At 47.1% G+C, this 57,671-nt stretch carries 53 protein-coding genes (2 of these 53 only partly in view); 32 read left to right on the plus strand and 21 right to left on the minus strand.

Annotated features, from left to right (window positions below):
• Positions 1-134 carry the 5' end (the start) of a DUF2850 domain-containing protein gene (locus A9237_RS26560; protein WP_005434722.1) on the minus strand. 370 nt of this gene lie to the left of the window's left edge, so the window shows 134 of its 504 coding nt (coding positions 1-134); its start codon is at positions 132-134; its stop codon lies off the left edge, out of view.
• Between the two features lie 220 nt (positions 135-354).
• Here A9237_RS26560 and ppnP point away from each other — a divergent pair, with 220 nt between their 5' ends.
• On the plus strand, positions 355-639 hold the full coding sequence (ppnP, locus tag A9237_RS26565) for a pyrimidine/purine nucleoside phosphorylase (protein ID WP_005434752.1): 285 nt from the start codon (positions 355-357) through the stop codon (positions 637-639).
• A gap of 139 nt (positions 640-778) precedes the next feature.
• The gene (locus A9237_RS26570; protein ID WP_038894988.1) at positions 779-1,060 is read left to right on the plus strand and encodes a hypothetical protein; all 282 of its coding nucleotides are present in this window, start codon (positions 779-781) and stop codon (positions 1,058-1,060) included.
• A 72-nt stretch (positions 1,061-1,132) separates the two neighbouring features.
• On the opposite strand, the gene A9237_RS26575 is transcribed toward A9237_RS26570, so the two are convergent.
• Positions 1,133-2,323, minus strand: a complete 1,191-nt coding sequence (locus A9237_RS26575; protein WP_038894987.1) for a GGDEF domain-containing protein — start codon at positions 2,321-2,323, stop codon at positions 1,133-1,135.
• Between the two features lie 447 nt (positions 2,324-2,770).
• Between A9237_RS26575 and A9237_RS26580 the strand changes: the two genes are divergently transcribed.
• The 9 genes from A9237_RS26580 to A9237_RS26620 all read left to right on the plus strand — a co-directional run bounded on the left by A9237_RS26580 (position 2,771) and on the right by A9237_RS26620 (position 13,900).
• Complete coding sequence (locus A9237_RS26580; protein ID WP_038894986.1) at positions 2,771-4,096, plus strand: carbohydrate porin; 1,326 nt, start codon at positions 2,771-2,773, stop codon at positions 4,094-4,096.
• Between the two features lie 418 nt (positions 4,097-4,514).
• On the plus strand, positions 4,515-5,519 hold the full coding sequence (locus tag A9237_RS26585) for a LacI family DNA-binding transcriptional regulator (protein ID WP_020195082.1): 1,005 nt from the start codon (positions 4,515-4,517) through the stop codon (positions 5,517-5,519).
• 22 nt (positions 5,520-5,541) lie between these two features.
• A complete protein-coding gene (locus A9237_RS26590) occupies positions 5,542-6,789 on the plus strand; it encodes an ABC transporter substrate-binding protein (protein WP_078610184.1) in 1,248 nt (415 codons plus the stop codon).
• A gap of 60 nt (positions 6,790-6,849) precedes the next feature.
• Positions 6,850-7,839, plus strand: a complete 990-nt coding sequence (locus A9237_RS26595; RefSeq protein WP_020195084.1) for a carbohydrate ABC transporter permease — start codon at positions 6,850-6,852, stop codon at positions 7,837-7,839.
• A 1-nt stretch (position 7,840) separates the two neighbouring features.
• Positions 7,841-8,725: a carbohydrate ABC transporter permease gene (locus A9237_RS26600; RefSeq protein WP_005434781.1), complete on the plus strand. Its 885-nt coding sequence runs from the start codon at positions 7,841-7,843 to the stop codon at positions 8,723-8,725.
• Between the two features lie 23 nt (positions 8,726-8,748).
• Positions 8,749-10,098, plus strand: coding sequence for a GH1 family beta-glucosidase (locus tag A9237_RS26605; RefSeq protein ID WP_041059448.1), 1,350 nt, complete (start codon positions 8,749-8,751; stop codon positions 10,096-10,098).
• The gene (locus A9237_RS26610) at positions 10,098-11,192 is read left to right on the plus strand and encodes an ABC transporter ATP-binding protein (protein ID WP_078610185.1); all 1,095 of its coding nucleotides are present in this window, start codon (positions 10,098-10,100) and stop codon (positions 11,190-11,192) included. The genes A9237_RS26605 and A9237_RS26610 overlap by 1 nt, the downstream gene beginning before the upstream one ends.
• A gap of 134 nt (positions 11,193-11,326) precedes the next feature.
• Positions 11,327-12,349: a LacI family DNA-binding transcriptional regulator gene (locus A9237_RS26615; protein ID WP_078610186.1), complete on the plus strand. Its 1,023-nt coding sequence runs from the start codon at positions 11,327-11,329 to the stop codon at positions 12,347-12,349.
• A gap of 210 nt (positions 12,350-12,559) precedes the next feature.
• A complete protein-coding gene (locus A9237_RS26620) occupies positions 12,560-13,900 on the plus strand; it encodes an MATE family efflux transporter (RefSeq protein WP_005434790.1) in 1,341 nt (446 codons plus the stop codon).
• A 361-nt stretch (positions 13,901-14,261) separates the two neighbouring features.
• On the opposite strand, the gene A9237_RS26625 is transcribed toward A9237_RS26620, so the two are convergent.
• On the minus strand, positions 14,262-15,941 hold the full coding sequence (locus A9237_RS26625; protein ID WP_078610187.1) for an RluA family pseudouridine synthase: 1,680 nt from the start codon (positions 15,939-15,941) through the stop codon (positions 14,262-14,264).
• A 244-nt stretch (positions 15,942-16,185) separates the two neighbouring features.
• Here A9237_RS26625 and yidD point away from each other — a divergent pair, with 244 nt between their 5' ends.
• The 3 genes from yidD (at position 16,186) to A9237_RS26640 (ending at position 18,490) form a co-directional block, all read left to right on the plus strand.
• Positions 16,186-16,536, plus strand: coding sequence for a membrane protein insertion efficiency factor YidD (gene yidD, locus A9237_RS27665; RefSeq protein ID WP_167371700.1), 351 nt, complete (start codon positions 16,186-16,188; stop codon positions 16,534-16,536).
• A 31-nt stretch (positions 16,537-16,567) separates the two neighbouring features.
• A complete protein-coding gene (locus A9237_RS26635) occupies positions 16,568-17,542 on the plus strand; it encodes a DUF3137 domain-containing protein (protein ID WP_078610189.1) in 975 nt (324 codons plus the stop codon).
• Between the two features lie 150 nt (positions 17,543-17,692).
• Positions 17,693-18,490 (plus strand): Cof-type HAD-IIB family hydrolase, encoded by a 798-nt coding sequence (locus tag A9237_RS26640; RefSeq protein ID WP_020195092.1) that lies wholly within the window; start codon positions 17,693-17,695, stop codon positions 18,488-18,490.
• Between the two features lie 119 nt (positions 18,491-18,609).
• On the opposite strand, the gene A9237_RS26645 is transcribed toward A9237_RS26640, so the two are convergent.
• The 3 genes from A9237_RS26645 to A9237_RS26655 are packed head-to-tail and all read right to left on the minus strand — an operon-like array spanning position 18,610 to position 20,580.
• Entirely contained in the window at positions 18,610-19,014 is a 405-nt protein-coding gene (locus A9237_RS26645; RefSeq protein WP_009706775.1) for a hypothetical protein, read from the minus strand.
• Positions 19,015-19,024: 10 nt separating this feature from the next.
• Positions 19,025-20,116 carry a GGDEF domain-containing protein gene (locus A9237_RS26650; RefSeq protein WP_041059467.1) on the minus strand — a complete coding sequence of 364 codons (1,092 nt, stop codon included), beginning with the start codon at positions 20,114-20,116 and terminating at the stop codon, positions 19,025-19,027.
• Positions 20,116-20,580, minus strand: coding sequence for a putative pterin-binding protein (locus A9237_RS26655; protein ID WP_027726610.1), 465 nt, complete (start codon positions 20,578-20,580; stop codon positions 20,116-20,118). Before A9237_RS26655 ends, A9237_RS26650 begins: the two co-directional genes overlap by 1 nt.
• Positions 20,581-20,861: 281 nt before the next feature.
• On the opposite strand from A9237_RS26655, the gene A9237_RS26660 reads away from it, so the two are divergent.
• The gene (locus A9237_RS26660; RefSeq protein ID WP_005434803.1) at positions 20,862-21,233 is read left to right on the plus strand and encodes a DUF805 domain-containing protein; all 372 of its coding nucleotides are present in this window, start codon (positions 20,862-20,864) and stop codon (positions 21,231-21,233) included.
• 49 nt (positions 21,234-21,282) lie between these two features.
• On the opposite strand, the gene A9237_RS26665 is transcribed toward A9237_RS26660, so the two are convergent.
• The 3 genes from A9237_RS26665 to A9237_RS26675 all read right to left on the minus strand — a co-directional run bounded on the left by A9237_RS26665 (position 21,283) and on the right by A9237_RS26675 (position 24,821).
• Positions 21,283-22,473: a BamA/TamA family outer membrane protein gene (locus A9237_RS26665; protein WP_038894976.1), complete on the minus strand. Its 1,191-nt coding sequence runs from the start codon at positions 22,471-22,473 to the stop codon at positions 21,283-21,285.
• A 204-nt stretch (positions 22,474-22,677) separates the two neighbouring features.
• A complete protein-coding gene (gene fghA / locus A9237_RS26670) occupies positions 22,678-23,517 on the minus strand; it encodes an S-formylglutathione hydrolase (RefSeq protein ID WP_009706779.1) in 840 nt (279 codons plus the stop codon).
• 155 nt (positions 23,518-23,672) lie between these two features.
• Positions 23,673-24,821 carry an S-(hydroxymethyl)glutathione dehydrogenase/class III alcohol dehydrogenase gene (locus A9237_RS26675; protein WP_005434809.1) on the minus strand — a complete coding sequence of 383 codons (1,149 nt, stop codon included), beginning with the start codon at positions 24,819-24,821 and terminating at the stop codon, positions 23,673-23,675.
• A 314-nt stretch (positions 24,822-25,135) separates the two neighbouring features.
• Between A9237_RS26675 and A9237_RS26680 the strand changes: the two genes are divergently transcribed.
• From A9237_RS26680 to A9237_RS26695, 4 genes are all read left to right on the plus strand, one after another.
• Positions 25,136-25,942 (plus strand): arylamine N-acetyltransferase family protein, encoded by an 807-nt coding sequence (locus A9237_RS26680; RefSeq protein WP_078610190.1) that lies wholly within the window; start codon positions 25,136-25,138, stop codon positions 25,940-25,942.
• A gap of 243 nt (positions 25,943-26,185) precedes the next feature.
• Complete coding sequence (locus A9237_RS26685) at positions 26,186-28,345, plus strand: metallophosphoesterase (protein WP_078610191.1); 2,160 nt, start codon at positions 26,186-26,188, stop codon at positions 28,343-28,345.
• A gap of 119 nt (positions 28,346-28,464) precedes the next feature.
• Positions 28,465-28,977, plus strand: a complete 513-nt coding sequence (locus A9237_RS26690; RefSeq protein ID WP_078610192.1) for a GNAT family N-acetyltransferase — start codon at positions 28,465-28,467, stop codon at positions 28,975-28,977.
• Positions 28,978-29,046: 69 nt separating this feature from the next.
• On the plus strand, positions 29,047-29,916 hold the full coding sequence (locus A9237_RS26695) for a LysR family transcriptional regulator (RefSeq protein ID WP_005434817.1): 870 nt from the start codon (positions 29,047-29,049) through the stop codon (positions 29,914-29,916).
• A gap of 75 nt (positions 29,917-29,991) precedes the next feature.
• On the opposite strand, the gene A9237_RS26700 is transcribed toward A9237_RS26695, so the two are convergent.
• The 3 genes from A9237_RS26700 to A9237_RS26710 all read right to left on the minus strand — a co-directional run bounded on the left by A9237_RS26700 (position 29,992) and on the right by A9237_RS26710 (position 33,787).
• Complete coding sequence (locus A9237_RS26700) at positions 29,992-30,765, minus strand: siderophore-interacting protein (protein WP_078610193.1); 774 nt, start codon at positions 30,763-30,765, stop codon at positions 29,992-29,994.
• 233 nt (positions 30,766-30,998) lie between these two features.
• Positions 30,999-32,921 (minus strand): S9 family peptidase, encoded by a 1,923-nt coding sequence (locus A9237_RS26705; protein ID WP_078610194.1) that lies wholly within the window; start codon positions 32,919-32,921, stop codon positions 30,999-31,001.
• Between the two features lie 281 nt (positions 32,922-33,202).
• Complete coding sequence (locus A9237_RS26710; protein WP_078610195.1) at positions 33,203-33,787, minus strand: LysE family translocator; 585 nt, start codon at positions 33,785-33,787, stop codon at positions 33,203-33,205.
• Between the two features lie 149 nt (positions 33,788-33,936).
• Here A9237_RS26710 and A9237_RS26715 point away from each other — a divergent pair, with 149 nt between their 5' ends.
• Entirely contained in the window at positions 33,937-34,377 is a 441-nt protein-coding gene (locus A9237_RS26715) for an Lrp/AsnC family transcriptional regulator (RefSeq protein WP_027726611.1), read from the plus strand.
• Positions 34,378-34,588: 211 nt separating this feature from the next.
• The gene (locus A9237_RS26720) at positions 34,589-35,767 is read left to right on the plus strand and encodes a lytic polysaccharide monooxygenase (RefSeq protein WP_020195107.1); all 1,179 of its coding nucleotides are present in this window, start codon (positions 34,589-34,591) and stop codon (positions 35,765-35,767) included.
• 55 nt (positions 35,768-35,822) lie between these two features.
• Here A9237_RS26720 and A9237_RS26725 read toward each other — a convergent pair whose 3' ends face one another.
• Entirely contained in the window at positions 35,823-36,452 is a 630-nt protein-coding gene (locus A9237_RS26725) for an HAD family hydrolase (RefSeq protein ID WP_061010913.1), read from the minus strand.
• A 16-nt stretch (positions 36,453-36,468) separates the two neighbouring features.
• Entirely contained in the window at positions 36,469-36,798 is a 330-nt protein-coding gene (locus A9237_RS26730; protein ID WP_005533114.1) for a DMT family transporter, read from the minus strand.
• Between the two features lie 187 nt (positions 36,799-36,985).
• Between A9237_RS26730 and A9237_RS26735 the strand changes: the two genes are divergently transcribed.
• The gene (locus A9237_RS26735) at positions 36,986-37,732 is read left to right on the plus strand and encodes a hypothetical protein (protein WP_078610196.1); all 747 of its coding nucleotides are present in this window, start codon (positions 36,986-36,988) and stop codon (positions 37,730-37,732) included.
• Positions 37,733-37,928: 196 nt separating this feature from the next.
• Here A9237_RS26735 and A9237_RS26740 read toward each other — a convergent pair whose 3' ends face one another.
• Together A9237_RS26740 and A9237_RS26745 are read right to left on the minus strand one after the other, a co-directional pair.
• Positions 37,929-38,240: a cupin domain-containing protein gene (locus A9237_RS26740; protein ID WP_078610197.1), complete on the minus strand. Its 312-nt coding sequence runs from the start codon at positions 38,238-38,240 to the stop codon at positions 37,929-37,931.
• Positions 38,241-38,248: 8 nt separating this feature from the next.
• Entirely contained in the window at positions 38,249-38,899 is a 651-nt protein-coding gene (locus tag A9237_RS26745; protein WP_078610198.1) for a Qnr family pentapeptide repeat protein, read from the minus strand.
• A gap of 507 nt (positions 38,900-39,406) precedes the next feature.
• On the opposite strand from A9237_RS26745, the gene ompW reads away from it, so the two are divergent.
• The 5 genes from ompW (at position 39,407) to A9237_RS26770 (ending at position 46,916) form a co-directional block, all read left to right on the plus strand.
• Positions 39,407-40,051, plus strand: coding sequence for an outer membrane protein OmpW (ompW, locus tag A9237_RS26750; RefSeq protein ID WP_005434835.1), 645 nt, complete (start codon positions 39,407-39,409; stop codon positions 40,049-40,051).
• 431 nt (positions 40,052-40,482) lie between these two features.
• On the plus strand, positions 40,483-41,454 hold the full coding sequence (locus tag A9237_RS26755; RefSeq protein WP_020195112.1) for a TAXI family TRAP transporter solute-binding subunit: 972 nt from the start codon (positions 40,483-40,485) through the stop codon (positions 41,452-41,454).
• 81 nt (positions 41,455-41,535) lie between these two features.
• Entirely contained in the window at positions 41,536-44,136 is a 2,601-nt protein-coding gene (locus A9237_RS26760; protein WP_078610199.1) for a TRAP transporter permease, read from the plus strand.
• Between the two features lie 270 nt (positions 44,137-44,406).
• A complete protein-coding gene (locus tag A9237_RS26765) occupies positions 44,407-45,432 on the plus strand; it encodes an HlyD family secretion protein (RefSeq protein ID WP_009706795.1) in 1,026 nt (341 codons plus the stop codon).
• Positions 45,429-46,916, plus strand: coding sequence for an MDR family MFS transporter (locus tag A9237_RS26770; RefSeq protein WP_005434843.1), 1,488 nt, complete (start codon positions 45,429-45,431; stop codon positions 46,914-46,916). Before A9237_RS26765 ends, A9237_RS26770 begins: the two co-directional genes overlap by 4 nt.
• A gap of 86 nt (positions 46,917-47,002) precedes the next feature.
• Here A9237_RS26770 and A9237_RS26775 read toward each other — a convergent pair whose 3' ends face one another.
• Positions 47,003-47,248: a Rho-binding antiterminator gene (locus tag A9237_RS26775; RefSeq protein WP_005434844.1), complete on the minus strand. Its 246-nt coding sequence runs from the start codon at positions 47,246-47,248 to the stop codon at positions 47,003-47,005.
• A gap of 157 nt (positions 47,249-47,405) precedes the next feature.
• Between A9237_RS26775 and A9237_RS26780 the strand changes: the two genes are divergently transcribed.
• From A9237_RS26780 to A9237_RS26795, 4 genes are all read left to right on the plus strand, one after another.
• Complete coding sequence (locus A9237_RS26780; RefSeq protein WP_078610200.1) at positions 47,406-48,539, plus strand: MBL fold metallo-hydrolase; 1,134 nt, start codon at positions 47,406-47,408, stop codon at positions 48,537-48,539.
• Positions 48,540-48,995: 456 nt separating this feature from the next.
• Positions 48,996-49,763, plus strand: coding sequence for a transcriptional regulator (locus A9237_RS26785; RefSeq protein WP_032802841.1), 768 nt, complete (start codon positions 48,996-48,998; stop codon positions 49,761-49,763).
• A 260-nt stretch (positions 49,764-50,023) separates the two neighbouring features.
• Complete coding sequence (gene ygjK, locus A9237_RS26790) at positions 50,024-52,729, plus strand: alpha-glucosidase (protein WP_078610201.1); 2,706 nt, start codon at positions 50,024-50,026, stop codon at positions 52,727-52,729.
• Positions 52,730-53,249: 520 nt separating this feature from the next.
• Entirely contained in the window at positions 53,250-53,969 is a 720-nt protein-coding gene (locus A9237_RS26795) for a hypothetical protein (protein ID WP_009706801.1), read from the plus strand.
• Positions 53,970-54,007: 38 nt separating this feature from the next.
• Here A9237_RS26795 and A9237_RS26800 read toward each other — a convergent pair whose 3' ends face one another.
• The 4 genes from A9237_RS26800 to A9237_RS26815 all read right to left on the minus strand — a co-directional run bounded on the left by A9237_RS26800 (position 54,008) and on the right by A9237_RS26815 (position 56,905).
• Positions 54,008-54,259: a TIGR03643 family protein gene (locus A9237_RS26800; protein WP_005428362.1), complete on the minus strand. Its 252-nt coding sequence runs from the start codon at positions 54,257-54,259 to the stop codon at positions 54,008-54,010.
• 129 nt (positions 54,260-54,388) lie between these two features.
• Entirely contained in the window at positions 54,389-54,808 is a 420-nt protein-coding gene (locus A9237_RS26805) for a VOC family protein (RefSeq protein ID WP_078610202.1), read from the minus strand.
• Positions 54,809-54,847: 39 nt separating this feature from the next.
• Complete coding sequence (locus A9237_RS26810; protein ID WP_005434851.1) at positions 54,848-55,444, minus strand: LysE/ArgO family amino acid transporter; 597 nt, start codon at positions 55,442-55,444, stop codon at positions 54,848-54,850.
• 153 nt (positions 55,445-55,597) lie between these two features.
• Positions 55,598-56,905 carry a DUF1254 domain-containing protein gene (locus tag A9237_RS26815; protein WP_078610203.1) on the minus strand — a complete coding sequence of 436 codons (1,308 nt, stop codon included), beginning with the start codon at positions 56,903-56,905 and terminating at the stop codon, positions 55,598-55,600.
• Between the two features lie 139 nt (positions 56,906-57,044).
• Here A9237_RS26815 and A9237_RS26820 point away from each other — a divergent pair, with 139 nt between their 5' ends.
• Positions 57,045-57,671: the 5' portion of a LysR family transcriptional regulator gene (locus A9237_RS26820; RefSeq protein WP_038894953.1), read on the plus strand. It continues 291 nt past the right edge of the window; the window shows 627 of its 918 coding nt (coding positions 1-627); its start codon is at positions 57,045-57,047; its stop codon lies off the right edge, out of view.

The following is a 57,671-nucleotide window of genomic DNA, read 5'->3' on the forward strand; positions in this document are numbered from 1 at the left end:
TAGCTAATCACACCAGCCAATGCGCAGCCGAACAGAGCAAAGCCCCCTTTGATGATTTTGAACTGATGACGAGCCCAAAATGAGGGTTGCGGTTCTGGTTTCTGATTGCGTTTACGGCGCGGTGTGGTGGTCATGATCCCTGCTTACTTTCCTTTTTTATTATGGTGAGAAGCTTGGGTCGCAAAAACAAACAATCTTGCCTTTGAGACGGTGAAATTATGATCTGATGTCCACTTTTACATTCCGAAACACAGTTATTGAGAATTTAGCCTTTAACGAAAGGTCAATGTAGAGACTTGAGTCGTAAACCGAAACAGGGTAAAAAAGAGCTGATTTTTGATAAGGAAACCAATAATGAGTATTAAGGAAAACAGTTATTTTGCTGGTGGCGTAAAGTCACTGGGTTTTAACCAACAAGGACAGGACGTAAGTGTTGGTGTGATGTTGCCAGGTGAGTATACGTTTGGCACTCAAGCGCCAGAGCGCATGAGCGTTGTCAAAGGTGCATTGATTGTAAAGAAAGCCGGCGACGTTGATTGGGTAACTTACAACAGCGGTGAGTTCTTTGAGGTAGAAGGCAACTCATCATTTGAGCTGCAAGTAAAAGACGCAACGGCGTACTTGTGTGAGTACCTATAAGAGACAAACAGAATTGAAATGAAAGCCACCTTCGGGTGGCTTTTTTCATGCATCTTGTTCAGATGCAAAGGTTTTTAGCAACAAACTGATAACTTTGTATATACTTAAGATAGGTGCACCCATCAACAAGGAGGAAGTGATGGCAGTACAACCTAAACATTCTGATCTCCCTCCTCGCTATGAGGCGACAGAGTTTACAACTGAGCAGAGACACCGCTTTACGAAAGTGGCCAATGCCGCTCAAAAGCGCCGTGCTTTCTATAAGCGTGCGATCGAAAACAGCTTGGTCGGTAAAATAAAAGAGCGAGCGCTCAAGCCTGTTATTCCACCAAAAGAAGACAAACCGAGTAAAACGCGCCAAGTCATATGGTTGCTCACCTTTCTACTTGGCGGTTTGTGGGCGATGTACATGTTCGCTTAATGTAAGTGGTTGTTGCCCTTTCTCTATTGGCAAGTACAAGCCAGTTCGCAAATACACGCCAATCGACATTTCTTACAAGCTTGCGTCACGTTGAAGAGACGTGACGTTTTCACTGCCCATTGCTCCAACCAACGAATGCCTTTGATGGCGCAACTCTTCTGCGTGTGAGCAGTGCTCATAATATGCGTACTGATTTTTGCCTGTGTGCTTGGCTGCGTACATGGCTTTATCGGCGCAACGTGTTAGCTCTGACAGGTCATTGGCATCTTGGTGGTAAATCGCGACCCCAATACTCATGGTCAGCTCGTTGATGTTGTCTTCCGAGTGGTAGCCTTTTTGGAACAAGTTGACGATGCGATCCATGATTCGGTCTAGATCTTTCTTGCAGCGCACATCGTAAAGCATCAACACAAACTCATCCCCAGCAAAGCGCGCAATCGAATAGTCGTGCTTATCCGTCTTTCTGTCTTTATTACGAATGTTGTTTTTCAGGCGTGTTGCAAAGTGCTTTAACACGCGGTCGCCGACATCGTGTCCGTAGTTGTCGTTAATGTGCTTAAAGTTATCGATATCGAGGAAAACCAGAGCAGTGACGGTATTGTTTTGAGTTTGATCTAATTCTTCCAGTTTCGCGCGCGCCCAAGTTTCAAAGCTCCAACGGTTGGCAAGGCCCGTTAATTGGTCGAGATAGGCGAGTTCTTCAATCCCTTCGCGATAAAGGGTCTGAATGTAGTTCACTACTTTTGAGTAGTAGTAAGAGAAGGTATGACAAACAAAGCAAATCGCCACAAGGGTGAACATAAAGCGGCGTTCGGTCATCTCGCTAGCAGTAGGCACACTCTCTAAAAAGGTTAAACCGAAAAAGATGATGAGAGTGTAGGTGACACTGAACAGCAAGCCGACTTTGAATTCGTTAATCAGAATAATGGCGGCAACAATGGGGTAAAGCCACAACAAACGACCCGATGGCGCGTCGTTATAAAGCAGCAACAGAAGACCATCGAACATCAACACGCCGGTGAGCAATAAGTCGGCGTATTGGTGATGACCTCGAACCTTAATCAGATAACTTATGGTGAGACACGCAATAGAGCACAACCCGATTAATAAGCTGAGTCCCCAATTCCCTTGCAGATAGTGCACGATAGACCCGTACGCTAAGAATGCGGTGGCAATGCTAGAACAGAGAAATACGATCTTCTTCTTTCTTGTCGATCGGATATCCGCCATTTCCTCTAGGCGTGCTCCGGCCAATTTCGACATTATGTTTCCCTACTTAAGAATTACTTAGTGCCTATTCTAGGTGGTAATTTAGTGCTACATGGAATAGCAAAGCGTTTAAATGTGATATGAGTCATGTTTACTATTGGTGTGAGTTATTGAATTTGTAAGAAATTTACGGTGTGTGAAAATTTTCAGGATTATGAAACGTTTCATACGATCAGGCATAAATTGCGCTTATTTTGAACAGATTTACGTGATAGCACTTAAACAATTCGGTGAAATGAAAGCGATTTCAAAATGTGAACGACAAAATGGTTGTTTATAAATGCATGATTTTAAGTAAGAAAAATCATGCTGAGTTTCATGCGTTGTTTCATGTCATTTTGAACACGATTGCCATGTGAAGCGGTAGCGGCTTTTCAAACGTTTCATTCCTTAAGATCCCTATTGAAATAATTACACCTACAAAAAACTTAGGGAAATCACATGAAAAACTTAAAGGTTTTACCTCTCGCTCTTGCAGTGGCCACTTCGCTTGCTTCTCTCTCAACTTTTGCTGCCGATTCTGATGTAGAAGCTTTGGAAAAACGAATTCAGGAGTTGGAAAATCGTATTGACCCAACTTATGTGGACAACCAGCAACCTGCTGTTCTAACTCCAGAAATCGAGATTCCACTTGGCGTTGTTTTCTCCGGTTATGCGCGTTATGGCGCACATTACCAAGCTGGCGACGAGAAGTACGTAATGGTGGATGGTTCGTTCAACGGATCATCGGCAATTGGTCGTTTGGGTAACGAAGGCAACGGCGGCGAATTCCAGTTTGGTAAGGCATTCAAGAGCGACAGCGGCGCGATCTGGGATGTGGTGGTGATGTTCGACCATTGGGGCGACGAAGTGAACGTGAAAAAAGCGTACGCAGGCGTAACCAATGTGCTTGAGAGCCAACCTAATGCATACATCTGGGCGGGTCGTGATTTCCACCAACGTCCACAACAAGGCATCAATGACTACTTCTGGATGATGCATGATGGCCAAGGCGGTGGTATCAACAACCTTGAACTTGGCTCGGTTAAACTTGATTTCGGTGTGGTGGGATCGGTTGACAGTTGTAGTCCTGAAATCACTCCGGGAGCGAACCCTTCTATCTCATGTACGGGTGGTGCAGGAACGGGTGACAGCGGCGCTTATGCATTCACTTCTAAGTTGCATGGCATTGATATGGGCTTTGCTGATTTAGAACTTTACGCGAACTATGGTTTTGACTCTGAAGCCATTGAAAGCTCTGAACACATTGACGCGTACCAATTGGGTGCGGTGATTTCTCGTGCACATGACAGTGGCTCAAACCGCTTAGTGTTGCGTTACTCTGACAATGCCGACAACGGTGTATTCTGGAAAACAGAAGATTTAACAACCATCTACGCGAGTTTCGAAGGTAACGCAGACATCGGTGAAAGTGCTGCGGTTGAATACCTATTGGCGTACCACGATTACTCAATTGACGGCTCAAATGCTTTGGAAGATGAGCGTACCAACTACAGTGCCATCGTACGTCCGATGTACTTCTGGAATGATGTGCACTCAACGTGGCTAGAAGCGGGTTACCAAATGGTTGATTACGCGCGTGCGGATGACGACAACACAGGTTGGAAAGTGACGCTATCTCAAAACATCGCGTTTGACTGGGGTGCGGGTGCTCGTCCGATGCTGCGCTTCTACGCAACAGTGGGTGAAGTGGATAACAAAGCGACCAACAACGATCCTAAGCAAGATACGGTTAGCCTAGGTGCGATGTGGGAAGCTTGGTGGTAAGCCATCTCAAACTACACTCTTAACTCTCTCTATTTAGTCATGGCGCTCATTGCAGCCAGTTGAGCGCCAAACTGTTCATTCTTAACCCTATTTTGAGCCGCATTTGCGGCTCTTTTTTTGTTTCTTACCTGCCGTTTTTGATTCATGAATCGATATTAAAGAGTTGTGAAATCAATGCCTTTGCTTGGTTTCATTTGAGCGTGAAATAACCATCTCATGAAACAGTTTCATGGCGTGAAACGAAACTGCCAACCGCTTCATTTTTTCTGATATTGCCCGTATTTAAAGGGATTTCGGTGTGATTTCTCTCACGATAACCCCTAGGTGGATCAGAAATACTAGCTGCCATGAAAGCGGTTTCGAGCAAGTTATCTCGAAGCAGAATTGAATCTTGAGGCTCAGGTAGAAGAGGTTTCTTGTGGCGACGATTAAAGATGTATCTGAATACGCAGGGGTTTCTCAGGCAACGGTTTCTCGCGTGATCAACGGCACCAGCCGAGTGAGTCACGATAAGAAGCTGAAAGTCGAGAAAGCGATTCAAGAACTTGGCTATCGTCCGAACTCGATCGCTCAGGCATTAGCGTCTAGTCGCACCGGCAGCATTGGCATCATCGTGCCAGAGCTTGGCGGTCCTTTTTACTCTGGCATTTTGCACAGCATGGAAGAACGTCTGCGTCGTTTTGGTTATCACGTTGTGGTAACGGCAGGTTCTAACTCGGAGCAAAGCCAGCGTGAATCTGTAGAGTTCCTGCTTGGACGTCGTGTTGATGCCATGATTTTGCACGCACAAAACCTGACTGATGACTATCTCATCGATCTGAAAGAGAAGGGCATTCCAGTGGTGTTAGTTAACCGCTTCATCCCTGAAATGGCGCAAAGCTGTATTGAGATCGATAACGAATTTGGTGGCCAGTTGGCGACCGAATACTTGTTGCGAATGGGGCATCGCAACATAGCGTGTATCACCGGTCCTCTGGACAAATCTGACGCACGGGGGCGTTTACAAGGTTACCGCAAGGCTCTTGAAGAAGCGGGAATCGAGTATGACGAAGCGTTGGTGTCCGAGGCCGGTTTTACCGAAGAGTCTGGGGAAAGCGCGATGCGTAAGCTGTTAAAGCGCGATTGTCATTTTACTGCCGTATTTGCCTGTAACGATCACATGGCTTTCGGTGCTTACGAAGTGCTGAAAGCTCATGGTGTTGACGTTCCAGAGCAGATCTCCCTTGTGGGGTTCGATGACATATTGTTTGCGCGTTACCTCACGCCAGCCCTAACCACAGTTAACTTCCCTATTGAGCAAATGAGTGCTGAGGCTGTCCAGCTCGTGATTCAAATTCTCAATAAAAACAAACGAGATGTGAACTTCAAACTGTCGCCGAATTTGGTGCCGAGAAGTTCAGTCAAGGAACTGCATACCCTATAAAACGATAATTAAGGACAACAACATGAAACTGAAAACTTTGACGCTTGCGATGACCGCTGCTTTGGGTGTTGCTGCAACGGTAAACGCGGCTGACGAAACCAAAATTCGCTTCGATGGTTTCCCTGATTTCGATAGCAGCTTGAAAGTTCTGCTACCGGATTTCGAGAAAGAAACCGGCATTAAAGTGGATTACCTGATGAATAACCACGGTGACCACCACACGAAGCTGACCACTAACTTGGCGACGGGCTCTGGCGCAGGGGATGTGATTGTTGTTGATGTAGAAAAAATTGGTCCATTCGTTGCTTCGGGCGGCTTAGTCAATCTGTCTGAAAAATATGGCGCAGACAAATACGCAGAAAGCTTTGCGCCTTATGCATGGGCGCAAGGTAAAGGTGCTGACGGTGATGTGTATGGTATGCCTGTCGACCTAGGTCCGGGGGTCATGTACTACCGCACAGACATTTTTGAAAAAGCGGGCATTGATATCAACGAAGCGATCAAAGATTGGGATTCTTACATCGCGGCGGGTGAAAAACTTAAGCAGCAAAACGTTCAATTGATCGCGTCGGCAGCGGATGTGGCACAAGCGATCATCTTCACTACAGTTCCTGAAGGTGAAGGTCTGTACTTCGACAAAGATGGCAATCCAGTCGTGACCTCTGAGCGCTTTGTTCACGCGTTTGAAGTGGCGAAAGAGATCCGTGACAAAGGTTTGGATGGTCGCATCCTTGCGTGGTCAAACGAATGGTACGAAGGCTTCCGTAACGGCACATTCGCCACTCAGCTTTCTGGTGCTTGGCTACTTGGTCACCTAAACAACTGGATTGCGCCTGAAACCGCAGGCAGCTGGGGCGTATCTAACCTTCCTGATGGCATTTACGGTAGCTGGGGTGGCTCATTCCTATCGATTCCAACTCAATCTAAGCATCAAGACGAGGCTTGGAAGCTGATCGAATACATGACAACGAAGCGTGATATTCAACTTAAGCACTTCGAAACTATTGCTGCATTCCCAGCAAACACCACGACTTACAACGACCCAATGTTCGAAGAGAAAATCGAATTCCTTGGTGGTCAGCAAGCGCGCCTACTGTTTGCTGAAGTGGCACAAAATATCAAGCCAGTGGCACCAGCAAAAGGCGACCACGTTGCTCGCTCTATCATCCTAGAAAACGCACTGATGGAAGTGTTGGATGAAGGCAAAGACATTGAAACGGCATTGAAAGAAGCGGAACGCATGATTAAGCGTCGCACCCGTAATTTGTAAGCAATTCGCCATTTGGTAAGCAAGGAGGGCGACGTGCCCTCCTGATTAGAGGTCGTTACTATGAATCATGCAGCGAGCAAGGTTATGGAAACATCAGAGCGTGAGAGTATTTTTTCTCGTCTAAGTTTGAAAGCGCTTACACCGTATGGATTCCTACTGCCGTTTTTGATTATTTTTTCTGTTTTCGGGATCTTCCCGTTACTGTTTTCTATTTTTCTTTCTTTCCATGAGTGGAACCCAGTCGAAGGCTTGGGCGCGATGGATTACGTCGGGTTAGAGAACTACCACATCGCTCTGACTGACCCGTGGCTGTGGCGTTCGCTGAAAAACACGCTTTGGCTAGCGATTACATCTGGCGTGGCGCAGCACTTGGTTGCCCTGCCTGTGGCTTACATTTTGGTGTCTTTGGGTGACCGTTTCCGTCACTGGTTAACGTCGGCTTACTTCCTACCGTTTATCACTTCTACGGTGGCAGCGTCGCTTATCTTCTTCAACATGTACTCACCAAACTCAGGGATCATCAACCAAAGCTTAATGGCTCTGGCGGACAGCACGCTCTTTGGTTGGGCATTCTCTTGGGTTAACGATTTCCAACCAATCCGTTGGTTAGATGATGCCACCATGGTGAAGCCTTCTATCGCCATCATGGTGTTCTGGAAATACACCGGTTTCAACATCGTGCTTTACACCACTGGCTTGATGACGATTCCTAAAGACATCTTAGAAGCGGCACGCATGGACGGTGCAAACGCATGGCGTCGTTTCTGGAGCATTTCGCTGCCAATGATTCGTCCATTCATCTTCTTTGCGGTCACCATGACCATCATCGGTAACTTGCAGTTGTTCGAAGAACCTTTCGTTCTAACGCGCGGCACGGGTGGTACAGGTCAGTCTGGTTTAACCATCTCTATGTACCTCTACAAAGTGGGTTGGGAATGGTTAGAGATGGGCACAGCGTCAGCGATTTCATGGCTGCTATTTACCTTGATTGCAGGCTGTACAGCAATTCAATTCTTCTTCTTCGGTAAGAAAGGTCTAGGGGAGCAATAAGATGAACACTACTACCTTACCTGCGGCGCAGCGTTGGCGTCCAAGCGACCGCAGCATCGAGATCTTTACCAAGATATTGATGGTGATGCTCGGCACTGTGTTGGTGGTGTCTGCCATCATGACCGTATTCCCGTTCATTTGGTCAGCGTTGCTATCGACGCGTGACCGTACTGAAATCTTTGGCACAGGCATCAGCTTTGCGATTGGTGACAGCCTCGCGGTGAACTACGCAAAGCTACTGGAAATCATGCCGTTTTGGCAGGCGATGTTTAACTCCATCTACATTGCTTTCTTAGGCACCACGATTTCACTGCTGTTTTGTAGCATGGGCGGTTACGCGTTTGCGGTGTACAAGTTCAAGGGCAAAAACTTGCTGTTTGGCATGCTGGTTGGCTCGATGATGATTCCACCTGTACTGAGCTTGATCCCGTACTTCATGATCGTGAAATTCCTCGGCTTGCTCGATAACCACCTTGCCGTTTGGTTACCGTTCACTACCACGCCATTTGGCATCTTCTTGATGCGTCAACACGTAGTGGCATCGATTCCGAAAGAGCTGTTAGAAGCGGCGAAGCTCGATGGCGCGGGTGAATTTAGAACTTACTGGAGCGTGGTATTGCCACTGATGAAACCGGCGCTCGCAACCCTAGCTATCGTGCAGTTTGTCTTCTTCTGGAACATGTTCATGCAACCACTTGTAGTATTGACAACGCCAGAAAACTACGTGATTACGCAGGCACTGCGAAGCGTGCAGGGCATTCCGAATACGCCTTGGGGAGCGGTGATGCTCGGAACCACCATCTCAATTTTACCATTAGTGATTACTTACTTATTTGCCTCAAAACAGATGATCAGCGGCTTGACCTCTGGTGCCGTCAAGGGCTAAGCGAAACAAAAGGTTTTATAACAATGAATAAATTCCAACTACCACAAGATTCAAAATTACGTAGCCCAGAGTTCTTATTTGGTGTCGCAACCTCTTCTTATCAGATTGAGGGCGGTGCTCAGCTAGGTGGTCGTACGCCTTCGATTTGGGACACGTTTTGCAATAAGCCAGGCGCAGTTGATAACGCAGATAATGGCGACGTGGCATGTGATCACTTCCATTTGTGGAAGCAAGACATCGAGATGATTCAAGGCTTAGGTGTGGGCGCTTACCGTCTATCGATGGCGTGGCCGCGCATCATTCCTGAAGATGGCAAAGTGAATGAAGAAGGTTTGAAGTTTTACGAGCAAATCATCGATGAGTGTCACGCTCGCGGTTTGAAGGTTTTCGTTACGCTTTACCACTGGGATCTACCGCAATACCTAGAAGACAAAGGCGGTTGGCTAAACCGAGAAACGGCTTACAAGTTTGAGGAATACGCGAAGGTAGTTAGTGCTTACTTCGGCGATAAGATTGATTCATACGCGACATTGAACGAACCGTTCTGCTCTGCTTATCTTGGCTACCGTTGGGGTGAGCATGCCCCTGGCCTTAAGGGCGAGCGTGAAGGTTTCTTGTCTGCGCACCACTTGATGCTAGCACATGGTCTTGCGATTCCACACATGCGCAAGAACGCACCAAATGCGATGCACGGTTGTGTGTTCAACGCGACACCCGCTTACCCGTATAGCGATGCAGACATCGGTGCGGCAGAGTACAGCGATGCGGAAGGTTACCACTGGTTTATGGATCCGGTATTGAAAGGCGAATACCCGCAGCTTGTCTTAGAGCGCCAATCGCACAACATGCCAATGATTTTGGAAGGCGATCTCGACATCATCCAGACCGATTTGGACTTTATCGGCATTAACTTCTACACCCGTTGTGTTGTGCGCTACAACGAACATGGCGATATTGAAACGGTACCTCAACCAGAACAAGAGCACACATTCATTGGTTGGGAGATTCACCCTCAAGCACTGACAGATTTGCTCCTGCGTTTGAATGACCGTTACCCGAACTTGCCACCACTTTACATCACTGAAAACGGCGCAGCAGGCGATGACCATTGCATTGATGGCGAAGTGAATGATGAGCAGCGCGTGCGTTACTTCCAGCAGCACCTAGTTGCTTTGGATGCTGCGATTAAAGCAGGTGTGAATGTGGATGGTTACTTCGCTTGGAGCCTAATGGATAACTTCGAGTGGGCTTACGGTTATAAGCAGCGCTTTGGTATTGTCCACGTGGATTACCAAACGCAAAAACGCACCCTAAAAGCGAGCGCAATTGCTTACCGTAACATGCTGCTGGACCGAGCAGAGGAGAACCAGTAATGGCAAAAGTCGAATTCAAAAACATCAAGAAATCCTACGATGATGTCGAGGTAGTGAAACACTTCGACTTCACGGTGCAAGATGGCGAGTTTGTGGTTTTCCTTGGTCCATCGGGTTGCGGTAAGTCGACTACCCTGCGCATGCTAGCGGGCTTGGAAAGCATCACTGGCGGTGAGATTTACGTTGGCGATAAGCTGATGAACAAAATCGATGCCAAAGACCGCGACCTTGCCATGGTGTTCCAAAGCTACGCGCTTTACCCACATATGACGGTTTACGAGAACATCGCTTTTGCTCTTAAGCTAAAAGGGATGCCAAAAGACCAAATCGATGTTGAAGTGCGTAAAGCGGCGAAAATGCTTGAGCTGGATGCACTGTTGGATCGCAAACCAAAAGAGCTGTCTGGTGGTCAACGCCAACGTGTTGCCATGGGACGTGCTATGGTTCGAACGCCCAAGGTGTTCTTATTTGATGAGCCACTATCGAATCTGGATGCCAAACTGCGTGGCGTGATGCGTGAAGAGATCAAGCAGCTGCATCGTGAGCTAAAAACCACCACGATTTACGTAACCCACGATCAGATTGAAGCGATGACATTGGCGGATCGCATCGTGATTCTGAAAGACGGTTACGTGGCTCAAGTCGGCACACCGACAGAAGTGTTCCAACGTCCGGCCAACAAGTTCGTGGCGCAGTTCATTGGTAACCCATCGATGAACATGTTGGATGCAAAGCTGATTGGTGAAGAGGACAATTGGGAAGTCGAACTGGGTGATGTTCGTATTCCTTTGCCAGAGCGTTTCAAAGCACACGCATCGAAGAATTTAGCGCTGCACTTTGGTGTTCGTCCAACCGACATCCATCTGCGTGCTGAGCAAGTGGACCACGACCGCGTGTTGCCGTTCCCAGTCAAAATCAAAGACAAGGAGCTATTGGGCGCGAGTATCCTACTGAAAACAGAAATCGCAGGTCAGCCGCTAATGGTTGAAACACAAGCGGCAGAAGTGGATGTGGATACGCTGACTCTGTACTTGGATTTAGATGCAATTCACCTATTTGATGCACTGAGTGAAAACTCGCTCGCGACATTCTAAATCCCCGATATGAAAGCCAGTGCGCGCTTGCGTACTGGCGACTTATCTAGCTCTCATTTCCCATATCAAAATGTTGTCGCGCCCCCCGCTGCAACTTATATTTTTGTTATTAGCTTGCTGGGAAAATTCCTACAATGAAAAAGAAAAAAAGAGCGGCATCCATCTATGATGTGGCCAAGTTGGCGGGTGTGTCACCGAGCACCGTATCACGTTTCCTCAATCGCACGACCTTTGTCTCTGATGATAAAAGCCAAAATATAGAAAAAGCGATCAAGTCACTGGGTTATAAGCCAAATTATCAAATGGATCAGGGTAGCAACACGCGCTCGATGACCATTGGCGTGCTTATTCAACATCCTGAGAGTCCACACACCAGTCGAATCCTGAATGATATGGAGAAAGTGCTTAATGCGCAGGGCTACTCATTGGTGATTGCTACCGGGCACTGGCAGCGCACACTCGAATCACACGCTTTGGAGTATTTAGCGAAAAGTAATGTGGATGGGGTGATCATCGTGACGGGCAGTTTGACGGAAGAGCAGATTTTGGAATATGCCCAGCGAATTCCTGTTGTCGCGGTTGGATACAATGTCATTGGGGATAAGGTTAAATCCATAAATATAGATAATGTATTGGGCGGATACATGGCGACGCTGCATTTGATGCAACAAGGTCACGTGAACATCGCTCATATCAAAGGGCTTTTGAATCAACCAGATGCGGTAGCTCGCTTTGTTGGTTACAAGAACGCTTTGCAAGAGGCAGGCATAAAGGTGATGCCAAAATTAGTCAAACAAGGCGATTTCAGCAGTGAGTCCGGCTATCAAAAAACGGTGGAATTGCTCGAATCTAAAGTGCATTTCTCTGCGTTGTTTGCTGCCAATGACCAAACGGCTTACGGGGCGATAAAGGCTCTGCATGACCACGGCGTTCGTGTGCCAGAGGATGTGTCTGTGATCGGCTTTGATGACTTACCGACCTCACAATATTTCACGCCTGCGCTTACCACACTGAGACAGCCGATTGAAGAAGTTGGCGCCATTTGTGCCGAGTCCATTCTCAATTTATTGAGTGGTGAGAGGCATGAAGTGCGTCTACCGCCGATCGATCTGATTGTCCGCCAATCAACGGTGTCTAAGTTCCGTCAATCAAGTTGAGATAAGTCGCCAAACCCATTAGAAAATATTTTCCGAAACTCGACGAAATCTTGTTGTATTTGTGACCAAACTCCGTCTAGAATTCGCGCCTGCATTTTGGTGATTAAGTGCACAATTATCAAAATAGCCAAATTCTAAGAAATCTAATTTTTTGAACTGCCTCACAGTTATCTGTGGGGCAGTTTTAGTTGTAGGAAAGGTCCAAAACACATGCCTAAAAGCCAGAATATCAACCAACGTATGTCCATTGTGGCATTGGCTTGGCCGATACTTGTCGAAATTTTGCTACGGACGGCTTTAGGAACCAGTGACGTATTCATGTTGAGTGGTTACTCAGACAAAGCTGTGTCTGCGGTTGGGGTAATCACACAATTAACGTTTTTCCTGATCATCGTTTCTACCTTTGTCAGCAGCGGCACGGGTATCTTGATCGCGCAATACAATGGCGCTGGGCGTGAAAAAGACTCCGTTGATGTCGGTGTTGCCAGTATCGCTTTGTCTGTGATTGTAGGTGCTTTCTTGAGTGTGCTGGCCGTGATTGGCGCGGTGTTCTTTTTGCCGTATTACGGGCTAGAAGCTCAAGTTGAGCAGTACGCGCGTGAATACTTGCTGATCAGCGGTGCGATGACGTTCAACGTTACTATCGGTATTGTCTTTACCACGATTCTGCGTAGTCACGGTTATTCACGCTCGCCAATGGTGGTTAACTTAATCTCTGGCGTGTTCAACATCATTGGTAACTACATTGCGCTGTATCAGCCGTTTGGTTTGCCTGTGTATGGCGTTGAAGGTGTTGCAGTGGCGACAGTCGTGAGCCAAGTAATCGGTACGCTATTATTGGGCGTGATTTTGAAACGCAGCAGCATTGAACTGCCAATGTCCAAGCTCAAACAAGTGCCGAAAGACGTGTTCAAGAAGATCCTAAAAATCGGTGGCATGAACGCGGGTGAAGTGCTGTCATACAACATGGCGCAGATCTGTATCGTCTACTTTGTGGTGCAAATGGGGACATCGTCACTAGCGGCATTTACCTATGCACAAAACATCGCGCGTTTTTCGTTCGCGTTTGCGTTGGCGATTGGTCAGGCGGCTCAAATCCAGACGGGTTACTACATCGGTAAAGGTTGGGTAAGCAGCATTCTGAAACGCGTGCAGATCTACTTCTTGGTCGGCTTTGCTGCGTCAACGGCGGCAACGTGTTTGATCTACTTGTTCCACGAAGAGATTTTGAGCGTGTTTACCGATCAGCCAGAAATTTTGGCATTGGCGGGCGCCTTAGTGATGGGTTCTATCGTGTTAGAAGCTGGCCGCGTGTTTAACTTGATCTTCATCTCGGCACTGAAAGGCGCTGGTGACATCAAGTTCCCAGTGCAGATGGGTATTCTCAGCATGTGGGGCTTGGGTGTGGTGTTCTCTTACATCTTGGGTATTCATTTGGGCTACGGCGTGATTGGTGCGTGGATGGCGATTGCTCTGGATGAATGGGTACGCGGCATCATCATGGCAAGACGCTGGCGCTCACAAGTATGGACCAAGTTTAAGGTGAGCTAGCTTCTGTTCACAAAAAACCGAGATTCCAGACATCTCGTTCCTCGATTCTGGAATGACGATGTTTAGCTATGGTGATTGGAAATCTTGTTCTATAACGCGTCATTCCCGATAGCGACGGAGGAGCGCAGTCGGGAATCTCTTACTCACTCTATACGTAAAAAGGCACTGTAAGTCAGCGCCTTTTTGCTATCTATTCTGCATTGACGATGTTTAGCTATGGTGATTGGAAATCTTGTTCTATAACGCGTCATTCCCGATAGCGACGGAGGAGCGCAGTCGGGAATCTCTTACTAGCTCTTTACGTAAAAAAGCACTGAAATTCAGTGCCTTTTTGCTATCTATTCTGTATGGATAAGTCGCTTTAAAACTCACACTCTGCTTGGAAACACATACGCTCTTTGCTGTATGGATGAGCCAACTCCAACATCTCCGCGTGCAAATGTAGACGGTCGGCTTTTTCGCCATACAAGCCGTCGCCAACCATCGCCATGTTCAATCCCATGTGGTGGGCGCTGTGCACACGCAGCTGGTGGGTTCGTCCTGTTTTCGGGTACATGTACACCTTGCTGCGTCCGTCTTTCACTTCAATCAGCTGCCAGTAAGTTTCAGCAGGTTTACCGTGCTCAAAGCACACAAGTTGACGTGGACGGTCATCTGGATCGCCACGCATCGGTAGCGAGATTTCACCTTCAGGCTCGGTTAATACACCTTCCAGCAGTGCCATGTAGCGCTTTTGTACACCGCGAGTGATGAACTGCTTTTGCAGGCTCTTGTTGGCGCGTTTGGTTAAAGCAAACACCAAAATCCCCGACGTTGCCATATCCAAGCGGTGAATCACGAACGGCCCTTCGACATCCGGGAACATCGCTTGTAGACGCGTATATGCCGAATCTTTGATGGTTTTCCCCGGAACGGAAAGCAGACCCGAAGGCTTGTTGACGATCACCATGGCTTCGTCTTGGAAGAGAATTTCCAGCTCTTTATCTTCTGCCCAGTTCTCTGCTAATGGGTTTGGCTCCACATTCAAGCCTTGCAGCATGTGCCCCAAAATCGGCTGACATTTGCTGTTGCAAGATGGGTAGAACTTCTTGTGCTGACGTACTTCAGATTTCGGCGATACGCCCCACCAAAACTCTGCCAAGGCAAGTGGCTGATAACCATGTTTGTATGCGAACTGAAGCAATTTCGGCGCTGCACATTCACCTGCACCTGCTGGTGGTACTGGATTGGTGGTAGGAGCAAAAATGTCCACCAAATCGCGCTCGGCGCTATGGTTGTCCAAGAAGCGGTATTGCTTATGCAGCTTGTGCTGCAGAGCATTAGACAAGTCTTTGCGCTGCTCTTTAAGTTCTGCCAGTGTTTGTTCTAGCTCGGTTAAGCGCGCTTCTTTGATTGCGAGCTTTTCGTCCCAAGCTTGTTTGAGGTACTTGAGCACATTCTTCTCAGCGACGCTTTGTTTCCCTAAATCATCCAGTAGTGTTTTCAATTCTTCTGGATTCAGTGTTTGTTCGCCTTGTTTGCGCTGTTGTTTGCGTTCTGCACGACCGGTAATCATCACTTGGCGATGGGCATTCTCTTCTTGCTGATACGCTTCACGGTCTGCTTTGATTTCTGCTTTTAGTTGTGCCAGTTCTGGGTTGGCTGCAAAGGCTTTGTATTCCGCGTTCGCAGCATTGATGGCATCTGTCTCACCTCGGAAGAAACCTTCTTCTGTCAGCATGTCGAATACGGGTGGAACAAAACCTGGAAGCAAGTTTTGATCGGCAATCTTGCCAGAGAAAGCACTGAAGTAGCCAAGCTCACCTTGCGGGTTACGTACTAGCAAAACACCGAACATTTTACCGCGTCCGTTTTGCTCATCCTCAAGACCGAAATCGTGTTCGAAATCAGTTTGTGTCATTAGGTGCTGCTGCAATTGCTCTGCAGCCAACACACACAATGGGTGAGGCGTGTAGTAGAACGGAAACGTAAACTGCGCTGGCAAGTCGTAGCCAGAAATATCCGCAGTAAATCGAGTAAAGCATTGTTCAGGCGAGTGCATGAGAGTGAGTCCGCGCGAAATAAAAATCGAGCACGGATTGTACCTGTTTTGGCTGTGATTGCTATTCGAAGGCACTCCTAGGCTAGCTGTGTCGGCTTGCCTGCACTCCCTATCTCAATGATTTTCATCGCTTAGAGCGCAGAAATTAGGATTGCGTTTGAAATGATTAATTTGAGTGATGTATTGTTTTGATTGATAACTAAGGCGTAGTTCTCGAATGACTATTAGATGCAAAAGGAAAAGCATGTCTAAACTGGTGTTGGCATTGATACGATTTTATCAGCGCTATTTATCTCCATATAAAGGGTTCCGTTGCGCTCATGCGGTGTATTACGGCACGGATTCTTGTTCTGCTGCCATCAGTAAGATGATTCAACGCAAGGGAGTGTTTTCTAGCTATAACAGCGTTCAAAACCAATTCGAACGCTGTCGAGATGCGCATCAACGTCTGCAAAATGGGGATTCTTCCCGTAACCGAAAAAGGCGTAAGAATAATGACTCATCTTGTGTAACGGACATGGGATGTAGCTCTTTGGATTGCGTTCCGAGTGACGCTTGTAGCGGTAGCGGCGATTCATCTTGCCATTGTTGGTAATGGACTCAACTCTAAAAATGAAAGGGAAGCGATGACGACCGATCAACTTAAAACGCTGTTTGAAAATGACTTAAGGCACAAACTCGAACCTCTTGAAGCCTTACGCTTAGAAGCGCTGCGTCGACGCAAGTTTCTAGGTTTGACGGTGCTGGGGTTCTTTGGCACCGTCGTGTTTGACCTCGCCACCTCTGCCACGGTGTTTGTTCTTTTGGCATTGATGCTCGGTGGTTGGGCGTACTTCAATCAAAAGCACAATCAGTTTCGCACCACCTACAAGCAGCACATCATGCAAAGCTTGTTAGCGCATATTGAACCCTCACTCACTTGGGACCCAAATCGTAAGTTATCCAAAGAGACCTTCGAGCGCAGCGGCTTGTATTTAGACCGTTGTGATGGTTTCGAGAGTGATGATTTTATTTCAGGCACCATTGGTGAAGCTAAGGTAGTGATGTCTGAGGTAGAGGCGTCGAAGCTCATCAGTTCAGGAAGCGACAGCTCGAGTAAGCATCACGTATTTTTTGCGGGGTTGTTTTGCGAAATCGACGTTCCGATGAATGAAGACATTTGCACCTTTGTTTTGAGTGACCGTGATGATGGGCCAACGCTTCGTGAAAAGTTGTGGGACAGTTTCTTCAAGATTCAGATAGGTAAACGAGTACGAATGGGTCACTCAGAGTTTGACCAACAGTATGAGGTGTATAGCGACGATGTAGACACAGCAAAGCAACTGCTGACGGATGAATTGATCGAGCGTGTGCTGATTTTTCGTCGTGAGAGTGAGTTCTCTAGCTTGTCGCTTTCTCAAGTGAACGGAAAGCTCTATATCGCCATTTCACATTGGAAAGCACTGTTTGAGCCAAAATTGGACGAGCCTGCGGGGGAGTTTGAAGCCGTTGCTGAGATTTATCGCGAACTCGATTTTCTGATTGGCACCATTCACAGTCTGGGGCTGACCAAACCAATGCCTCAGCCCATGACAAAGCAGAGCACCTCAGCTATCGCTTAATCCCATTAATATCTCAAGCTGAAACTCAATTGATGCACTATTATTTCAGCTTGAGATTCATCCAAGATCCTGTACCTTAGCGTGATTCTTTTTTGCAGCCTGTTTTCATTCACAGAGTGACCTGCGCTGCTTCACTTTTGAGTTAAAGTCATGTCACAAGCTAGCATCAAATTTATTGCCACCGATATGGATGGCACTTTGCTTGACCAATACGGTCGCCTAGACCCTGAGTTCTTTGACCTGTTTTTACAGCTTGAAGAGAAGGGCATTCTGTTCTCGGCGGCATCCGGTCGTCAGTACTACAGCCTGCGTGATACGTTTGCACCGATCCAAGACCGCATGATTTATGTGGCGGAAAACGGCACCTTGGTGATGTACCAAGATAAAGAGCTATACAGCTGCACCATTCCAAAAACAGAAATTGATGCGATCATCCAAGCGGCTCGTGAAGTTGAAGGCACGCACCTAGTACTGTGTGGTAAGCGTTCGGCTTACATTGAAACTAAAGATCCTAAAGCGTTGGAAGAGTTCCAGAAGTACTACCATCGCTGTGAATACGTGCCAGATCTATTGGCCGTTGACGATGAGTTTATCAAGGTTGCGATTTGTCACTTTGGTGGTTCTGAAGAGTTGGTTTTCCCAACCATGAGTGCGAAGTTTGGTCACAGCCATCAGGTTGTGGTGAGCGCGAAGATTTGGCTAGACGTGATGAACGCAGAAGCATCAAAAGGTGCGGCGATCAAACACCTTCAAGAAACCATGGGCTTTGGTCCGGAAGAAACCATGACCTTTGGTGATTACCTGAATGACCTAGAGATGCTACAAGTGAGCGAGCACTCTTACGCTATGGAAAATGCGCACGAAGCGGTGAAGAAAATCGCACGCTTCTCAGCACCAAGCAATCGTGACTCTGGCGTAATGAAAGTGATTAAAGAGAAAGTGCTTTAATCTCTGCTTCGCCAGATTCGAACATAAAAAAGCCCCGCTACGTAATGAGCGGGGCTTTTGTTTATCTCAAGTTAAGTATCTGAAGCCAAGTATCAGAAGTTAATTATGCGTCTACTTAGTTAGCGAACGTATTTCGCTGTCGCGCTGACAAACCAATGTTGTAATTTGCCATCTGGGTTCTCTACCCACAGGTCGTTATGGTAGCGATAGATGCGACCATTCACAGTGAGGGCTAGCGTGTTATCACCGGTTTGCTCCATGCGAATAAACTGATCAGAAGTCACCAAAAACGGCTCCAAATCATCCGTGCTTGCGCCTTTGTACACCACGAAGTAACCAAACATATTGCCGGCATCTGGGTCTGTCGAATGAATGCGATGGCCAACCAGCGTGTAGTTGTCGTTGAGCGCTTCTTCGAGAGTTTGTGCCCCCACCGTCTCGTGAGATGGGATAAACACCCAAGCCAGTACACCTATCGCGATCACTAGCAGTAACAGCACTGCTCGCATGAAGTTTTTCATCATGGTTATCCGTTTAACGTTGGAATTTCATTTTGTACATGCGCTTATCCGCTAAATTGATCAGGAAGTCAATGTTGTCGGCGTCTTGCGGATAGCTTGCTACCCCTAAGCTGGTGGACAAAGAGCTTGCTTTATCAGAGGCAAGAATCGGTTTTTCAAACACCACGTTGATGTGGTGCGTCGCTTCGGCGATCTTGTTTTGCTCGGTGGCATTGATGAGTACGGCAAACTCATCACCGCCCATGCGATACACACTAAAATCATCCATCGCCATGTTGCTCAGACGCTCTGCAACCTCGATTAAGGCGATATCACCCGCTTGGTGCCCCAATGTGTCATTAATGTTCTTAAAGCCGTTCAGGTCGAGCAGGAGGAGCGAGAAAGGGGTATCGGTTTCCTCTCTGCGATGTAAATCGATAAACAGTGCGCTCCGGTTGGCAAGATTTGTTAGTGGATCGCTCAAGGCCAGTTCTTTGTGGAACTTAGACTCGCGTTTATAGAAGTAAGTCATCAACGCGACGGTGAGAACAAAAATGCCCAACAAGATGTACTGCGCTTGGAGCAAGTTGTAAGCACGTTCTTGTTGTTGTCTGTAGAGTGGGCTCGCGACTCGGAAGTTCTGAGTGACGTAATCAATCATCTCCATATACAAGTTCTGAGTGGCGCGATAAAACTGGGCGGCGGCAATACTGCTACCGGTTTTGGCTTCGACTAAGATTGGTTCGAGTTGTTGGAACTTGTCGAACAAGGATACGAAGTACACCCGCACTTCTTCACGAGATAGGAAAGAATCCGCTTCTTTGTTGTTGATCAGCAGATCAAAACGACTCCATGCCAGTTCATATTGCAACTCGGTGCCGTCGATGTTCATTACGCTTTCGTTCAAACGACGAGCTTCACCCACCAATTCGGACAGTTCTTTGGACAAGTGGAACAAGAACCAAGTCGCTTGGTTTTGTTGGTCGGAGTAGGTTTTGGTCAGCGCGCGGGTTTCTTTTAATAAAACGATGTTTGCGATCAGTAGTGTCGATGCAAACACGAGCAACATCAACTTACTCTTGGTTGAAAAGGGCCCCTGCTTCGGGGTTTTGGGTTTCGCCTTCATTATTGATCTTCTTTCGCACTTATCCTGTTGATTTGCCAAACCATTTGAGAGTGGTATTGCGCGTTATCAAGCTCTGGGTGTTCACTCATTGAGTAAATCAGCCAGTACGGACCTTTGTTTCTGATTTTGATGTAATTATGGTTTTGTTTGTATGCCACGATCGGCTGATAACGAAGAATGTCTTCGCGAGATAGGTCAGAGTGGTAGTCGTTGAGCGCACGAACTTCGACATGCTGAGGAATGTTGCCAAACGTATGTTGCAGCAGTGTACTCAGTTTAACGCCGTCAAACTCGGCAGGGGTTTCTAGCCAAGGTAGTTCAGTGATGTAGGTAGTTTGCGGCAGTGACTCTAGGTCTTTTAGTGCCACAACGACATTGGAATTTTCAGGACTGCTAAACTGTATCGTGTTTGCAAAAAGTGTCGGTGCAAACAAAAGCAAAGCGAGCGCCATTGTTTTTCTCATCTTGTGCCCTTTGAATTTATTGCCCTCATTCCGGTTGGATCGCGTTAACGAACCGATCCGCTGAAATTTCGGTTATATATTTATTAATAATAGAGCCAACTTGATGGATTTATATAATACGTTATGGGTGAAAAGTAACCGTTGGTTGAATATACGTCAAGGTTAATGACAGAGTTAAAAATACAACTATTGGATGAATATATCATTTAGCTTATTTTGTGTGCAGTTTGCTTCACGTTGTCTAACTTTCGCGACACTTTCATCTCATTAGGAGAGTCGATATGTTTGATTGGTACTATAAAGTTATCCTCAATTATACCAACTTTAGTGGCAGAGCGAGACGCCAAGAGTATTGGTACTTTACGTTAGTCAATGTGCTGATCAATTTGGTGATGGGCATCATCGACCGAGTCATTGGCAGCGTGATGCAAATGGAGAATTTTGGCTTCTTCGGTGTGATATATGCGCTGTTTATCATGATCCCGTCGATTGCCGTCACTGTGCGTCGTTTGCACGATTCAGGACGAACCGGTTGGTGGGCATTGATCGCCTTTGTCCCAATCATTGGTATTTTGGTGCTGCTGTACTTCTTGATTCAAGACAGTGAAGAAGGTTCGAACCAATACGGCGCGAACCCTAAATATCAATCATGATGAAGATAACCGTGATGCTGTCAGCTGTGATGGCGAGAGGCAAGTGGGTTTAGATGCCTGAACCCACTTGGAAATAGACCGCGTTGTCCTCATCACTGAAAGCGAAGTCCATACCTGCTTGCAAGCCATAACGACGGGCGATGAGGTAACGAAAGCCGACGCCGTAAGCGTATTCGGCATCGTTTTCAAATAGCGATTCTTCTGTTGAGGCGTAACCAAATCCACCGAAGAGGTTCGTCGACCAACGAGTGTTCCATTGGTAGGTCAGCTGAGATTCTACCGAGAGTGTTTCATCCCCTTGGTATCGGTTTCTTGCCACACCACGCAGCTCGATATCTGGGTATGACGCAGGCGGTAAAAAGCGCTCGTCAGTATAAAGCGACTTGTATTGTCCGCGCAGAGCCAACGACCAATCATCGGCTAATTCCCAATAATTGATGCCCTCTACGTCCAGTTGTTCGTATTCGTAATCACTGCCAAACGCATCGTTGTACCAAAGAAATTCGGCTTTATAGTTGTAGCCTTGCGTTGGACTAAAAAAGTTATTTCGGCTGTCCCATTCCAGTGTTAAGCCCAATCCAGAAGTGGTTGGAGAGGTATTGGTCAAGGTTTGTAGCAGCTTATCGGCAACAGGGGAGTTCGTGATTTTCTGATCGGTAACGAAATAGAGCTGCTTCACACCGATAAACAACGGGGCATCAATAATGCGGTATTGAAGATGGTTGAGCATGCCGCCGCCAGTAATCTCGAAATCTAACCCTTGTCCATTGAATACGCCGTCTAGCCCCGGCAACGTGGACTGCGGGTAGAAGGTCATGTTGAAGTCGCCATATCCGACGCCACCAAGGTAACGCACCGTGTCCTGCGCCCAAGTGCGGCGATGGCCAGCAAACCCCATCCAAGTTCCATTCTCAGTCGCGAAGCCGCCAACTGCAGTGATCGCAGGCGTTAACAGTTGGGCGCCACCATCGAGTGATGTTTCCGCCAGTTTGCGCCTTTTCTCCCGTTGCTCATCGGATTCATGCAAAAATACGCCAGTGAACCCCAAACCATAGCCGACAGCAGGTTCAGTAATCACGATCGGGACGGGTAGAAAGCCGTAGGCGTTTTCAGCAAGGTATTCACCCATATCCAATTGCCCATCGATGGGATCGAAAAAGCTTATCGCCTCGGCAATAGGAGAGGTCGCTAACAACCCGAAATAAGTCGAGGTTAGCAGGACTGACGTTGGTTTTTTCATAAAGTGCTAGCGTTAATTGAATGATGTTCAATTACAAGTTAGACGTCATTTCGACAAATTGCAATGGGACTTGTGTAAAGGGAAAGTGAGTGTTTTTAAAACACAAAAAGCCACCCAATAAATAGGTGGCTTTGTATAGAGAGGATTATTAAACCGTTTGGTTTCCTGTGCTCACTCGTTGACTTAACGAGCCTAAATCAGGTGTTAAGCAAACAGGTACTTCGCGTGGAAGTTCAAGTGATCAGCGATAAAGCTAGAGATAAAGAAGTAGCTGTGGTCGTAACCCGGCTGCATACGCAGCTCAACTGCTGAATCGTGGGCTTTTGCTGCCGCCAGTAACGCATCAGGCTTCAATTGCTCAGCAAGGAAGTTATCAGCATCACCTTGGTCGACTAGGATAGGTAATGGTGATTTTGCTTGCTTAAGTAACTCGCTCGCGTCGTACTGTTTCCAACTCTCGATATCAGTGCCTAGGTAAGCGGTAAACGCTTTTTGGCCCCAAGGGCATTGCATTGGGTTACTGATTGGGCTGAATGCTGAAATTGAACGGTACTGATCTGAATTTTTCAGACCAATTGTGATCGCACCGTGACCACCCATGCTGTGACCCGAAATCGACTTCACGTCAGAGACTGGGAAGTTACTTTCGATGATCGCTGGCAGTTCTTGGGTGATGTAGTCGTACATGTGGTAGTGACGCGACCATGGCTCTTGAGTAGCGTTTAGGTAGAAACCCGCACCTTTACCCAAATCGTAGTTTTCGTCGTCTGCAACATCGTCACCACGTGGGCTGGTATCCGGTGCCACAATGGCGATACCTAGCTCAGCCGCCATGCGAAACGCGCCTGCTTTCTGCATGAAGTTCTCATCGGTACACGTCAAGCCAGACAACCAGTAAACCACAGGCACTGGGTTTGATTTGGTTGCATTTGGTGGCAAGAAGATCGCGAAGCGCATGTTGCAGTTCAAAGCGCGAGATTCGTGTGTGTACTGTTTATGCCAACCACCGAATACTTTGGCTTGGCTTAGGCTTTCAATGGTCATGAATAATCTCTCGATAAAACAATGATTTTTAACGGCGGACAAGACCGTTAAAGACAGCGGATGGCTCTCTTCTCAAAGGAGAGTATATCCAGTGAGAAGAGCGCCTATTTCAAATTTTCAAATATCAGTCACATTCAGTGAGCTGCTATATTGGATTATTTATCCATGTGAAGAACGGTACGGATAGATTCACCTTTGTGCATCAATTCGAACGCTTCGTTCACGTCTTGCAGACCCATAGTGTGCGTGATGAATTCTTGTAGACCGAACTCACCAGCCATGTAACGGTTCACGATTTCTGGAAGCTCAGAGCGGCCTTTAACACCACCGAAAGCAGAACCACGCCATACGCGACCAGTTACTAGTTGGAATGGACGAGTTGAGATCTCTTGACCTGCACCAGCAACACCAATGATTACTGACTCACCCCAACCTTTGTGACAACACTCAAGTGCTTGACGCATCACGTTTACGTTACCGATACACTCGAATGAGTAGTCAACACCACCGTCTGTCATCTCAACGATAACGTCTTGGATTGGCTTGTCGAATTTCATTGGGTTGATGCAATCAGTAGCGCCAAGTTGTTTCGCTAGGTCGAATTTGCTTTCGTTGATGTCTACACCGATGATGCGGCTTGCACCAGCCATACGAGCACCGATGATTGCAGAAAGACCGATACCGCCTAGACCGAATACAGCAACTGTGTCGCCTTTTTCAACTTTAGCTGTGTTTAGTACCGCACCCATACCAGTGGTTACGCCACAACCTAGAAGACAAACTTCTTCAAGTGGTGCTTCTTTGTTTACTTTCGCTAGTGAGATTTCTGGAAGAACCGTGTACTCAGAGAAAGTAGAACAACCCATGTAGTGGAAAATAGTCTCACCGTTGATAGAGAAACGGCTTGTGCCATCTGGCATTAGACCTTTACCTTGAGTTTCACGAACTGCCTGACATAGGTTAGTTTTGCCAGATTTACAGAACTTACACTCACCACATTCAGCTGTGTAAAGTGGGATAACGTGGTCGCCAACTTCAACGCTTGTTACGCCTTCGCCAACCATTTCAACGATACCGCCACCTTCGTGACCAAGGATTGAAGGGAAGATACCTTCTGGATCGTCACCTGATAGTGTGAATGCGTCAGTGTGACAAACACCAGTTGCTACGATACGTACTAGCACTTCGCCCGCTTTTGGAAGTTGTACATCAACTTCTTCCATTTTAAGTGGCTCGCCAGCAGCCCATGCAACCATTGCTTTTGATTTAATGTGAGTTTGACCAGGTTTGATTTCAAGCGACATTGGATGTTTCCTTTATATTCTCAGTATATGGAGTGACGTCATAAGCGTAGTTGAGGTTTGCTCACTGCGCTGCGTCGTTTTGTTGGTGCCCATTTTAGGTGTTTCACGAAAAATGATAATCCGGTTAAATTGAAAATGATTTTTACGCATACGTAATAATCAACAAAAAGGCGCAATGATTTATGCGAGCGAAACAGGGTAAGTTGGAGAAAAACAAAGTAAGGACGAGAAAATTCGTTTTGGGGTTTGACCTCAAGCGTGGTTGAGGTTTTATTGTGTCGGCCATTGCGAAGAAACATCGATTTAGGATCAGAATGAACAACAAAGATTTAAAGGCTTACTTAAACAAGATTGGCGTAACGCAGCAATTGGACGTCAGCGTGGATACGCTCTTTGCTCTGCATAACGCGCAGCATCGTCGTTTGCCATTTGAGAACTTTGATATCGCATTGGGTAAAGGCATTTCGACGTCTGAACAAGACATCATCGACAAGCTGGTTTACCACGAGCGCGGCGGTTACTGTTTTGAATTGAACGGTCTGCTGCTAAGAGTGCTCAAACAGGTCGGCTTTGAAGCAAGACCACTGTTAGGCCGCGTACACTTATCTGGCACTCCTTCGGGCAGAACGCATCAGTTCACTTTGGTGACGCTTGGGGATGAAAAGTGGATTGTCGATGCAGGCTTTGGCTCAAACACACCACGTGCACCGCTGCCTTTTGTGACTAATCAACCTATTCATACCGATCTGCAAACATTCCGCTTTGTTGAGGATGAGCGTGTTGGCTACATGCTACAAATTCAGTCTTATGATGATGCAAACCAGTGGATTGATATGTACAGCTTGGACTTTGAACATGTGTTTGATGGCGACATTGTGTGTGGAAACCACTATGCGTCAACGTCACCTCATTCGCGCTTTACGTCCAGTCGTGTTGCCACGCTAGCGACCGAGCTGGGAATCATCACGTTGGCGAACCACACGTTAAAGCACCGTTTGAATAATGAAGTGGTTGAGCAAGAGCTGGCAGAAGGGCAAAGCTACCTATCAGCACTGAAAGAACACTTTGGTATTGAGCTGAATGCCGAGTATCAAGACCTGAAACCACTGCCTCAGCTATAACCATTCTGAATGACTTAACCATTGATGCTTGGCGAAAAGTATAGTGAGCATCAATGGGTTTGATTTGGTCTACTCCAAGCTGTTTATTGGTTTAAGTTATTGATTAAAAAGAGTGTGAACGAAGGTCACAGAACGGAACGGCTTGCGATAAGTTGTAAGAAAGTCGCAACCTAATTGTCATTTTTTCTACCTAAGCTCCTCGCCCGATTTCAAAATTATTACTCTTTTATCGGGATGAGAAAAATGAAACGCAGTACATTGACCGTACTCTCCGGTCTGATTGCCGCTACTCTAGTTGGCTGTAATTCAGACTCTTCTAGCAGTGACACCCCAGAACTCGAAGCGCCAGTCCAAGTGGCCTTTATGCCAGACATCCACTTCCACGATGTGTATGGTGATTTCCAAGACGGCTCTTTCCAAGGCTTGTATACCAACTCAAGCGGTAAGTACGCGACGATTCGAACCATGCAATCGCAGATGGAATCGACTCGTCTGTTCAATGAAAACTACTTCGCAATGATTGCGGCTTTGGATGACGTGGTAGAGCGCGGAATTAAGTATGTGGCGCTACCGGGCGATTTCAGTGATGACGGCCAACCTGTGCACATGCGTGGTTTGGTTAAAATCTTCGACCACTATCGTGAAACATACGGACTTGAGTTCTTTGCAGCGCCGGGTAACCACGATCCGGGCAAGCCATTTACCGTCGCCGCGGGCAAATCGGATTACCTTGGTGAAGACGGTAAGAAACAACGCATTTTCAGCCGTGGTAAAGATGAGTGTGTTGATTACGAAGGGGAATGGGGCACGATTCCGGGTGAAGATGGAAACTTAGATACTATCTGTACGGAAGAAGTGAAAGAGTGGGGCTACAAGGAGATCATGGATATCCTTGGTACGCACGGTTTCTACCCACAAGAAGAGTACCTGTACTTCGAAACGCCTTACAGCAGTGATGAAGCCCGCAACAACTACTCGTACGAACTTGCTTCGGAAGAAGCGACTTACGACAAGCGTATGTTTGAGATTTGCCACCAAGGGACGGGCGGTGAGTACAAACAAGATGGTTACACCAACTGTGCGGTGGTTCCAGATACCAGCTACTTGGTAGAGCCAGTGAAAGGCTTGTGGTTGTTGGCCATCGACGCAAACGTCTACAAACCAAAAGACACCTTGCCAGATGGTTCGGTCAATGGTGAGGACTTTGATGGCTCTAGCAGCGCAGGTTACAACATGATGTTGACCCACAAGCAGCACGTTATCGAGTGGATCAGCGATGTGGTGAAAGCGGCGAAAGAGCAGAATAAAACCTTGGTGTCATTCAGCCATTTCCCAATGACCGATTTCTACAATGGTGCGTCAGAAGACATAGAAGACCTGTTTGGTGAAGGCAGTCATCAGCTTTCTCGTGAACCAAACGACGACACCAGTAAAGCACTGGCTGCGACGGGTTTGAGCATTCACGTTGGCGGCCACATGCACTTCAATGATACCGGCAAGAAAAGTTATGTGATTGACGGTGTGCAACACACGCTGTTTAACATCCAGGCGCCTTCTCTGGCGGGCTACATTCCGGCTTATAAACTGTTGAACATTCGTCCTGATCACCAAGTTGAAGTAGAAACGGTCGTGATCGACAAAGTGGCTGGCTACAACGAATTGTTTGAGCACTATGCACGTGAGCATGAACACCTGACTGAACAAGCAGGTGATGATGAAACTGCAAAGGCGAGCATCTGGAACAAAGAGATTCTTGAAGCCGACAGTTACTACGCACTGACAGATTGGCACATTCGAGAGTTGACGCGCCTGCGCTTCTTACCGAGTGATTGGCCATTAGAAATGCGTGAGATGATCATGCACATGGATGGCGACGACATGCTGATTATGTCTCAGCTTTCGACGGAATTTACCGTGTGCCAGCTAGCGAAAGAGCTTGGCTATGACATCGTCAACTGTAACGAGAGCGCTGTTGTGGATTACGAACAGTTCCAGAAAGACTGGCAAGCCGCGTCGCAACAAGCAGAAGCCATTGCTCAAGAAGGCGGCTTTACGTTGACCGATTTTGCTGAATGGAATGGTGAAGAGCTAGCAACGGATTTTTACCGTCTTCGCAATGCCGATGAGTTGGCGTTCCGTGACATTGAAGAAGCACAATTGCTGCAATATGAGCTACTAAGTCGAGAGTTATCTGAGTTCGCCGGAACGGTAGACTCTGAGCTTGGTGACTTAGGTGAATACTCGGTTGGCGAAGTGTTCCGCTCACGCTTTGGTAGCCTGTTTGTGATTCTTGAGAAGTTCGCGACTGGACAAGCAAGTGATCACTTCCTGATCGATACTGAGCAGCAAACGCTGATTGATCTTAAAGGCGAAGTGAAGCGCGATATTCTCAAAAGCGAATAGCCCCCTTATTTAAAATATGGAAAGCGCAGCTCAGTCTGCGCTTTTTTATTTGCGCTGTCTCTCAGTAAGTGGCTTTTCAAAGGTTTACCTTTAACCATGAGAAATAAATGAGGTAAATCATGCGCTTTGAATACATACTTGATGATGAAGTCACCCAAGAACTCGACGCAAAGCTAAGAAGTTTGCTCTCCACTTGCTTCACCAAGGAGCAAGACAAAATCTTCCAAACTCAACGATACTTCAATGAAATGCCTCGCCACCGTTACCTCATTTGGGACGGAGACACCCTTGCGGCCCATGTTGCGGTCCATGAAAAACAAGTGATCATTGATGACCAATCTTTCCCAATAAGTGGTATTGCCGAAGTGTGTGTGCAGCCTGATTCACGAGGACAAGGGTTGGTGAAGTTACTGCTTAAGGCGGTACATCAAGATGCTTTGGAGCGAGGCGATGCCTTCTCGGTATTGTTTGGCCGTACCAATGTCTACCAGTCCAGCGGTTATCAACCGATCAACAACTTACACATGAAAGTTCAGCCCAATAAATGGGTTAGCACGAGCGACGCTATGGTGTGCTCGCTGAACATCATTTGGCCACAACAGACGGTCCATTTAGTCGGCTATCCTTTTTAAACAGGTTTTCTCCACATGAAACTTTGTGTGAGAATACGCAATACATAGAATTCCACAGGAACCACATTCATGGCGAATTGGGAAGGCGTGAGCGAGTTTGTCGCTGTCGCAGAAACCAACAGCTTCACGGGCGCAGCCAACAAGTTGAAAACATCGGTGGCGCAAATCAGCCGCCGCGTGTCAGCGTTGGAAGAGCGTTTGGCGGTTAAGTTGCTGCACCGTACCACGCGAAAAGTCTCACTAACCGAGGCGGGGCAACTCTATTACCAGCAATGTAAACACCTTGTTGAAGGCTTGGAGTTGGCCGAATTGGCGGTAACGCAAATGCAAGCAGAACCGAAAGGCTTGCTCAAAGTGACCGCTCCTGTGACTTACGGTGAGATGAACCTAGCGCCGTTGTTGCACCAGTTTATTGAGAAATACCCGCAGGTAAATCTGGATTTGAATCTGACTAACCAAAAGTTAGATTTGATTGAGCAAGGCGTCGATGTGGCGATTCGTCTTGGACGTTTGCAAGACTCCAGTTTGATTGCCAAGCGTTTGTCATCCCGACAGCTTTACGTGTGTGCTAGCCCTGCGTACTTAGATCGCTCTGGCGAACCGCATACCTTGTCTGAACTGAGTCATCACCAATGTTTGGTCGGTACAGCAGATTACTGGCACTTTAAAGAGCAAAAGCGTGAGAAGTCTCTACGTGTTTCTGGCCGAATCAAATGCAACAGTGGCTTTGCGTTGGTCGATGCGGCAAAACGTGGTTTAGGTTTGGTGCAACTGCCGGACTACTACGTGCAAGAGGCGTTAGACAATGGCGAGCTGGTGGAAGTGTTAACCGATTACCGAGATGATCGTGAAGGTATTTGGGCACTGTACCCACAAAATCGAAACCTGTCGCCAAAAGTGCGCTTACTGATTGATTTCTTGGCTGAAAACATGAGCTGAGTGATGAACTCAATCCATTGAAAAAGCCAAGTTGATCTGTGGCAACTTGGCTTTGTTTTTTGTGGTAAGTGGACGTTACTGTTCGTTTAACTCAGCATCTTCGCGCTTGATGACCTTGTGACCATCTTCTGATACGCCTTGTTTCCAGTAACTGCTGAGGTAAAGGTTTTCACGTTCCACTTCTTTTTCGTTACGGAAGTATTGGCGTAGCGCACGCATCGAGTCGAACTCACAAGCACACCACACTGCTGCTTCACCTGTTTTCCATTCCAGCGAGCGAACTTTATCTTCGAGTGATTGCTCTGTGATCCAATGGATTTCCATACCTGCTGGTGCTTCGAGAGCTTGGATATCCGCTTCAGAGATCACACTGATCACCGCATAACCTGTTGCGTCTTCTGGCAGAGTGCGAATCTTCGCTGATAGCGCAGGCAGTGCAGTCATGTCCGCCGCCATAAAGAACCAATCAGCTTCTGTATTTAGGTTCGAGATGCTGCCAGGGCCAGCGATGTTAATGGTGTCGCCTTCTTTGGCAGACATTGCCCAACGCGCAGCAAAGCCACATTGTAGGTCTTTGGTGATGTGACGTACGAAATCGACTTCAATTGTGCATGCTTGTGGGTCGAAGCGACGAATGGTGTAAGTACGCATGACAGGGCGGTTGTCTTCTGAGAAGCCTTGAATATCAGTGCCGCCGGTTTCGTTGAATAACAGCTTGATGTAGCTGCCTTCGCAATCTTGTGGGAAGTTGCCTAGCGCGTCACCTTGCAGGGTAATGCGCTGCATGTTCGGTGTTACGGCTTGTGTGTTGATGACAACGAGGCTTTTTGGTTGTGGTTTCTTTTTCATTTTAATTCACATTTCACTACGTTTGATAACTATTCTCTTTCTCATCTAAGATTAACAGCATCTCAATAAGGCAGATAGTGTCTTTATCTAAATTTACACTCTGATCTGAGAATCGGCGATTTAATTTCGGTACGCCTCGCTCAAATGAACACTTCGTCGTCCCGCTTTATAAGATAGTGACGGGACAATAAAAAAGGGCACCGAAGTGCCCTTGAGAGAAGAATGGAGCTTGTTTACTGCGTTTGCTCTAACAAATGTGTTTTCAGGAATCGATCCATCGCTTGGTAACCATCGAGACGGTTTTCTAGTGAACGGAAGCCGTGACCTTCGTTCTCCTTAACGATGTACTCCACTTCAACGCCGCGGTCGCGCAGAGCATTAACGATTTGGTCAGACTCACTCTTCACCACTCGTGGGTCTTTCGCGCCTTGCAGAACCAACAGTGGTGCTTTGATTTGGTCTACGTGGAACACTGGTGAATAGGCCTTCATCATCTTCGCATCTTCTGGATCTTCCGGATTGCCCACTTGCTCATGCAGCATGGCTAGGAAAGGTGCCCAGTATGGTGGGATAGAATCCATGAAGGTGAACAGGTTAGACACGCCAACGTAGTCGATACCACATTTGTACAGGTCAGGCGTAAACGTCACACCAGCCAATGTCGCGTAACCACCGTAAGATGCGCCGTAGATACACACTTCGCCATCTTGTGCGTAGCCTTGGTCAATCGCCCATTTTACGCCGTCTGTGATGTCGTCTTGCATCGACTGACCCCATTGCTTGAACGACTTCTCCCAAAACTCACGGCCATAACCCGTTGAGCCACGGAAGTTCATTTGCAGTACAGCGATACCACGGTTGGCAAACAGCTGAACTTCTGGTTGGAAGCCCCAATGGTCACGCGCCCAAGGACCGCCGTGTGGCAAGACCAATAGTGGTAAATCTTTTGCTTCACGACCTTTTGGCAGTGTTAGATAACCATGAATGGTTAAGCCATCACGAGCGGTGTAAGTGATAGGCTTCATCTCCGCCATGTCTTCTGGTTTATGCCAAGGTGCGTTTGCAGCTAACTTCTCAAGTTGGTCTGAATCGCGATCGTAGTAGTAGTAATTTGGACGGTCGGTGTCGCTGTAGGTCACGACAATCATTTTTCTCTCGTCGCGAGTCGTGTTGTTCACCGAGATTTCAACGCCCGGAAGCTTTTCTTGCAGACGCTCAAAAGTCTCTTCATAACCTTTATCAAGGAAATGGTACTGACGCTTGTCCGTTACATAAGAGATCGTCGTGAGCTTGTTCAGTGCGTTTGAGTAACTCGCATTTGTGACGTCCACTTCTGGATGAGAGAAGATCTCGCGCACTTCTTTGTTTGCTTTCACATCGTATTCAATGATCGCGGATTTATCGCGGGTAATACGAGAAGCAACGTACAAGTTCTTGTTGTCTGGTGTGAACGAGATTGGCGAGAAGTCTTCTTTGAAGGTGAGATTCTTCAATGGGCGGAACTCTTCATCCACAGTGTCACGATAGAGGACTGCAGTGTTTACGCCGTCTGAAGTCGAAATCACGCGAATGTTACCATCGTGGTCCGTACCCCAGTAACGCACGTTGCCTGGGTTTTGCGCAACCAGCGTGTTTTCACCGGTTTTCAAGTTATGACGATAAACATCAAACACTTGTCGGTTACGCTCGTTAGTCGTGATAAGAATGTCGTCAGGCTGGCTTTCTAAGGTGTCGATAACATAAGCCACGACACCGGACGTTGGTGTGATGGTTTTCTCTTCACCCGTTTTTACGTTCACCGTAACGAGGTAGAAGTTCTCATCACCACCTGTATCGCGAGAGTAGATGATGGTGTCATCGCCAACCCAGTAGTAGTAAGCGATGTCGCGATCAGCAATGGATGTGATGCGCTTGACTTGATCGGCTTTGCCTACGGGATGAACAAAGACGTTTTTACGATCTTGCCACGGTTTCATCATCGAAATGTAATCGCCAGCTGGGGAGATTTGGTAGCTTGATACTTCTGAATTACGGAAGAAATATTCCACCGGATATTCTGGCGGAATGATCTCTGAGGTTGTGGTGGTCGAGGTTTGGCTACAACCCGAAACGAGTAAGCCAAAAGCGGTAGCAAGAATGAGCTTGCGAGTACGCATTGTGTAACGCTCCTTGTGTGACAGACCTGTCAGCATCGTGCTTGTTGGTCAGAGTGAATCGATTGTCGCGGCAAAATACAGCGCCATGACAAAGCAGTGACGAAGTGCGCCTAATCACTAAATTAGCTCAGGCGGATGCTTATTAAGTTTTCATGTTTTAGTCACTGCTGTTGCTACTATGACCCAATCCATCCGTGGAAGTGGCGATTATTTGTACTTACCGAACAAAGGACTAGCTAAAACTTGGCATAAGTCACACTTATCTTTCATTGTTTTGTCATTTATATCATTGGGATAGTGGACAAAAGCAGAAGCGCCGCCATGCCATAGTTGAAGCCTTTTACGCGTTTAGACGTGGTCAACCAACGTTGAAGTTGCATGCCTGCCGCCGTCCAAAAAGTCACAGAAGGCAGGTTCGCTAAACAGAAGATGCCGGCGATAAATGCCAGTTCTAGCCAAGATCCGCCGCTGCTGTATACGGTGATGGCAGTGAGTGCCATTGACCAGCCTTTAGGGTTCGCCCATTGAAATGCCACTGCACCCAAAAAACTCATTGGTCGGTAATCATCTTTGACTTCCGTCTTGCTGCTGGTTGCTATTTTGTACGTGAGGTACAACAAGTAAGTCAGGCTCATTACCTTGAGGATGCTATGCGTGATCGGATACGCATGAAACAAGCCCATAAGACCAATGCCAACCAAAATCAGCATCGCGGCGAAACCTAGTGTGATGCCCAACATGTGTGGGATAGTGCGCTTAAAGCCGACGTTAGCACCAGACGTCATAAGCATGATGTTGTTCGGTCCCGGAGTGAAGGTCGAGACAAACGCAAACAGTGCCAACGCACCAAGTTGATGGTATTCCATAATGTGTTCCTGCATTTCTGTTTTGCCTGCGAATCAGCAGGCAAGGGATTACGTTTTCTGACCGGTCGAGAACAATGATAGGTAGAAGCGCCATCAATTTTGTGCTTTTATTTGACGAATACTCACTCGCTAAACAACAAAAGAGCATCATGGATAGATTTGACGAAAGAATATTGCAAGCGCTGAAATCAGACGGAAGAATCTCCAATGTGGAGCTGTCTGAACGAGTTGGATTATCGCCATCCGCGACCTTGCGTCGAGTGCAAGATTTGGAGCGTAAAGGCGTGATCAAAGGTTATCGAGCGGTGCTGGATAATCAGCAAATGGGCGTCGGTTTTGTCGCTTATGTGTCGATAGGCTTGGCATCGCATTCCAAACACGCACAACTAGGCTTTGAAGAGCACGTTCGATTTGTCGACCAAGTTGTCGAGTGCCACAACATTACGGGTTCTAACGAGTATCTATTAAGAGTCGAAACTCAAGACCTTGCGGCATACAAAGCGTTTCATGCCGATGTTCTCGGGGAATGCGAACACGTTAAAGCCATTACGACCATGGTGGTGATGGACACGCCAAAAGATGAGCGTTAATCCTTCGCCCTCGATTTTGTAGCACATCAATTTGAAGTGACTCGAAAGAGTCAGTCGAGTATGAGCAGAGTCCACATAAAATGCTGGAAAGCAGTCTGCAATCTGACAATTCCAGAATTTATTCTCACCTTCTAAATAATCGCATCCTGCTAGTTTTTCTACGTCGCTGCCCGGTTCGCGAGCAGCGGGTCATAAAATTTAAGGATGAATGATGAAATCATACGTAACCCTTCCCCTTGCAAGCTTGGGCGCACTTGCGGCTTTAAGCTCTTTTAATGTCAGTGCCCACGGCTGGGTCGAGTTTCCAAGCGCTCGCCAAAACACCTGTTATTTAGACGGCGGTTTTTGGACCAATGAAATTCCAAACCAAGCGTGTCAGGCAGCCTATGACGAATCGGGTGCTTACCCCTTTGTACAACGTAGTGAGATTGCTGCAAACGTACCGAACTACCGTGACATGGCACACGTGAAAGCTATTGTGCGTGATGGCGAACTTTGTTCAGCTGGTGATGCAGCTAAAAAAGGTTTGAATATCCCATCGCCAAATTGGCAGCGCACGAATGTAACGCCAGATGCGAATAACCAAATCGAATTGGTGTTCTTTGGCAAAGCGCCACATAACCCGTCTTACTGGGAGTTTTATCTTTCTAAACCTACTTATGATGATACTCAGCCACTGACTTGGGACGATTTAGAGCTGATTGATACTGCTGGCGATGTGTATGTGGATGCAGAAAAACGCTACCGCATGCAGGTAACCTTCCCGGCAGATCGTTCAGGCGATGCGATTCTTTATACTCGTTGGCAACGTATTGATGTGGCAGGTGAGGGCTTCTACAACTGTAGTGACATTACCTTAAATGGTAATGGTACAACGCCTCCTACCGATCCGGTTGACCCAACAGATCCAGCAAACAACCTGACCGCTCTGGGCTATTTTGTCCCACAAGGCTTTGGTCCGGTAGAAGCGGGAGACACGGTACGATTCCGCACGTTTAATGCAACGGGCACTGAGATCGTCGATCTGTCACTAGCAATCAGTGCAAACAACACGACAACGTGGGCAGCGGAGTTAGCCGACCAATTTAATTCTCAGCAAACGGGCGATTGGTACGTTGGTATTTGGCACGAAGCAATGAAGCACTACATGTTCGATACCAACAACATCTACGCAAACCAAGTGTTGGCTCCGAACGCTAACTTTAGCTACGCGTTGTCATTGATTAAAGGTGATACCACGCCACCAGTTGAGCCGACCAACCTTTGGAGCAAAGACGCGGTGTACAACCAAGGAGATGTCGTGACGCACAATGGTCGTGAATGGACTGCCCAGTGGTGGACAACTGGCGAAGAACCGGGAACCACAGGTGAATGGGGTGTTTGGCGTTAAGCGCCACTCGTTTCAAATACGTAAAACCCTTCTCAATTAAGAAGGGTTTTCTGTTTTAATTCAGGTTGTTTTCGCTTTGCCAAGGTTGCCAATTCATCATCGCATGGCTGGCTAATTTGAGCATCGGAATGTCTTCGTGGGTGTCGCCGTAAGCGTAAATCGTCTCGTATTGGCTCAAGTCGAAAGCGCGTTGAACACGCTCGACCTTTCTTTCCAAACTGCAATCGCCACTTTGGTAACGACCATTAATGCGTTCACTTTCGCCGAGTAACTCACTACAAAGTAATTGGTAGCCGTGCGTTTGGCTCCACGGTCTTAAGTAGGCGTTAAGTGATGCTGAGACAACGACAATGGTGTCGCCTCGCGCTTGATGCCATTCCAGTTTCGCTTGGGCTTCTGGGCGAATGTGTTTTGTAATCACCTCTTTTGCAAACTGGGCTCCTAACGCTTCAACGTCTCGCGTTCTTCTTCCTGCAAAGGCGATGAAACTGGCGATAGGGCGCATTCGTTTAGCCGGGATAACTCCTGCTTTGTAGAGCGCATAGAACGGCAGAATCACAACGTTTCCGACCCACTTGCGCAGGCCAAAAACAGAATAGTGGAGGAAGGCGCTAAACATATCCTCATCGGTGATGGTGCCATCAAAATCAAACAGTGCGAGAGAGGGCTTTTGGCTATCTGACAATCCGCTGCCTTATGGTTTAGTGTGCGTGTCCGTGAGAGAAGTTTATCACCATCACGCCCGCTGCGATAAGTGCCATGCCAATCCAAAGGCTAGTATCCATGTGTTGGCGGTAAACCAATTGCGAGATTAAAGTCACCGATACAATTGCCAAACCTGCCCAAAGAGCGTGAACAATGCCAACTGGCATGCCGCCTTTCATCGCCTGCGCCAAACAGACAAAAGCAGCCAAGTGACCAATCAAGACAAGGGTTGCAGGCAGCGGTTTACTAAAGCCATCAGTGGCTTTAAGTGCAACGTGTGAAAGGGCTTCTGCGCCCACGCCTAAAAGTAAGAAAAACCAGCTCATTGTTATCGTTCGTCATCGGTTAATTTGGAATGGGGCTAGTATATTGATGTCGAATAAAATGATAATCCCATAAAAATTCAAATGACTTTTACTTGGTTGTAATAATAAGCCCGTCTTACATACGCTTACATCAACTCGTTGCCGCAATCGTTACACTGCCGCCGTCTTGGTAAAGGAGCGTGTATAGATGCATAAAGCAATAGCGAGTATTGCGGTGATGTTTGCACTGAGTGGCTGTGGTGGCGAAGGAATAACGACAGACTCTGTGCCTAAGTTTAAAGATCACAGAGCGAACTATGAGGTAGACGGTATTGATCTGCTGCATCGTTCGATCACCGACACCATCAGCGATGACTTACTGGGCTTTGAGGCCGAGAACTTGTCTCGCAAAGTGACTTACACGCTCGATCGACTCTCATTAAACATTTTGCGTGATTTTAATGTGAGTACCCTCGCGGAGTTAGAAGCATTAGTCCCGAATGTTGGTGACAACAAAACCTCTCTGATTTTTGAGTTTCACTTGATGCGGCTCACACCTGAAATGGTGATGGTCAGCTCATCAAACGAGATTGAACACTTCTTTTATGAAGCGGACATCATCGAAACCCGTTTTGGTATCTCAACCTATAAATTCACCGAAGCACCAACGCGTGTTGACATGGTGGTGTATCCAGAAGGTATTGCGATTGAGGCATTCAACCAAGGTTATCAAGCTGAATATGATGCAAGCAAAGGCACGTATAAGGTGCGTTTGCAGTACGACGAGAATGGTGAAAAAAGCCAATATGATGAGCTGATAGTGGACTTGAACAGTGATCAAGTTCGGCTGGAGATAGGCACAACGACGATGGAAGGGCTAGAAGTCAAAGACACCGTTGAGCAAAGCCATCGATTCGAATACAACCGCAAACAAAACACACTCTCACGCCAATAACACGTTTTTATCTATGAACATTGAAGTGATGACTAGGTTCATTTCTGAGTAACGGTTGGGAGACTGGCTCGGAGTCATGACTTCAATTTCTTTTGCGCCTCACCTAGACCCTTTATTGCGCACATGGGGAAAGTTAGGGTTTCTTTCCCCCGTTTTTCTTTACCTGCTCGTCGGAATAACAATAAAGATTGACAATCTAGCAGTGGAAAACCGCCAACCAAATCGTCTCTTGTTCTGGATCTGTCCAACTGACGCGATGCTTTGTATGCGCCGGAATGTTGATGTGGTCACCGGCTTCTAAACGTTTTACAGCTCCATCTTCATAAGTCAGTTCGCCTGCGCCTTGCAGCACCAAAACCCACTCATGTTCTTCTTGATCGTACCATTCGCCCTCTGGCGTGGTTTGCCCTTTTGAGACAATACGCTCGATGCGCAGCTGTTTATGCGTGAGTAAATCTTCGAACACTTCTTCACTCAGATCACTGGGTAGGTCTCTAAACAGATTCATAATGCTTCCTAAATAACGATCAGTCCAAATGGTGCGAGCAGTTGTTCTTGCTGCCAGTCGCAGATCTTAACACCGTATAAAGAGACGCGGCGAATGTCCAAACCTTCTAAGTCGACATGGGTAAGATCGCTCTCTTCTATATTAAAGCTGCCCCATTGCTCTTGGCTGAATTCTCCTCTCGATAGGTCAGAACCTTTAAAGCTTGCGCCCATCAAATTAGCGCCGTTCCATCGGTTTTCAAACAGGTCGCATTTCTCTAGCAGTGCGCGCTCAAAGTTGGTGTAAGCCAAGTTGCAGCCAGTAATGTAGGCGATACAAAAGAACACGGTATTGCTGACGCGATTAGCGAAGTTGGCACTTTGAAAGTTTGCACCCTTCAAATCGCATTTGCGCAGTTCGATGCCGACGCAATCCGCACCATTGAACTGGGACATGGCCAACATGCAGTTGCTAAAGCTGGCGTCTTTGAGCTTGGCATAACGGAAACTGCAGCCTTCTATGTCGCTCGGCTGGATAAAACGGCAGTCAATAAACTTTGCATCACTCAGATCGGCGTGGTCGAAATTGCACTGATAAAAGCGGCAGTTTTCAAAAGTGGTGTTTTGCAAATCGTGATGAGAAAAGTCTTCCTGTTCGAAAGTGAGATCGGTCTTAATCATGGCTTTTTATCTTTTCCTTGTTAGGTTGGAAGCAGACTAACACCCTAAGTGACTGATTTTCCAGAAATATAACTTGTTGTATTTCAGTGGTTTACAAAGGCCGAAAATCGCCAATTTAAGCGGTCAAATTGGCGATTTGAAGTGGGTATTTTTTGAAAATAACCCGAGCATATCGAGAAAAAAGTTTTGTTTAGCACAGAGGCTCACAGAGGAAGCGGAATGAGAACTGCGACGCACGCTTCTCACACGCACAGTTTGCATTACAGGATTGTGTCCTATTTGCATAATTTGTTGATCAATTTGGCGTTTTTGTATACGGAAAAGCTATATTTTTCACAAATTGATTTCCATCAAAATAGTAGGGTTTCTATATGCTAGATTGCGCGCAGCTCAAGAAAATAGTGATACTCGCGTGCTTCAAGGTTTTGGATTCATTAAGGAACTGCCCAAAAGGGAAGAGCGCAGCTGAGTACAAAAAGAAACAAAGCCCTACAAAAGGAAATAACAATGAAAAAAACAATCTGCAGTTTAGCAGTGGTTGCTGCGTTAGTGTCTCCAAGTGTTTTCGCTCACAGTGAAGGTGACTTCATTTTACGTGTTGGTGCGGCATCCGTTGTACCAAATGACAGCAGTGACAAAATCCTAGGTTCTCAAGAAGAGCTTAAAGTGGATTCCAACACGCAGCTGGGCTTGACGTTCGGTTACATGTTTACCGACAACATCAGCTTAGAAGTCCTTGCTGCAACGCCGTTTAGCCATGATATTTCTACAGATCTACTTGGCCTTGGTGACATCGGTGAGACAAAACACCTGCCACCAACAGTGATGGTTCAGTACTACTTTGGTGACTCACAAAGCAAATTCCGCCCATACGTGGGTGCGGGTCTAAACTACACCATCTTCTTTGATGAAGGCTTTAACGGTACGGGTAAAGGCGCTGGCCTTTCTGATTTGAAATTGGATGATTCATTCGGTCTAGCTGCAAACGTTGGTGTGGACTACATGATCAACGATAAATGGTTCCTAAACGCATCGGCGTGGTACGCAAACATTGAAACAGAAGCGACCTACAAAGCGGGTGGCGCGAAACAAAAAACTGACGTTGAAATCAACCCTTGGGTATTCATGATCAGCGGCGGTTACAAGTTCTAAGAAAAAGCAGTAGCAAAAGAACAACAATATTATTGGCATGACTTTTAGGGGCAGTTGCGGGGATTGCCCCTCTTTTTTTTATTTCATTTTCTCTTCTTCTCATCTCTCCTTTCTCTTCCTATTTCTATGATTTTTCTATTTGTAAACGCATCGACTAAAAAATGAATTTTCTGTTAATTCTCGATTGCTGAGAAAAGCGAAAAATTACTATAGCTAGGTTTTGAAATTGTTCTGATAAATTCGATGACAAGCATTCGGTTAATTATTAATCGAACGTCAAAATAAATATTACAAAATGAAGCTAAGGACTGGCTGACTAAGGAAAATTACTCGTAAAGCGTGGAAATTTTACGCGAGTATTTTTCAGTTTTGCTGTCGTTAGCTGAGAAAAATGTCTTTATTTTTCAATCGATAGACAGGAAGAACTTAAAATGAAAGGAACCACACTCATTGCAGTATTTGCTTCGGCAGTATCATTGTTCTCATACAGTGAGAAAATAAGTGCGGCAGAGAAATTTATTACTATCGGCACGGGTGGTCAAACGGGTGTTTATTACGTGGCAGGCCAATCTATTTGTCGTTTTGTAAACCGTGGTGCGGCAGACCACAGCATTAAATGTAATGCACCAGCCAGTGGTGGTGGCGTGGCAAACGTCAATGGTTTGCGCAGTGGCGAATATAACTTCGGCATCATGCAGTCAGATCACCAATACAAAGCCCTAGAAGGTGTGGCTCCTTTCCAAAATAACCAACCAATGACGGACATTCGTGCCGTTTTCTCACTACAAAGTGAAGTGTTCACCATTCTTGCGCGTAAAGACGCGGGCATCACTAATTTCGACGATTTGAAAGGCAAGCGCGTCAACATTGGTAACCCTGGTTCTGGTCAACGCGACACGTTTGAGCAAGTGATGCAAGCAAAAGGCTGGTCGCAAGATGTGTTCAGCTTGGTATCGGATCTAAAACCTGCAGAACAAGCTTCCGCAATGAGTGACAACAACATCGATGCAATGAGCTACTTTGTTGGCCACCCAAACGGCGCGATTCAAGAAGCCTCAACCACAACGGATGCGGTGTTAGTGCCAGTGACTGGTCCTGAAATCGACAAGTTACTTGCCGAGCGTGCTTACTTCACCAAAGCAACCATTCCGGGCGGAATGTACCGTGGCAACCCGAACGATACGCAATCTATCGGCGGCAAAGCGGTGCTCTCAACCACAGCAGAGACGGATCCTGAGTTGGTGTACCAACTGACGAAATCTGTGTTCGACAACCTAGACCGCTTCAAGCGTTTGCACCCAGCATTTAAAGACCTGAAAGAATCAGAAATGATTGAAGTGGGTCTGTCTGCACCACTGCATGAAGGTGCGGTGCGCTACTACAAAGAGCGCGGCTGGTTGTAACTAACTCTTAGAACCTTCGATTTTTAGCAAGCGCTGTGATGGATTCGCAGTGCTTGCTTCTCTGTTGTTTGTGAGAAAATTATGGATAAGACGATCTCCACGTCCCATGCTGATACGCATCCGAGTGAGCTGTCGGCAGAAGAACTGATTGCCCAAGATGTGGGTGCTCGCCTGCCAACCGGAATCATGGAAAAGCTGATTGCGGGTTTGGCGTTACTTTGGTCTCTGTTTCAACTTTGGATAGCGTCTCCGCTGCCCTTTATTGTTGGCTTCGGTGTGATGAACGACACCGAAACGCGCGCCATTCACCTTGGCTTTGCCTTGTTGCTTGCCTTCCTTGTCTTCCCTGCTTTTAAGCGCTCCCCGCGCGATCGTGTTCCTGCCTTCGACATCATGTTGGGTTTGATTGCTTGTGCGTCTTCACTGTACTTGTTTGTTATGTACGAAGCACTTGCACAACGTCCGGGCAGCTTAACCACTGGAGATTTTATTACCGCATTGATTGGTTTGCCTCTGCTTTTAGAAGCGGCGCGTCGAGTGTTGGGCCCAGCCTTGCCTGTGATTGCGTTGGTGTTTATCGGCTACAGCTTGGCAGGCCCATATATGCCGGGTTTATTGTCCCACCGCGGCGTGCAGTTGGATGCGTTGGCTAACCACCAGTGGATCACTACAGAAGGTGTGTTTGGTATTGCGCTTGGTGTATCGACCAGCTTTGTATTCTTGTTTGTTCTGTTTGGTGCGTTGTTGGAACGCGCTGGAGCGGGGCACTACTTCATTCAATTGGCATTTAGCATGTTGGGGCACTTGCGTGGCGGCCCTGCAAAAGCGGCCGTCGTTGCCTCGGGCTTAACGGGTTTGATTTCGGGTTCGTCCATCGCCAACGTAGTGACCACGGGTACGTTCACTATTCCTATGATGCGTAAAGTGGGTTTCTCTCCAGAGAAAGCCGGTGCAGTGGAAGTGGCGTCATCGGTGAATGGGCAAATTATGCCACCTGTTATGGGCGCTGCGGCGTTTTTGATGGTGGAATATGTCGGCATTCCTTACGTTGAAATCATCAAGCACGCCTTCTTACCTGCTGCTATTTCTTACATTGCCCTGCTTTATATTGTTCATTTAGAAGCGCTCAAGTTGGGCATGCAGCCGATTGATGCCGCACGTTCAAAACCTTGGCTAGCGAGACTCACGGGATTTGCATTTGGTGCGGCGTTGATTTCTGGATTGTCGATGGCGGTCTACTACGGCTTAGGATGGTTGAAGCCAGTATTGGGTGACTTTGTCCTACCGGGAATGGCATTGATTCTTGCAGTGGTGTACTTGGCGCTGCTAAAAGTGGCAGCAAGCAATGAGCCGTTACCAGAAGAAGACCCAGATGCTCCGCTAGAACAGCTACCAAATACGCGTGCAGTCTTGTTGTCTGGCTTGCACTACCTGCTGCCTGTGGTGGTGTTGGTATGGTGTTTGATGATCGAGCGTTTGTCTCCGGGGTTGTCTGCTTTTTGGGGCAGCGTGATTCTGGTGGTGATCGTTCTGACTCAGCGTCCTCTGCTGACTTGGATGCGTAAAGACGGCAAACACGATTACGGTAACTTCAAAGACGGTTGTATTGATTTGCGTGAAGGCTTGATTGCTGGTGCGCGCAACATGATCGGCATTGGTATCGCGACCGCGACTGCAGGCGTAATCGTTGGTGCGGTATCGCAAACAGGTGTTGGCTTAGTATTGGCTGATTTGGTTGAAATGCTATCGATGGGCAACTTGCTACTCATGCTGATGCTTACCGCCGTATTGAGCTTGATTCTAGGCATGGGCTTACCAACGACGGCTAACTACATCGTGGTATCGAGCTTGCTAGCACCTGTTATCGTCACGCTGGGTCAACAACACGGTTTGATCGTACCGTTAATTGCAGTGCACTTGTTTGTGTTTTACTTCGGCATTATGGCAGATGTAACGCCGCCAGTGGGTCTGGCTTCGTTTGCTGCTGCTGCGGTGTCGAAAGGCGATCCAATTAAGACGGGCTTAACCGCGTTTTACTACAGTCTAAGAACCGCAGCTTTGCCATTCCTGTTTATCTTCAATACGGATTTGTTGTTGATTGATGTTGATTGGGCGCACGGCATCGCCATCTTTGTTATCTCTACCATTGCGATGTTGATATTCGCTGCTGCGACGCAAGGTTGGTTCCTGACTCGTAACCGTTGGTACGAAGGCGTTCTGCTTTTGCTGGTGGCCTTTACTCTGTTCCGTCCAGGGTTCTGGATCGACATGGTGGTGGACCCGTACCAATCGAGCAATCCTGCCCAGTTGGCACAAACGCTTGAGCCGCTAGAAGAGGGCAGTGTGCTTAGAATGCGCATCAGCGGTGAAGATGCGGTCGGTAAGATGCGTGAATTCTCGGTGTTGTTGTCGGTTCCTGAAGGGGAAACCGGACAAGATAAGCTGGACGCATTGGGTATCGCTACTTATCAGCAAGGTGAACAAACCCTGATTGATATCGTTAGCTTTGCTAGCCCAGCAGAGGCAGCAGGATTGCAGTTCGACCAACAAATTGTCGATGTGCGTGTGCCTGTTGAGCGTTATCGCAAAGAGTGGATGTGGATTCCGGCAATGTTGCTGTTTGGTGTTGTGATTTGGCTACAACGTCGAAGAGTAACTGCCCAGCTTTCTGCAGCACATTGATAGTTAAAGATAAATGACCATAAAGCCCCGTTAGAGTTAAGACTAACGGGGCTTTTTTATGTCTGAAATATTCGTCAATGTGATTGTCTAAGTCGCGGAATGATTAGCGTCTTCTATACTTTATGAACGATTAGAGTGTGAATATCTTTGCGCATCATTTGAACAAATTATCAACGCTCAAAATCGGATCTTAACCTTTCAGATCATCTTGTTGTTCGAAAGCGGAAAAATCCTACACTGATCACATAATTGAACACTTGGACAATATAAATGAGCGACGATATCGCGAAGAAATCCTCTTCGAAATCCAAACTGACCAAAATCCTTTTCCTTCTCGTTTGTGCTATCGGCTTCGGTGCGATGTACTGGTCTTGGCAATACTCTGACAGCCACCCGAGTACGGAAGATGCCTATGTAAGAGCTAAAATCCTGTCTGTCGCTCCTCAGGTTCAAGGCCAAGTAATCTCAGTAGAAGCCAAAGACTTCCAAGTGGTGAACAAAGGCGACCTGCTATTAAAGATTGATTCTCGTCCTTATCTGCTAGCAGTCAAACAAGCCAAAGCGGCTTACCAATTGGCGGTTCAACAACACGATGTGGCCGACAAGCAAGTGACTGAAGCGGTGGCAGGGTTGGATGCGGCGCGTTCTAACCTGACCGAAGCGCAGTTGGAGTACAAACGTACTAACTCGCTAGTGAAACGCAAATTAGCATCTGACCAAGATTTGGATACTGCGAAGAACAAACTCGCTAACGCTCAAGCAAGCTTAGAACAAGCACGTGCAACGGTAGAAAAAGCAATCGCAAACCGCGGTGAAGAAGGTGCAGAGGCAGCGGTTGTTCAACAAGCGGCGGCGCAACTTGCACAAGCGGAATTGAACCTTAGCTACACCGACATCACTTCTCCTGTCGATGGTATCGCGGGTGAAATCAACACACATACTGGTTCTGTTGTCGGCATTGGCCAAACTCTGTTCCCTGTGATTGTGAAAGACAGCTACTGGGTACGCGCAAACTTTAAAGAAACTGACCTAACACATATCAAAGCAGGCATGCACGCTGAAGTCGTGATCGACATGTACCCAGATGTGGTTTGGGATGCGAAAGTGGAAGAACTGTCGCCTGCAAGTGGTACTTCTTTCTCTTTGATGCCACCAGAAAACGCAACCGGTAACTGGGTGAAAATCAAACAACGTTTCCCTGTGCGTTTGACACTTGAAGTGCCTGAAGGCGCGCCACAATTACGTGTGGGTGCAAGTTCTGAAGTGACTGTTGATCTGAAAAGTAACGCACAATGAGTAACGAGATTACGGCCGACAAACGGGGAATAGCCACCGTCGCCGTGATGCTTTCGGCCATCATGGTGCTGATAGACATGACCGTTGCTAACGTGTCGCTTTCACACATGATGGGCGCGTTGGGCGCAACGGCAGACCAAATCACTTGGGTGCTAACTGGCTACAGCATGGCTGAGGCGATCTTCATTCCGATGACCAGTTTCTGGGTATCGCGATTTGGTGAGCGCAAAGTCATGCTGGTGGCGGTGATCGGCTTTGTGATTGCCAGTGCTTTCTGTGGGCAAGCGGGTTCACTCGAAGAGATGGTGGTGTTCCGTATTATCCAAGGTGCGTTTGGTGCCTCGGTTATTCCACTGGCGCAATCGACATTGGTTCAGATTTACCCTTCTGAGCAAAAAGGTAAGGCGATGGCGATCTTCTCCATCGGTATCTTGCTTGGTCCGATTTTAGGCCCAGTAGTGGGTGGTGTGATTACTGACAACATCAACTGGCGTTGGATCTTCTACGTCAACTTGCCATTTGGCTTGGTGTGTACTGCGTTGATTTATCGCTACATCCACATCAGCAACAAATCCAAACCAAACTTCGACTGGTGGATCATTGGCTATATGGCCCTCGGGGTCGGTGCGTTGCAGTTCGTGCTCGACAAAGGTAATGACGAAGACTGGTTTAACTCCCGCATTATCCAAACCGCAGTGCTGCTGGCGATCATGGGCTTAATCATGTGGATCTACCGCAGTTGGAAGACCAAGAGCCCCATTGCGCCTCTGTGGCTCCTCAAGGACAAAAACCTCATGGTCTCGTCCTTAATGATGGCGGTAGTGTCGATGGCCATGTTCGGCTTGACCACTCAACAACCGATGTTGCTTGAAAGCTTATTGAACTACCCAGTATCCACCACGGGTATGTTAATGGCACCACGGGGGCTGGCGTCCGCCTGTATGCTGATATTGGTGATTGTGATTAACCCACAATTCGATCCAAGGTTGAAGATTGTCTTTGGCCTAACCTGTATCGGTATTGGTAGTTACCTCATGACCTTGTACTCCATGGAAATCGATACCTTCTGGATCGTGATGCCAAGTATGATTCAAGGTATGGGCTTAGGTTTGACCTTCTCGACCTTATCGACACTGGCGTACATGACATTGCCAAAAGAGCAATCGGTGGCTGGGGCGAGTATTTTTAACCTGTTCCGCACCATTGGTAGTTCGTTTGGTATCTCGATTGCGACTACATACCAATACCGTGACAGCCAACAGCAATGGCACGCTTTGGGAGAAGGCTTTAACCCTTATAACCCAGTGTTGCATGACTGGGCTGCGAAACAGGGGTTGTCGATTACTGATCCTGCGGCTTTGGAGCAATACCAGAACATGCTCCATCAACAATCGCAAATGGTGGCCTTTGTGCACACCTTCCAGTTGGTCGGGGTGATGTTCGTTATCATGATGCCGATGCTGATATTTATCCGCTCAAGGTAAACCTCTAAAGCCAAACAAAAGCGCCCTTAACTCAGCCAGTTAAAGGCGCTTTTTTGTCTCTGACTCTTATATCGGTTTTCGAGCAGTTAACCGAAGGTCACTTCACTGAAATGCGGATTGTCTTTGAGTGCTCTCATCGCAATCAATTGTTCGGTTGGGAACGAAATGTGCTCGCCATCGATATCCAAAAACAAGCACTCTTGTCGTTCAATATCGTAGCCTGTATCAAATGCGCTGCCTTGATGCTTCTCACCGTTTTTGAGGGTGATCTCCACGGGCAGATTAAACATACAGGCGATTTCAATAAAATCGTATTGGCTGCAGGTCACCATAACTTTTCTCCTTCTCTCTTCCTTATCAAGACCGATAAAGGACAGAAATACTTCTCTGAAACCTAATCTTCATCTTACGCCCTATTTTGGTCATGAAAAAGACATACAAGCAGGCTTAACTAAAACCATAGTTTAGTGAACAAGACGTAGATAGGACATGTCTGAAACGACACTTAAAAACACGTACTTGGCTCGTGAGCGCGCAACGCAATCACTGATTACTCCTCACACTTACTACGCGCAGTTGGCGCATCGCATTAACCACTCTCCTCAATTTGAACATGGACGCGTCAAAGACAAGATGCCAAATGTGCCAAGCCCTCAGTCTTTTTTGCAGGTGTGTTGGGCCTACATGGGCGGACGTTCGCCGCTCAGTCCCGATAACCAGTTGCCTTATTCATTGATAGAGCCGACGCGCTTTGAACAGCGACAACAAACGATGCGAGTCACTTGGCTCGGGCATTCCACTTTGATGATTGAGACCGATGGCGTGCGCATTTTGACTGACCCTGTATTCGACTACGCGTCGCCGTTGATTGCTAAGGCATGGTTTGAGCGTAATATCCCCAATACAGCCGTACGCGATAGCTTGCCGATTCCGGATGTCATCGTGATCTCTCATGATCATTACGATCACCTCGAAGCTTCGACCATACGTTACTATTCTGATAAATCCGTAACATTTTACGTGCCACTCGGTGTCGGTAAGCATCTGATTCGTTGGGGCGTGAGACCTGATAACGTGGTGGAATTTGATTGGTGGGAGAGCGTTCATTACGCCAACGTTGAGCTGATATGCACGCCAGCCAATCACAACTCAGGGCGCACTTATCTGGATAAGAATTCGACCTTATGGGCATCTTGGGTGGTAAAAGGTCAGCAAGAGACCCTCTATTTCAGCGGCGACAGTGCATACGATAGCCACTTTGCACAAATCGCTCAGCGCTGCGGCCCGATTGATATCGCCTGTTTGGAAGTCGCGGCAGATGTGAAAGGCAACCAAGGATATCCGGTTGAGAACTGGGGACACATGCAAGCGCATCACACCGTACGAGCATTCAAAGATCTGCAAGCGAAGAAGTTACTACCTGTGCACTGGGCAACGTATGAGCTGTTTACGCACAAATGGGATGAGCCCATTGAGGACTTGATTGAACATTGCCAAGCTGATCACATTGAGCTGATAACCCCGATGGCGGGAGAGAGTTTTTACGTGGCAAAAGAATATAAAAATAAGCCTTGGTGGCAAGCCAATAAATTATGTGAGCAAGCTAGAAAAATACGGGTATAATATGACGGCGCTTCAATAATACCTCGGTTAATTTAACCAACTTTCTTGCTCCTTATAACAAGATTTTTACTGGTCATCGAATCGATAAATTACCAGTGAGTCACTATTTTTCTGTGATCCCTCACGATAATAAATCTCTGAGTACAACTTTTTGATACTTCTCACCTAATAAAATAACCTTCTGAGAGAAAACTTTTACTAAAAATCTTTGTGAACTTAATTTTACGCATCAAAACAATTATACTCGTCGCCATACTGATAAGGCTTAAAATAGCTGGTCAAAGTGTGAACGCAATGAGTAAAACTTGATCAGTTAACAACAAGTAAAAGTCTCATCATTGAAACCGATTTAATTGATAAAGAGTGCTGGGAATAATTGGAACCAGTATCACAAGAGTAGGATTCTCTTGAATATATCATCAGGGATGCTGAAGAAATTAAAACAGGCATTGTTAGATGAATAATTCTGCAACGTATTTACTTGCTGCTTTACGAGAAAAAATTAAAGAGAAAGGGATTTGTTATTCCGATCTCTCTGCTGGAATGGGGATTCCTCTATCAACCATTAAGAGACAGTTACACAATACGTCTTTAGGGTTGGACAAAATACTCTCGTATGCCACTCATTTAGATACTGATTTAGTCGAATTGTCCATGCGTGGTAAACAGCTGCAACAAGAAAACGAGCAATTTATCACCGACATTAACAGTGAAATATTTCACCAGTATCCGTACCTGTTTGATTTCTTGTATTTATTGCGTCGGAAGGAATGGTCTCCGCAAGATATTGCGAGCAAATACCAATTGACCCATACCTCGATCACCCTTTATTTCCGGGCATTGGAAATGATGGATTACATCGAGCTAAAAGGTGATGACCAATACCGCTTTAAAGACCAAGGTCGTTTTATTTTCGAAGAAGGCTCCAAGCTCGATACTTTGTTTGCTAAGCGCTTTCGAGATGAAGTGTTTAGCCATGATGTGCGACCACCGATTTGTATGGGACGCATTGCTATCACTGAAGAGCAGGAAGAGAAACTGGCGAATGAGGTGTACAACAAACTGATAGAGTTTGATGTGCAAAACAAGAGCGGAGAAGGCAGTAAGCGACTGAGAAACGTCTTGATGACTTACACGCCGGGCAATCAGATATTCCTTTCGGATACGATTCCGAATATTGACGGTGAATTATTAAAAGCCATCTCGATGGCGAATGAAAAATAGTGACTATTTAATCACAAAATAAAGAATTTATATTAAGTGGGTGTGTTTGATAATGAATGCATCAAAGACCCACTATTATCCAAAATTAATGACCTGTTATTTAAATAGGTCAAACGAAGAAGAGACAAATTAACCGATCTCTTCTCAAATCCAAAAGTGAAATAAATAAGGCTGAATCTTCATCATCGAAACTCGGCAGGGCACGTCTCGACCTTTTTTCGCCTGATCAGGACCAAAAGCCAATAAATGAGGGATATAACATGCACTTTAAGACTTCTTTATGTGCGATTGCTGTCGGGGTTGCTCTAACACTTAGTGGATGCAACAGTAGTGATAATGACTCGAATGTGGAAGCGCCACTGAAAGCGGCTGAATTCCACAACACCATTGACCGTGCAGGTGTGCCAGTGGCACTGCGTGATCTACATGGTGGTCACCTTCGCTACATTCCTATGTTCGATAACGGTTCTTGGCATGGTCACACGTTAGATACCAAAGGTGGCGAAATCACCCTAGGCGGTACGGCGTTGCTAACGGAAGAATACGTGTCATTCATGGCTGCACGTTTCGACCGTCTAACACTGATGGTTGACGGTGAAGCGATGCCGCTTGAGCTAACAGACGCTTACTCGCAACCAGGCGCACTGATTCAAGAGTACACAGGTGATAACGGCATCACTGCCGAACTTGAAATGCGCTTTGTGACCGACCGTACGTCTCTTGTTAAAACCACCATCAAGAACCCGAACAAGCTGGCTATTCAAGGCGAATGGGACGGTGAGTTGATGCAAGATTACCGCGCTGACGATGGTGAACTATACAAAAACAGCGACAGCACCGTGCGCAGTGTTGAAGATGCATACCCTACTTACTCACGTGAAATCGCCGCGACAGAAAACGGCGTAGAAGTGTCTTTTGGCGCGGTTCGCGACTCTTGGTCTCTGCTGACTTCAGGCGATTCTAAGTTTGAAGTAACACGCTCGATCAAGCCAGAAACGTCTACCATCGACGATGACAAGAAAGGCTTTGTCCAAACGGCCGAGCTAGGTAATGGCGAAGAAATCACGCTATACACGGCTTACACGCACGTGCAAAACACGGAAGAGCAAGCGTCTGAGTTTGCGAAGTTAGATGACGTGATGGCCGATCCAAAAGGCTACATGCACGATTCAGCAATGCGTTGGGAAGAGTACCTAGAAAACGGTCTAACCAACGATGCCGCTTCAAAAGAGCATGAATTCGTTGCAGTAAAAGCGATGGAAACACTGAGCGCAAACTGGCGTGGTGCAGCAGGTGCCATTGACCACGACACAGTAACACCATCGGTAACCGCACCTTACTTCTCTGGCAACATGACTTGGCCGTGGGACACATGGAAACAAGCGTACGCAATGGCTCACTTCAACCCAGATGTGGCGATGGAAAACATTCGTACTGTATTCCAATACCAAGTTCAGTCTGACGATCCTGTTCGCCCTTGGGATGAAGGTTACTTGCTTGACGTAGTCACTTACAACTTGCCAGCAGAGCGTTGGGAAGGCATGTCTGCGGAATACAAAAAAGTGTTCCCACTGGCGACAGACGGTTTGAACTGGAACGAACGCAACACCAAACCATCTCTAGCTGCATGGGCAGTATGGGAAGTGTACACCGCACTGAAAGACGAGCATAACCGTCCGGAAGAAGCGAAGCAGTGGCTAGAAGAGATGTATCCGAAGCTGGTGGCATTCCACGATTGGTGGCTACGTGCTCGTGATACAAACAAAAACGGCATCCCTGAATACGGTGCAGCAAAAGACCCAATTCATACTGTGTTCGCAGACGATTTGAACCCGAACAAAGATGGCGAATTGCCTTGGGGTGACGATGCAACATTGGATGACATGAAGTTCCAATACAAAGACGAAGCGAATGGCGACAAGTGGATCAAAGAGACTGGCGTGGAGAAATACAACCAGTTGCTAACGTCCGGTGATTACACCGCGATGAGTATCCCAGCGAAAGTAGCCGCGGGTTGGGAATCTGGTCGTGACAACGCGGGTGTATTTGGCTTTATCGACACTATCGACAACCTACAAGGTATGTCTGAACTGCCGACACAAGATGAAGCTAAAGTGATCGACCAAATGGGTCGCTACGCACACGATACCAACGGATTCGACAACACCTACGACATGGTCATGGGTGAAGACGGCTCGGTGGTGACCTACCGTGATGGTTCGCCAGAGAACATGGACAAACTGGCTCTAGCGAAGAAAGACTGGGAAGTGAAGTTCAACGAGAACACCAACGACGCGAACAAGTTGTCTGGCTACTCGCTGATGCAAGAATCGGTAGACCAAGCGTCTTACTGGTACTCAGATAACCTGTTCCTATCGCAAATTGCAGAAGTACTGGGCAAAGCAGATAAAGCGGCTGAGTTTAAAGAGAAAGCGGAAGACACCAAAGAGTACATCAACCGCTGTATGTTCGATGAATCAACCGGTTTCTACTACGACATCGAAGTGGTTCCTGGTGGCTTGAGCAACCAATGTGCTGGTCCAATGTTGGTGAAACGCGGCATGGGTCCAGAAGGTTGGTCTCCACTATTCAACAACGCGGCAACGCAAGAGCACGCGGATAAAGTAGTGAAGAACATGCTTGATACTAGCAAGTTTAACTCACCAATGATCCCACTTGGCACGGCGTCAATGGATAACCCGGCTTACGGCCCAGACATTTACTGGCGTGGTCGTGTGTGGCTCGATCAGTTCTACTTCGGTGTACGTGGTATGGACAACTACGGTTACGGTGTGGAAGCACGTCAAATGGTGGATAAGCTATTCAAGAACGCACAAGGCTTAACGGAAACGACGCCAATTCAGGAAAACTACAACCCTGAAACGGGTGCAGTGCAGGGCGCAAACAACTTCTCTTGGAGTGCTGCGCACCTTTACATGTTGTACAACGGCTTTGTGGGCAAGTAAGGCTCATTCGTCACTAACAACGAGAAGATTTGGGCGTTGCAGATGACCCCCCTAGCATCTGCAACCGCTTCATCCTCTTCAAATTAGGCTCAATAAGATCAAACCGGACGGTGATCTCCGTCCGGTTTTTATAGAGTTAAAACACTACTTTTCGGCACTTTTCTAAAATTTGTAGGCGAGAAAAATCGCGCTACAAAGCCACTTTCTTTTAAAAACCAATAGTTAACCTACCCGCATTTCGTTCTGTCTATTTTCGACACATAACATTTATAAAATGATCGTTTAACTGTTTTGTAACAAAATATATCCTTCATAAATCAATGAGGTCATTAATATTCATACGAAAGCATTAAGAGTTGTCCTAACCTCGCCGCTGGCCAGCCGCTCCGAGCCGAAATCATTCCCAAACTCTACTCTTCCGCTTGAATCTACCTCATTCTAAGGAGCGTATTGATAAATACCTCACTTTCTTAGTAGTCAGCATGACGTGTTGCGATGCAGCACCATCAAGGAAGGTGACATGAATTGTTTACAGACCAGCCTTTATAACTTGCTAGAAGACAATAACTTTGTGCCCTCTAAAGAGTACAAAGCCTCTATTGCAAGCTATCTACATTCCGATTCCTCACTCACACCTCAAGCGATGGGTAAGCTTACTGGCGAAATATTCCAGAGCAAACAAACCATGGCGTATTACTTACTACACAATGCCATCAACGAAGAAGAGGGCGCAGAGCGACTCAAAATGATTGCCAATCGTTATGCGCAAGGGGAAATGAAGCAGCAAATCATGCATCACTGCCAAAACGACAGAAACCACTCAGCCATGTACGCCAGTTTGATCCCATTAACGGGTTATCAAACCGAGGTATATCAAGAAGAGAAGTCGAGTGATTTCAGCAATGTGAGCAACTTTTACGACGATATTAAAATCCACCTTTTCCGAGCTCATTCTGTCGAACTTCGTTCTTGGTGTTTATTGGTTTCTCAACTGAGTTTTATCGACCAATCGGATATTCCGTATTTGAAAGAGATGCGACCGACCATTCAGCAGATTTTAGATGATGAGGTGAGGCAGGTTTCCTACACGGCGCAACACGTTAGCCAGTGGTTGGAAGAAGATCCATCACTGTGCCAAGCCTTCACACAATGCATGAGCCACACCTACCGAGAAACGTGGGACTACCTTGCCTCTATGGCGGAATTCATGCGAGACAGTGCGCCTTACTTTATGGTCTAGGCACAGAACACTTGAGTTTAAAGGCTTGGCCGAGAGGCTCAACGTTGTTTGTACTGCGTTGGACAATAGCCTCTATTTACGTCTGGTGAGCGCAGTTTTAAGTGCTTGGTGTTGCGTCCAGATACACGTTGTCGCCAAAGCTTGAAACTGCGGGGTTTGAGGTGGCGACGCATCAGGCTGATAACGCCATTTTCGTTCAGGCCGAATTGATGCTCAATGGCTTCAAACGGGGTTCGGTCTTCCCATGCCATTTCTATGATTCTGGATAGTGCGTCGTCGCTGAGTGTCATGGTGTGTTCCTAATCAGAGTTGCCTATTTAAGCTTAGGAACACACATACGTAATCAATGGCGAAACGGTTTAATTGGAAGCCGTTTTTAACCGATAAAATGAGGAAATAAAGTTAGGAATAGCAACGAGTTATTTCTGTGGTTTAAGCTCGACCACATTGCCTTCTGGATCTTCTAAATACACAGAGCGGCCAAAACCCTGTGCACCATATCGTTCGGCAAACTCTTCAATGTGGACGTTATGTTGATGGAGATATTCAAGCAACTCAGACTCTTCAAAAGGCGCAATTTGCAGGCAGAAATGGTCGAGGTTGCGGCCATCTTGGCTTGGCGATTTACCGCCTAACTTGCCGAGTTCACTCTCAACCGTCACCAAATCAATGATGGCTGTGCCAGCACGTAACTGCGTTAGCCCTAAGTCGGGCAACTCCCGTTCGATAGGACACCCCAATAGATCTCGATAGAAACGGAGCATCGCATCGAGATTATCCGTTCTTAATACCACATGGTCGAGGGCTTTGATTTCAATGGGGTTACGCTGGTTTGCCATGACGTGTTCCTTTTTCGAGCATTGAGAAAAGTATACGCACTAAACCAGCAAGCTGATCGCCAGAGCCAGCATGACAAAGCCAATAATGAACTCAAGAACCTGCCAAGATCGAGCGTGCTTAAAGATGGGGATCAATAACTTAGCGCCATAGCCAAGGCTGAAAAAGAATACGAAGGAAGCCGATACCGCACCCACGGCAAACTGCCATTTGTGTGGTTCATATTGAGTAGAAATTGATCCTAAAAGTACGACGGTATCAAGGTAAACATGCGGGTTTAACCAAGTGAATGCCAAGCAGATCAGAGCGGTTTGCCATGCACTTTTGGAGGCATCACCTTCAGGATTCATCACGTGTTTTTGCGTCAATGCCGAACGTAAACTGCTGAGACCATACCAAGTTAGGAAGGCAGCACCAGCGTAACGCGCGATGGTTTCAATCAAGGGAAACTGCTTCACCAAGTAGCCAAAGCCTGCTACACCAAGGGAAATCAAAATCGCATCGGAGAGTGCACAAATAAAGCACACGAGAAACACATGATGCTGTTTGATGCCTTGTTTCAGCACAAAGGCGTTTTGCGCTCCGATAGCAAGAATCAGTGATATGCCGAGCGTAAAGCCAGCAAGGTAGGTGGTCATTCTCTCTTCCTTGAACATCGACCAAATAAGGCTTCAAACCATAACCTTGTCATTGGTTTGGAGCAAGTGGCACGTAATGAGATGACCGATAAACATGAAACGATACTCCAAAGAGTAACGTTTCAATTGTTGCTTTAGGATTAATCGCAGAGCTTATTCGACTGGGGCTATTTCCGGCATCTGATATTCGCCACTTTGAATCGCTTCGTCCGCACCGTAGAAGCGCATGATGGCGTAAAACGGTTTTTCGGGTACTGGCAAGTAATTCGGGTCATCCGCATTGGCTTTCGTGTCAGAGCTCATGTGAATGGTGTAGTAACCATCCGCATCTGGCTTCATGCTGCGGTCCCCACGGCTGTGTCGATTTAAAGCGTTCTTCGCCATCAAACGGTTATCACTGCCGTAAATGGTTACCGACCAAAACTCGCTGACATTTGGGGCTTTAAAGCGCATCACGTAGTCATGCTTCGAGCCATCCAGCTTTTCCCCTTTGGTATCAAAATCCGTCTTGCGGTAAGACGCTTCAATAGGAGGCAAGCCCCATTGCCCAAGGTACGTGCCCTCAGCAAAAACTTCGCGCGGGGTATCGCTAAGGGTATCGCGTGTACCTAGTATCTGACGGGCATCCGTGACTTTCGGTGCCAGCTCGATAATACGCTGCATGCCTTGTTGTTCTGCTGCTTTGGCAAGCTTCAATTGCTCAGGCGTGAAGTCGGTTTTGCAAGCTTCGACACCGATAGGTTGGTATTTTTCTAACCATTGTTTATCAGCATCACCCGTCGTGCCATCGCAAAGAACGAAGTTAACACGCTCCAGCCAAGTCGAATGTTTCGGATCTGGGTAGGTGCGCTGCACAGGTTTCGGTCCGTTTTGACCTAGGTATTCCGACAAGGTGCGGATAGCCCATTGATCCATGTAATCGAGCGCGATTTTTGTGTCTTCGCCACCCAGCGCCATGATGCGTCCCATCAGCTTCACTAGGTTACTGTCGACACGAATCACCTCATCTACGGAATCCGGAACCTCACCTTTCCAATCGTTGGCGGCAAACATGAATTGACCACCTTCTGTGCCACGAGTTCGTGAACTGAATGCCGCGTTGGTGTAGTGACCCATGTCCATGGTGTGCAATATCCAGTAGCGTCCTTCATCCATATCTGGAACGCTGACGATAACGGGTTCAGCGGCAACGTCTAACCAACCCATCAAGTGGAGCGTGTCGTTGTTGATGGTCGGGTGTGCGGTATAGGTGTCATCGGCTAAGCCGCGAATATTTTGAAAGCGGTTGAGTGGGTAATCATTTTCTACCGCCGTGTGGTAGAAGAATTTGTACGCCTCATCAATCGAGTATCCATAAATGTAGGCATCTTTCGCGAGTTCGCTATTGGCCGTATCGGCAAGGGCAGGTTGAGCGCCAAGTGCAGACAAACCCAACAAGGTGACAAGAAGTTTCTTTTTCATAGCTGACATCATCCAAATAGTGTGTGGTGAATGCACTCACTATAAATTTTGTCCGCGCTATGACAGAAATGAATTGGTGGTATTTAGCTCATACCATTATTGTTATAGAGTCAGTCAAAATGCAGAAAAGGTGCTGAGCGTGATTGGATTTGATTACAACTTGTTGAAGGTATTGTCGGTCATTCTCGAAACGCAAAATACCACCGTCGCAGCAGAGCGGCTCTGTACTAGCCAACCCGCCGTGAGCCGAAACTTAAGAAAGATTCGTGAGCTATTCAACGATGATATTTTGGTGAGAAAGGGAGCGGTGATGGAGCTAACTCCAAAAGCGGAAGAGCTCAAAACTCAGCTTTCTGGCCTCATCCATGACATTGAAGCGTTGGTCAATACAGAAGAGCGCTTCGACCCAAGCACCGAAAAAGCCAACCTGCGCATAGCGATAAATGCCTCTATCGCTCAGTGGTTTTCTGCCCCTTTGACTCAGTTTCTTGCCAAGGAAGCTCCATTGATGAACTTGGTGATTGAGGATTGGACAGAAGCGACACCCGAGAAAATTGATGCTGGAGAGATTGCCTTTGGCATTAACTATTTCCCGATGGATTTACCTAAATTCCTGGTGCAGAAGAAGGGCGGCAAAGACCATTTCGCTCTGGCTGGCCGCATCGGGCATCCATTGGAGGGAAAGCGGGTTCAACTGGACGATCTCAAGGCGGCATCGTTTGCTGTGCACATCATTCCCCATTGGAACGAAAAAGAAGTGCACATC

Source organism: Vibrio owensii (assembly GCF_002021755.1).
GTDB lineage: Bacteria > Pseudomonadota > Gammaproteobacteria > Enterobacterales > Vibrionaceae > Vibrio > Vibrio owensii.

Coding starts and splice junctions, on each gene's coding strand:
- A9237_RS26770 (WP_005434843.1), top strand. CDS start 45,429: ATGAGTAACGAGATTACGGCCGACAAACGGGGAATAGCCACCGTCGCC.
- A9237_RS26810 (WP_005434851.1), bottom strand. CDS start 55,444: ATGACCACCTACCTTGCTGGCTTTACGCTCGGCATATCACTGATTCTT.
- A9237_RS26775 (WP_005434844.1), bottom strand. CDS start 47,248: ATGGTGACCTGCAGCCAATACGATTTTATTGAAATCGCCTGTATGTTT.
- A9237_RS26680 (WP_078610190.1), top strand. CDS start 25,136: ATGAACAACAAAGATTTAAAGGCTTACTTAAACAAGATTGGCGTAACG.
- A9237_RS26720 (WP_020195107.1), top strand. CDS start 34,589: ATGAAATCATACGTAACCCTTCCCCTTGCAAGCTTGGGCGCACTTGCG.
- A9237_RS26815 (WP_078610203.1), bottom strand. CDS start 56,905: ATGAAAAAGAAACTTCTTGTCACCTTGTTGGGTTTGTCTGCACTTGGC.
- A9237_RS26570 (WP_038894988.1), top strand. CDS start 779: ATGGCAGTACAACCTAAACATTCTGATCTCCCTCCTCGCTATGAGGCG.
- A9237_RS26600 (WP_005434781.1), top strand. CDS start 7,841: ATGAACACTACTACCTTACCTGCGGCGCAGCGTTGGCGTCCAAGCGAC.
- A9237_RS26655 (WP_027726610.1), bottom strand. CDS start 20,580: ATGAGAAAAACAATGGCGCTCGCTTTGCTTTTGTTTGCACCGACACTT.
- A9237_RS26595 (WP_020195084.1), top strand. CDS start 6,850: ATGAATCATGCAGCGAGCAAGGTTATGGAAACATCAGAGCGTGAGAGT.
- A9237_RS26660 (WP_005434803.1), top strand. CDS start 20,862: ATGTTTGATTGGTACTATAAAGTTATCCTCAATTATACCAACTTTAGT.
- yidD (WP_167371700.1), top strand. CDS start 16,186: ATGTCTAAACTGGTGTTGGCATTGATACGATTTTATCAGCGCTATTTA.
- A9237_RS26730 (WP_005533114.1), bottom strand. CDS start 36,798: ATGAGCTGGTTTTTCTTACTTTTAGGCGTGGGCGCAGAAGCCCTTTCA.
- ppnP (WP_005434752.1), top strand. CDS start 355: ATGAGTATTAAGGAAAACAGTTATTTTGCTGGTGGCGTAAAGTCACTG.
- ygjK (WP_078610201.1), top strand. CDS start 50,024: ATGCACTTTAAGACTTCTTTATGTGCGATTGCTGTCGGGGTTGCTCTA.
- A9237_RS26635 (WP_078610189.1), top strand. CDS start 16,568: ATGACGACCGATCAACTTAAAACGCTGTTTGAAAATGACTTAAGGCAC.
- A9237_RS26590 (WP_078610184.1), top strand. CDS start 5,542: ATGAAACTGAAAACTTTGACGCTTGCGATGACCGCTGCTTTGGGTGTT.
- A9237_RS26605 (WP_041059448.1), top strand. CDS start 8,749: ATGAATAAATTCCAACTACCACAAGATTCAAAATTACGTAGCCCAGAG.
- A9237_RS26715 (WP_027726611.1), top strand. CDS start 33,937: ATGGATAGATTTGACGAAAGAATATTGCAAGCGCTGAAATCAGACGGA.
- A9237_RS26735 (WP_078610196.1), top strand. CDS start 36,986: ATGCATAAAGCAATAGCGAGTATTGCGGTGATGTTTGCACTGAGTGGC.
- A9237_RS26610 (WP_078610185.1), top strand. CDS start 10,098: ATGGCAAAAGTCGAATTCAAAAACATCAAGAAATCCTACGATGATGTC.
- A9237_RS26760 (WP_078610199.1), top strand. CDS start 41,536: ATGGATAAGACGATCTCCACGTCCCATGCTGATACGCATCCGAGTGAG.
- A9237_RS26780 (WP_078610200.1), top strand. CDS start 47,406: ATGTCTGAAACGACACTTAAAAACACGTACTTGGCTCGTGAGCGCGCA.
- A9237_RS26625 (WP_078610187.1), bottom strand. CDS start 15,941: ATGCACTCGCCTGAACAATGCTTTACTCGATTTACTGCGGATATTTCT.
- A9237_RS26740 (WP_078610197.1), bottom strand. CDS start 38,240: ATGAATCTGTTTAGAGACCTACCCAGTGATCTGAGTGAAGAAGTGTTC.
- A9237_RS26685 (WP_078610191.1), top strand. CDS start 26,186: ATGAAACGCAGTACATTGACCGTACTCTCCGGTCTGATTGCCGCTACT.
- A9237_RS26705 (WP_078610194.1), bottom strand. CDS start 32,921: ATGCGTACTCGCAAGCTCATTCTTGCTACCGCTTTTGGCTTACTCGTT.
- A9237_RS26690 (WP_078610192.1), top strand. CDS start 28,465: ATGCGCTTTGAATACATACTTGATGATGAAGTCACCCAAGAACTCGAC.
- A9237_RS26795 (WP_009706801.1), top strand. CDS start 53,250: ATGAATTGTTTACAGACCAGCCTTTATAACTTGCTAGAAGACAATAAC.
- A9237_RS26580 (WP_038894986.1), top strand. CDS start 2,771: ATGAAAAACTTAAAGGTTTTACCTCTCGCTCTTGCAGTGGCCACTTCG.
- A9237_RS26650 (WP_041059467.1), bottom strand. CDS start 20,116: ATGAAGGCGAAACCCAAAACCCCGAAGCAGGGGCCCTTTTCAACCAAG.
- A9237_RS26800 (WP_005428362.1), bottom strand. CDS start 54,259: ATGACACTCAGCGACGACGCACTATCCAGAATCATAGAAATGGCATGG.
- A9237_RS26755 (WP_020195112.1), top strand. CDS start 40,483: ATGAAAGGAACCACACTCATTGCAGTATTTGCTTCGGCAGTATCATTG.
- A9237_RS26695 (WP_005434817.1), top strand. CDS start 29,047: ATGGCGAATTGGGAAGGCGTGAGCGAGTTTGTCGCTGTCGCAGAAACC.
- ompW (WP_005434835.1), top strand. CDS start 39,407: ATGAAAAAAACAATCTGCAGTTTAGCAGTGGTTGCTGCGTTAGTGTCT.
- A9237_RS26710 (WP_078610195.1), bottom strand. CDS start 33,787: ATGGAATACCATCAACTTGGTGCGTTGGCACTGTTTGCGTTTGTCTCG.
- A9237_RS26745 (WP_078610198.1), bottom strand. CDS start 38,899: ATGATTAAGACCGATCTCACTTTCGAACAGGAAGACTTTTCTCATCAC.
- A9237_RS26615 (WP_078610186.1), top strand. CDS start 11,327: ATGAAAAAGAAAAAAAGAGCGGCATCCATCTATGATGTGGCCAAGTTG.
- A9237_RS26665 (WP_038894976.1), bottom strand. CDS start 22,473: ATGAAAAAACCAACGTCAGTCCTGCTAACCTCGACTTATTTCGGGTTG.
- A9237_RS26675 (WP_005434809.1), bottom strand. CDS start 24,821: ATGTCGCTTGAAATCAAACCTGGTCAAACTCACATTAAATCAAAAGCA.
- A9237_RS26785 (WP_032802841.1), top strand. CDS start 48,996: ATGAATAATTCTGCAACGTATTTACTTGCTGCTTTACGAGAAAAAATT.
- A9237_RS26765 (WP_009706795.1), top strand. CDS start 44,407: ATGAGCGACGATATCGCGAAGAAATCCTCTTCGAAATCCAAACTGACC.
- A9237_RS26640 (WP_020195092.1), top strand. CDS start 17,693: ATGTCACAAGCTAGCATCAAATTTATTGCCACCGATATGGATGGCACT.
- A9237_RS26645 (WP_009706775.1), bottom strand. CDS start 19,014: ATGATGAAAAACTTCATGCGAGCAGTGCTGTTACTGCTAGTGATCGCG.
- fghA (WP_009706779.1), bottom strand. CDS start 23,517: ATGACCATTGAAAGCCTAAGCCAAGCCAAAGTATTCGGTGGTTGGCAT.
- A9237_RS26620 (WP_005434790.1), top strand. CDS start 12,560: ATGCCTAAAAGCCAGAATATCAACCAACGTATGTCCATTGTGGCATTG.
- A9237_RS26805 (WP_078610202.1), bottom strand. CDS start 54,808: ATGGCAAACCAGCGTAACCCCATTGAAATCAAAGCCCTCGACCATGTG.
- A9237_RS26700 (WP_078610193.1), bottom strand. CDS start 30,765: ATGAAAAAGAAACCACAACCAAAAAGCCTCGTTGTCATCAACACACAA.
- A9237_RS26575 (WP_038894987.1), bottom strand. CDS start 2,323: ATGTCGAAATTGGCCGGAGCACGCCTAGAGGAAATGGCGGATATCCGA.